Annotated in this window: 50 protein-coding genes and 1 pseudogene (1 of these 51 running past the window's edge); 24 read left to right on the top strand and 27 right to left on the bottom strand. The window is 69.3% G+C overall.

Annotated elements, in window-relative coordinates; genetic code table 11:
- Positions 1-185 precede the first annotated feature (185 nt).
- Together G3I60_RS11845 and G3I60_RS11840 are read left to right on the top strand one after the other, a co-directional pair.
- Complete coding sequence (locus G3I60_RS11845; protein WP_164293270.1) at positions 186-761, top strand: SMI1/KNR4 family protein; 576 nt, start codon at positions 186-188, stop codon at positions 759-761.
- Between the two features lie 152 nt (positions 762-913).
- Positions 914-1,378, top strand: a complete 465-nt coding sequence (locus G3I60_RS11840) for a hypothetical protein (RefSeq protein WP_239069737.1) — start codon at positions 914-916, stop codon at positions 1,376-1,378.
- Between the two features lie 98 nt (positions 1,379-1,476).
- On the opposite strand, the gene G3I60_RS11835 is transcribed toward G3I60_RS11840, so the two are convergent.
- The 5 genes and pseudogenes from G3I60_RS11835 to G3I60_RS11815 form a co-directional block, all read right to left on the bottom strand.
- Positions 1,477-2,805 carry an acyltransferase gene (locus G3I60_RS11835; protein ID WP_164293269.1) on the bottom strand — a complete coding sequence of 443 codons (1,329 nt, stop codon included), beginning with the start codon at positions 2,803-2,805 and terminating at the stop codon, positions 1,477-1,479.
- A gap of 414 nt (positions 2,806-3,219) precedes the next feature.
- Entirely contained in the window at positions 3,220-3,888 is a 669-nt protein-coding gene (locus G3I60_RS11830) for a hypothetical protein (RefSeq protein ID WP_164293268.1), read from the bottom strand.
- Positions 3,889-4,103: 215 nt separating this feature from the next.
- Positions 4,104-4,295, bottom strand: coding sequence for a hypothetical protein (locus tag G3I60_RS11825; RefSeq protein ID WP_138351893.1), 192 nt, complete (start codon positions 4,293-4,295; stop codon positions 4,104-4,106).
- 167 nt (positions 4,296-4,462) lie between these two features.
- Positions 4,463-4,759 (bottom strand): hypothetical protein, encoded by a 297-nt coding sequence (locus G3I60_RS11820; RefSeq protein WP_138351896.1) that lies wholly within the window; start codon positions 4,757-4,759, stop codon positions 4,463-4,465.
- 586 nt (positions 4,760-5,345) lie between these two features.
- Positions 5,346-5,518: pseudogene (locus G3I60_RS11815) on the bottom strand (aldo/keto reductase); the annotation flags it as partial.
- Between the two features lie 145 nt (positions 5,519-5,663).
- On the opposite strand from G3I60_RS11815, the gene G3I60_RS11810 reads away from it, so the two are divergent.
- A complete protein-coding gene (locus G3I60_RS11810; protein ID WP_164293267.1) occupies positions 5,664-6,071 on the top strand; it encodes a DUF3224 domain-containing protein in 408 nt (135 codons plus the stop codon).
- A gap of 145 nt (positions 6,072-6,216) precedes the next feature.
- On the opposite strand, the gene G3I60_RS11805 is transcribed toward G3I60_RS11810, so the two are convergent.
- Positions 6,217-7,845, bottom strand: a complete 1,629-nt coding sequence (locus tag G3I60_RS11805; RefSeq protein ID WP_164293266.1) for a CocE/NonD family hydrolase — start codon at positions 7,843-7,845, stop codon at positions 6,217-6,219.
- 177 nt (positions 7,846-8,022) lie between these two features.
- On the opposite strand from G3I60_RS11805, the gene G3I60_RS11800 reads away from it, so the two are divergent.
- Positions 8,023-8,739, top strand: coding sequence for a TetR/AcrR family transcriptional regulator C-terminal domain-containing protein (locus G3I60_RS11800; RefSeq protein WP_164293265.1), 717 nt, complete (start codon positions 8,023-8,025; stop codon positions 8,737-8,739).
- A gap of 364 nt (positions 8,740-9,103) precedes the next feature.
- Here the strand turns inward: G3I60_RS11800 and G3I60_RS11795 are convergent, their stop codons facing one another.
- Positions 9,104-9,544, bottom strand: a complete 441-nt coding sequence (locus G3I60_RS11795) for a VOC family protein (protein ID WP_164293264.1) — start codon at positions 9,542-9,544, stop codon at positions 9,104-9,106.
- A gap of 470 nt (positions 9,545-10,014) precedes the next feature.
- On the opposite strand from G3I60_RS11795, the gene G3I60_RS11790 reads away from it, so the two are divergent.
- Positions 10,015-10,638 (top strand): HD domain-containing protein, encoded by a 624-nt coding sequence (locus G3I60_RS11790; RefSeq protein ID WP_164293263.1) that lies wholly within the window; start codon positions 10,015-10,017, stop codon positions 10,636-10,638.
- A 76-nt stretch (positions 10,639-10,714) separates the two neighbouring features.
- Here G3I60_RS11790 and G3I60_RS11785 read toward each other — a convergent pair whose 3' ends face one another.
- Positions 10,715-12,202: a HAMP domain-containing sensor histidine kinase gene (locus tag G3I60_RS11785; protein WP_343240892.1), complete on the bottom strand. Its 1,488-nt coding sequence runs from the start codon at positions 12,200-12,202 to the stop codon at positions 10,715-10,717.
- Entirely contained in the window at positions 12,195-12,872 is a 678-nt protein-coding gene (locus G3I60_RS11780; protein ID WP_164293262.1) for a response regulator transcription factor, read from the bottom strand. Before G3I60_RS11780 ends, G3I60_RS11785 begins: the two co-directional genes overlap by 8 nt.
- A gap of 93 nt (positions 12,873-12,965) precedes the next feature.
- Between G3I60_RS11780 and G3I60_RS11775 the strand changes: the two genes are divergently transcribed.
- Positions 12,966-14,363: a DUF2079 domain-containing protein gene (locus G3I60_RS11775; RefSeq protein WP_164293261.1), complete on the top strand. Its 1,398-nt coding sequence runs from the start codon at positions 12,966-12,968 to the stop codon at positions 14,361-14,363.
- Positions 14,364-14,407: 44 nt separating this feature from the next.
- Here G3I60_RS11775 and G3I60_RS11770 read toward each other — a convergent pair whose 3' ends face one another.
- The 6 genes from G3I60_RS11770 to G3I60_RS11750 all read right to left on the bottom strand — a co-directional run bounded on the left by G3I60_RS11770 (position 14,408) and on the right by G3I60_RS11750 (position 17,891).
- On the bottom strand, positions 14,408-14,626 hold the full coding sequence (locus G3I60_RS11770) for a hypothetical protein (RefSeq protein WP_164293260.1): 219 nt from the start codon (positions 14,624-14,626) through the stop codon (positions 14,408-14,410).
- A complete protein-coding gene (locus G3I60_RS11765; protein ID WP_343240890.1) occupies positions 14,623-15,300 on the bottom strand; it encodes a histidine phosphatase family protein in 678 nt (225 codons plus the stop codon). The genes G3I60_RS11770 and G3I60_RS11765 overlap by 4 nt, the downstream gene beginning before the upstream one ends.
- Positions 15,301-15,350: 50 nt before the next feature.
- Positions 15,351-15,482 (bottom strand): hypothetical protein, encoded by a 132-nt coding sequence (locus G3I60_RS46350; RefSeq protein ID WP_274599417.1) that lies wholly within the window; start codon positions 15,480-15,482, stop codon positions 15,351-15,353.
- Positions 15,483-15,940: 458 nt separating this feature from the next.
- The gene (locus G3I60_RS11760) at positions 15,941-16,819 is read right to left on the bottom strand and encodes an NmrA family NAD(P)-binding protein (RefSeq protein ID WP_343240889.1); all 879 of its coding nucleotides are present in this window, start codon (positions 16,817-16,819) and stop codon (positions 15,941-15,943) included.
- A gap of 8 nt (positions 16,820-16,827) precedes the next feature.
- On the bottom strand, positions 16,828-17,283 hold the full coding sequence (locus tag G3I60_RS11755; RefSeq protein ID WP_164293258.1) for a hypothetical protein: 456 nt from the start codon (positions 17,281-17,283) through the stop codon (positions 16,828-16,830).
- A gap of 89 nt (positions 17,284-17,372) precedes the next feature.
- Complete coding sequence (locus G3I60_RS11750) at positions 17,373-17,891, bottom strand: MarR family winged helix-turn-helix transcriptional regulator (protein ID WP_164293257.1); 519 nt, start codon at positions 17,889-17,891, stop codon at positions 17,373-17,375.
- Positions 17,892-18,197: 306 nt separating this feature from the next.
- Here G3I60_RS11750 and lepB point away from each other — a divergent pair, with 306 nt between their 5' ends.
- On the top strand, positions 18,198-18,857 hold the full coding sequence (gene lepB, locus G3I60_RS11745; RefSeq protein WP_343240886.1) for a signal peptidase I: 660 nt from the start codon (positions 18,198-18,200) through the stop codon (positions 18,855-18,857).
- A 262-nt stretch (positions 18,858-19,119) separates the two neighbouring features.
- Positions 19,120-19,590 carry a hypothetical protein gene (locus tag G3I60_RS11740; RefSeq protein WP_164607087.1) on the top strand — a complete coding sequence of 157 codons (471 nt, stop codon included), beginning with the start codon at positions 19,120-19,122 and terminating at the stop codon, positions 19,588-19,590.
- A gap of 18 nt (positions 19,591-19,608) precedes the next feature.
- Here the strand turns inward: G3I60_RS11740 and G3I60_RS11735 are convergent, their stop codons facing one another.
- On the bottom strand, positions 19,609-20,553 hold the full coding sequence (locus tag G3I60_RS11735) for a LysR family transcriptional regulator (RefSeq protein ID WP_343241935.1): 945 nt from the start codon (positions 20,551-20,553) through the stop codon (positions 19,609-19,611).
- A gap of 113 nt (positions 20,554-20,666) precedes the next feature.
- Between G3I60_RS11735 and G3I60_RS11730 the strand changes: the two genes are divergently transcribed.
- The gene (locus tag G3I60_RS11730; protein ID WP_164607085.1) at positions 20,667-21,560 is read left to right on the top strand and encodes an NAD(P)H-binding protein; all 894 of its coding nucleotides are present in this window, start codon (positions 20,667-20,669) and stop codon (positions 21,558-21,560) included.
- Positions 21,561-21,607: 47 nt separating this feature from the next.
- On the top strand, positions 21,608-21,973 hold the full coding sequence (locus G3I60_RS11725; protein WP_164293254.1) for a darcynin family protein: 366 nt from the start codon (positions 21,608-21,610) through the stop codon (positions 21,971-21,973).
- Positions 21,974-22,139: 166 nt separating this feature from the next.
- Here the strand turns inward: G3I60_RS11725 and G3I60_RS11720 are convergent, their stop codons facing one another.
- A complete protein-coding gene (locus G3I60_RS11720; RefSeq protein ID WP_343240884.1) occupies positions 22,140-22,805 on the bottom strand; it encodes a thioredoxin domain-containing protein in 666 nt (221 codons plus the stop codon).
- Positions 22,806-23,099: 294 nt separating this feature from the next.
- Complete coding sequence (locus tag G3I60_RS11715; protein ID WP_164293253.1) at positions 23,100-23,315, bottom strand: 4-oxalocrotonate tautomerase family protein; 216 nt, start codon at positions 23,313-23,315, stop codon at positions 23,100-23,102.
- 167 nt (positions 23,316-23,482) lie between these two features.
- Here G3I60_RS11715 and G3I60_RS11710 point away from each other — a divergent pair, with 167 nt between their 5' ends.
- Together G3I60_RS11710 and G3I60_RS11705 are read left to right on the top strand one after the other, a co-directional pair.
- A complete protein-coding gene (locus G3I60_RS11710; RefSeq protein ID WP_164293252.1) occupies positions 23,483-24,370 on the top strand; it encodes a helix-turn-helix transcriptional regulator in 888 nt (295 codons plus the stop codon).
- 198 nt (positions 24,371-24,568) lie between these two features.
- Positions 24,569-24,874: a hypothetical protein gene (locus G3I60_RS11705; protein WP_164293251.1), complete on the top strand. Its 306-nt coding sequence runs from the start codon at positions 24,569-24,571 to the stop codon at positions 24,872-24,874.
- 119 nt (positions 24,875-24,993) lie between these two features.
- Here the strand turns inward: G3I60_RS11705 and G3I60_RS11700 are convergent, their stop codons facing one another.
- The 3 genes from G3I60_RS11700 to G3I60_RS11690 all read right to left on the bottom strand — a co-directional run bounded on the left by G3I60_RS11700 (position 24,994) and on the right by G3I60_RS11690 (position 27,132).
- A complete protein-coding gene (locus G3I60_RS11700) occupies positions 24,994-25,320 on the bottom strand; it encodes a hypothetical protein (protein WP_164607083.1) in 327 nt (108 codons plus the stop codon).
- A 236-nt stretch (positions 25,321-25,556) separates the two neighbouring features.
- Entirely contained in the window at positions 25,557-26,576 is a 1,020-nt protein-coding gene (locus tag G3I60_RS11695) for a hypothetical protein (protein ID WP_164293249.1), read from the bottom strand.
- A 13-nt stretch (positions 26,577-26,589) separates the two neighbouring features.
- Positions 26,590-27,132 carry a matrixin family metalloprotease gene (locus G3I60_RS11690; RefSeq protein WP_164293248.1) on the bottom strand — a complete coding sequence of 181 codons (543 nt, stop codon included), beginning with the start codon at positions 27,130-27,132 and terminating at the stop codon, positions 26,590-26,592.
- Between the two features lie 362 nt (positions 27,133-27,494).
- On the opposite strand from G3I60_RS11690, the gene G3I60_RS11685 reads away from it, so the two are divergent.
- The 3 genes from G3I60_RS11685 to G3I60_RS11675 all read left to right on the top strand — a co-directional run bounded on the left by G3I60_RS11685 (position 27,495) and on the right by G3I60_RS11675 (position 34,517).
- A complete protein-coding gene (locus G3I60_RS11685; RefSeq protein ID WP_164607081.1) occupies positions 27,495-30,632 on the top strand; it encodes a hypothetical protein in 3,138 nt (1,045 codons plus the stop codon).
- Entirely contained in the window at positions 30,629-33,721 is a 3,093-nt protein-coding gene (locus G3I60_RS11680) for a hypothetical protein (RefSeq protein WP_164293245.1), read from the top strand. The genes G3I60_RS11685 and G3I60_RS11680 overlap by 4 nt, the downstream gene beginning before the upstream one ends.
- A gap of 217 nt (positions 33,722-33,938) precedes the next feature.
- Positions 33,939-34,517, top strand: a complete 579-nt coding sequence (locus G3I60_RS11675) for a histone deacetylase (RefSeq protein WP_239069752.1) — start codon at positions 33,939-33,941, stop codon at positions 34,515-34,517.
- Between the two features lie 40 nt (positions 34,518-34,557).
- On the opposite strand, the gene G3I60_RS11670 is transcribed toward G3I60_RS11675, so the two are convergent.
- Both G3I60_RS11670 and G3I60_RS11665 read right to left on the bottom strand, forming a co-directional pair.
- Positions 34,558-35,298 carry a class I SAM-dependent methyltransferase gene (locus tag G3I60_RS11670; protein ID WP_138351919.1) on the bottom strand — a complete coding sequence of 247 codons (741 nt, stop codon included), beginning with the start codon at positions 35,296-35,298 and terminating at the stop codon, positions 34,558-34,560.
- 147 nt (positions 35,299-35,445) lie between these two features.
- On the bottom strand, positions 35,446-36,420 hold the full coding sequence (locus tag G3I60_RS11665; protein ID WP_164293243.1) for a WYL domain-containing protein: 975 nt from the start codon (positions 36,418-36,420) through the stop codon (positions 35,446-35,448).
- A gap of 95 nt (positions 36,421-36,515) precedes the next feature.
- On the opposite strand from G3I60_RS11665, the gene G3I60_RS11660 reads away from it, so the two are divergent.
- The gene (locus G3I60_RS11660) at positions 36,516-36,917 is read left to right on the top strand and encodes a RidA family protein (protein ID WP_138351921.1); all 402 of its coding nucleotides are present in this window, start codon (positions 36,516-36,518) and stop codon (positions 36,915-36,917) included.
- Positions 36,918-37,081: 164 nt separating this feature from the next.
- Positions 37,082-37,660, top strand: coding sequence for a hypothetical protein (locus tag G3I60_RS11655; RefSeq protein ID WP_164293242.1), 579 nt, complete (start codon positions 37,082-37,084; stop codon positions 37,658-37,660).
- Between the two features lie 384 nt (positions 37,661-38,044).
- Here G3I60_RS11655 and G3I60_RS11650 read toward each other — a convergent pair whose 3' ends face one another.
- Positions 38,045-38,743 carry a 2-phosphosulfolactate phosphatase gene (locus tag G3I60_RS11650; protein ID WP_164293296.1) on the bottom strand — a complete coding sequence of 233 codons (699 nt, stop codon included), beginning with the start codon at positions 38,741-38,743 and terminating at the stop codon, positions 38,045-38,047.
- A gap of 299 nt (positions 38,744-39,042) precedes the next feature.
- Here G3I60_RS11650 and G3I60_RS11645 point away from each other — a divergent pair, with 299 nt between their 5' ends.
- The 3 genes from G3I60_RS11645 (at position 39,043) to G3I60_RS11635 (ending at position 41,566) form a co-directional block, all read left to right on the top strand.
- Positions 39,043-39,687 (top strand): dihydrofolate reductase family protein, encoded by a 645-nt coding sequence (locus G3I60_RS11645; protein ID WP_164293241.1) that lies wholly within the window; start codon positions 39,043-39,045, stop codon positions 39,685-39,687.
- Between the two features lie 180 nt (positions 39,688-39,867).
- Positions 39,868-40,251, top strand: coding sequence for a hypothetical protein (locus tag G3I60_RS11640; protein ID WP_164293240.1), 384 nt, complete (start codon positions 39,868-39,870; stop codon positions 40,249-40,251).
- A 247-nt stretch (positions 40,252-40,498) separates the two neighbouring features.
- On the top strand, positions 40,499-41,566 hold the full coding sequence (locus tag G3I60_RS11635; protein ID WP_138352078.1) for a sugar ABC transporter substrate-binding protein: 1,068 nt from the start codon (positions 40,499-40,501) through the stop codon (positions 41,564-41,566).
- Between the two features lie 100 nt (positions 41,567-41,666).
- Here G3I60_RS11635 and G3I60_RS11630 read toward each other — a convergent pair whose 3' ends face one another.
- Together G3I60_RS11630 and G3I60_RS11625 are read right to left on the bottom strand one after the other, a co-directional pair.
- Positions 41,667-42,098, bottom strand: coding sequence for a hypothetical protein (locus tag G3I60_RS11630; RefSeq protein WP_239069736.1), 432 nt, complete (start codon positions 42,096-42,098; stop codon positions 41,667-41,669).
- A gap of 59 nt (positions 42,099-42,157) precedes the next feature.
- Positions 42,158-42,328, bottom strand: a complete 171-nt coding sequence (locus G3I60_RS11625; RefSeq protein ID WP_164293239.1) for a hypothetical protein — start codon at positions 42,326-42,328, stop codon at positions 42,158-42,160.
- A 174-nt stretch (positions 42,329-42,502) separates the two neighbouring features.
- On the opposite strand from G3I60_RS11625, the gene G3I60_RS11620 reads away from it, so the two are divergent.
- The 3 genes from G3I60_RS11620 (at position 42,503) to G3I60_RS11610 (ending at position 45,674) form a co-directional block, all read left to right on the top strand.
- Positions 42,503-43,204: a GntR family transcriptional regulator gene (locus G3I60_RS11620; protein WP_269287064.1), complete on the top strand. Its 702-nt coding sequence runs from the start codon at positions 42,503-42,505 to the stop codon at positions 43,202-43,204.
- Entirely contained in the window at positions 43,201-44,007 is an 807-nt protein-coding gene (locus G3I60_RS11615; RefSeq protein ID WP_164293237.1) for a hypothetical protein, read from the top strand. The genes G3I60_RS11620 and G3I60_RS11615 overlap by 4 nt, the downstream gene beginning before the upstream one ends.
- A 266-nt stretch (positions 44,008-44,273) precedes the next feature.
- On the top strand, positions 44,274-45,674 hold the full coding sequence (locus tag G3I60_RS11610) for a glucose-6-phosphate dehydrogenase (protein WP_198359571.1): 1,401 nt from the start codon (positions 44,274-44,276) through the stop codon (positions 45,672-45,674).
- Positions 45,675-45,814: 140 nt separating this feature from the next.
- Here G3I60_RS11610 and G3I60_RS11605 read toward each other — a convergent pair whose 3' ends face one another.
- The gene (locus tag G3I60_RS11605; protein WP_164293235.1) at positions 45,815-46,927 is read right to left on the bottom strand and encodes an ABC transporter substrate-binding protein; all 1,113 of its coding nucleotides are present in this window, start codon (positions 46,925-46,927) and stop codon (positions 45,815-45,817) included.
- A gap of 355 nt (positions 46,928-47,282) precedes the next feature.
- On the opposite strand from G3I60_RS11605, the gene G3I60_RS11600 reads away from it, so the two are divergent.
- Positions 47,283-47,422, top strand: partial view of a helix-turn-helix transcriptional regulator gene (locus G3I60_RS11600; protein ID WP_203672729.1) — the 5' end (the start) only. Its footprint extends 913 nt past the window's final position; 140 of the gene's 1,053 nt are visible here — the first part of the coding sequence; its start codon is at positions 47,283-47,285; its stop codon lies off the right edge, out of view.

The following is a 47,422-nucleotide window of genomic DNA, read 5'->3' as shown; positions in this document are numbered from 1 at the left end:
CGGGTATGGCATGCGTTCACTCACCCAGCCACCCCAACAGACCACCGGCTGTCGCCCGGAAGATTCCGCCCATAGCCACACCATCAGGCGATGACAAACCACCTCAAAGACTCACGAACCGTCCTCTCAGAGCTCCCGGAGAGGCTTCCGACCATGACCTCGATTGATCATGAAGTGCGTACGTCGTGGGATCGCATCGATCCTGGTTCAGAGACCGCCTCCACAAGCCCCCCATAAGACCGGCTGCGGACGAGGGTCAACTCCGCGCAGTCGAGGCAGATCTCGCGATAGCACTCCCCACCGAAGTACACGAGTGGTGGACCCTGGACAGTGTCAGCGCCGACTTCTGGATCCCTGGATCGTATGCTCCAGTGGGCTTGGACGGAGCCCTGGAGACGCGAGAGATCTGGTTGCTGGTCGCAGAACAGGAAGGGGCATCCTTCGACGCGAACGGTGAACCAGAGCCACGGTTCCTGCCGTCGTTCCTGCCGATTGCGATGAGCCCCGGCGGTGACGGACTCATCGTCGATCTGCGGCTCGGCGACTGCCATGGCGCAGTTCTCCTGTGGGACCACGAGAGGTGGGTGCCCGGCGTGCCGCTGTGGAGCTCGGTGGGTGCCATGCTCCAAGACACCGCTGCCGCCCTCGAATCAGGGAAGCCGGCCTTGCTCCGGCACGCTGCCCTCGGCGGCACCGAGGAAGCCTGCGTCGCTGTCGTCGGAAACGCCGGCGAACTGGTCTGGGAAGCAGGTGAACACTGACGGCCTGCGCCCCCTGACCAAGGAGCCTTCTGTTTGACGGCTCCGAGCTCCTGCACACCTAGGGCGCGTACTTGGTTGTGATCACTAGGTGGTCCGAGTGAGGTGCACGATCCAGATATGGTGCCCCCGGAGTCAGGCATGAGGGGATCACGTTGGAGCGACGGAAGCTGATAGGGATAGGGGCGGGGCTGGCGGTCCTACCCGCCTGGTGGATCCTGCGTCAGGTGGCGGACGGGGCCAAGGGAGACTGGCACACCGACACCGCACCGCTGGAGCGGGCGTTCCCGTTGCTGGGCACGCTCACCGACGCCAAGTGGGTCAGTAGCCGGGACAACGACCGGGGCATACCATCTCCGGAGCTGGTGATCTCGGGCTTCGCCCGGCTGGCACCGGGGAAGGTTGCCGAGTTGACGGCGGCCCACGCCTTCGTCTCCGAGAGGCCGGCCGATGACTTCTCCTCGTGGTTCGAGGAGCCGCTCCAGGGAGAGGGTCCGGAGAACCCGCAGTGGACCCGGTCGCACGAGCTCGACCGAGACGGCAGCGGCTACTCCACCAAGCTGTGGTTCGACCGTCGCAGCGACACCGTCCGATTCTGGGCACTCAACCCGTACAGCTAGGGCCTGCTGGATGTCGTGATCAACTTGTCGGTCCGGATCCGCCGGGAGGACGGATCCAGACGGATAAGTATCTGAGCTGGCGGAGTGTTGCCGGAACGTCATCCATGAGGCGCGTATGGGCGCGTGCTGGAACCGGTAGCGTCGATTCGGCCGTCGTGGAGGGGGCGAGACCTGCACCGAAACTCTGCAGGTGCCTCGGAACCGGTTCTCCGGGGCCGCTGCCGAACGGGCTGCGGTGCCGTGTCGGCACGCACAACGCTGTGGAACCTTCCACGGTCCTTCAGCCGCATGGCCGGGCGTTCCACCAGATGCCAGGAGAGCATTGCCACGATCAGGGTGCCACCCAACGCGAGTCCCAGGTAGGCGCCGAATCCCCAGCGCGCGCCACCAAGTGTGGCGAGGGCTTGTTCCACGACGAAGCCGTAGATGTAGATGCCGTACGAGTAGTCGTGCGTGCGGCCTACTTTCTGGAGCGGCCTCGGCAGCCGGATGGCCAGCCACAGCAGTAGATACGCGTAGGCCGGAACCCCGATGGCGAAGAAGTAGCCGTAGGAGAGGGTGATGAGCAGCGTCGCGGCGGCAAGTGCAGCGAGCGGGTCGCTGATCGGGACTCGCTCCTTGTACAGCTCGATCAACGAACCGAGGGCGAAGGCGAAGCCCAGGTAGACCACCCAGTCCACGTCGAGTGCGCCCATCAGGGGAACGTCGAAGGGCCCGCCGTGCTTCGCGGCGAGGGCTCCGGACATGTAGCGGTTCCCGATGGCGTCGCTCAGGACGAGCCAGCCCAGGAGCACGGTCACGGCGAGGACGGCGCGCCGGGCACGGGTCAGGGATCCGGTCAGGGCGAGCAGGGCCACCCCGAGATAGCAGAGCACCTCGTACTTGAGCGACCACAGGGCGCCGTCGAAGGCGTTGTTGAAGGCAAGGCCTTGGGCATGGGCTGTTTCCATGACGCCGGAGATGCCCCATTGACTGATACCTATGGCCCAGTTCGCCCGCAGGTAGGCGAGGGGTCCCTGGGGGTGCTGCCAGTAACCGGCGGTGCTCCCGTGCTGGCGCCAGTACAGCAGTGGGGCCACGACAAGAGCGGTAGCCGTGAGGCAGACCCACAGGCCGGGCAGCAGACGAAGCGCGCGATGCCACAGAAAGCGCCCGACGGGGAGCCGGTTTCCACTGCGCGTTATCAGGAGGCCGGACAGGACGAAGAAGCCGAACACCGCCAGGGATCCGAGGTCGATCTGACCGCTGGAGAACGCGTATCCGAACTCGCGGTCCCCGAATCCGAGGATGCGCGCGTGAGAGACCACCACGGCGGAAGCCAGCAGCAGCCGCAGCAGGCCCAGGCTGTTGTTCCGGCCGGAGAAGAGGTCGAAGACGGTGCCCCGCGATCGAACAAGGCGTGACAAAGCCGAGTCATGATGGTGCATGGTGCTCCTTGCCGAACGGCACCCAGGGGCCTGTTCGGTGACAGGGCCGCGCCGTGGCGACGGGCGCCGGCTGCGGGTCCTCGCTGGGGAGGATCGAGGGTTACTGGTCGCCACCTACGGGCGGCAGACCTGACGATGCGGCAGTTCGGCCGATGCCCGGGGCTCGAAGGGTCCGCGGACTTCGGCCAGCGGCAACGTCGCGTTGCTTGTAGCGATGCTGATCCCCGGACGGGACCCTTGCGCCCACCCGGGGATCGGGCCATCGTCGCGTCGGCGAAGGCAACAGGCGCGGGGCCTGACCGGGGCCTGCCGGCGGCTCGACCCGGCGGCCAACGGCGCTGCCCGCCGGGTCTGCAGGCGGTGATGCGGGCAGCGCAGGAGGCTTTCTCCGTATGGCGGGTCCGGCGGCGGGGCTCAGCCCTCGCCGATGCCGCTCTGGGAGACGGGGAAGCAGCTGGGCTCGCCCGGGGACAGCATGACCTCCATGGAGTACATCTTCTCCGGGTGCAGGACACCCTTGAGGGAGGGCTGCACCAGCACCAGGGAGTCACCGTGCGGGATGGCGCTGGGCCGGATCACCATCAGGCGTCCGTTCTTCGGGTCCTGCGAGGAGACCGTTTCGAGGTTGGCGTTGTCGGTGCGGACCTTGGTGTGGCAGGACTCCGAGGCCCGCAGGACCACGGCCGGCACACCCAGGCTGCGCAGCGCCGCCTGGAGCCCGGACACCTCTGCGCCCGTCACCTGGATGCTGACGGTCCCGTCCTTGCGCGGAACCACCGTGTAGGCGGCGTTACTCAGGACCGGCGCACCGCTGCCCGGCACGTGGGTGCTGGGGTCCGTTCCTGCTTGCGGTGCGGTGGTCGGGGCCGAGTGCGGGATCAGCGCCACCGCAGTGGCGGCTGCGGCCAGTCCCAGCGCGGTGACCGCGATCCGCCGGGTGTGGCGCGGCCGCACCGGCACCGCCGCCACGGGCGGCAGGGCCGCGGCACGGGCGGTGAGCTCCTCGGCGAGCTGCTGCTGGAAGTGCGCGACGAACCCGAGCGGCTCATGAACCAGTGGCGCTATTGAATGCTCCGCTTTCACGGACGACTCCTTGAACGGACGAGCAATGCCTTACATCTCTACTTGGCTCGGCCGTCCAAAGGCGTTACACGTCCCCACCACCAACCAGCACCACCGCACACGTACCGGCACCACCGCCGCGGCCACCCCGATGCGTGCCCACGACCCGCAGCGACCGCATCCTGGCCCACGTGCGTGCTGTCGGTCTCGGCGCCCTGGGCTTCCTCGGCCTGGACCTAGTCGCCGTTGCCGCTGGTTCGGCTCAGGCGTCGCCGGTTCTTCTCGGCGCGGCGCAGCAGCCGGCCCGCAGTGAGTGTCACGGTCGCCGCCGCGCGGACCCAGCGCGGACCGCCGCGCTCCGCCCACACCACACATGCACACCCGCCGATGGCGAGCGTGAGAACCCCGAGCAGTACCAGTCCGATCATGTTTCCCCGCCCTGCACTCGTTCGTACGGTCCTGGTGATCCTCTCAGGCCGGGAAGGGGGGCGGGGACCGGTGTGCCAGTCCCCTGCCGCCCCCAGTCTCGCCGCAGCGGCCCACCGGCCGACGCCCCTCCCACGCCCGGCGCAGCCCCACCATGACACCGGCCCGGTCAGGAGGCAGCCTCTTCTGCGATGTCGTGCAGGGGGGCGCGGCGCCAGCGGAGTCCGGTGCCGTCCGCTTCCGTGAGCACCAGCAGGTGTGCGCCGGGAAGGAACGCTGTGGCGGCAATGGCCTTCAACAGGGCGGCGACCAGGGCGGTGCCCTCTTCTTCACTGACGGCCGGGGCAGCCGAGCCGATGCCCCGTATCTGATGGCGTACTTCGTCACGGTGGTCGGTAAGGGTGAACGTGAGGAACTGGGGCGCACTGCGCTCCCAGCTGACCTCCACGATCGTGTCGGCTCGCACCAACCGGTTTCCAAAGGCCACGCTCTGCGCCCGTACCCACACGTCTTGAGTTCCCACCAGTCTTCGCCCCCGATAGCTCTGGCTGCATCCAGGGTTTGATTCTGCTTTCTTGCGGCCGGTCAGGGGCGGACTTGGGAAAACGTTGGGCAGGATCCAGCCCGGTCCGGCCGACCAATCCCGTCGCAAGTGGACTACGCGCGGGCTTCGTTGGAACTCATGGTGAATCCCCGGCAGCAGCACATCACCGGTGGGGGCGACCAGGGATGTCGTGGTGTCCGCGGACCGTACCGCGCCCCCCGGGCGGGCATCTCGCCGCTCGAAGGGGCTTCCCGGGTGGTCACGGGCTCCCCACGGCGCTGATCGCACTGCGGGACTGCGTGCATCTCGCGGGCGGGAAACGGGTCCCGTTTCGGGGCGCATCACCGTCGGGCTGTCTGCGTCGGCCGTAGCCGCGATCGCCGCGTCGAGCGCGTACGGTGCCCGCCGAATTCGGTGTAGGAGCCTTCAACTGCGGGAGACCTCGACGCCGCCCCCGGCTCCAGACCCTCAACTCCGAAGGTCCCTCCGAACCCCCCCCGGGGGGAATTCAGGCGCTGATGCCGCCCAGCTCTGCCAGGTCCTCAGAAGCGAGAGAGAAAGGCCGGCGCCTGCCACGTTCTCACGCAGGTGCGCCACCTTCGACGTGCCGGGGATGAGCAGAATGTTCGGGGAACGCTGCAAGAGCCAGGCCAGCGCGACCGATATCGACGTCGCTCCCAAGCGGCCGAGGCGCTCGCCAACCGTGAAACCCACGAGACGCACACCACCTGACCACTCACACTGCTTCGGTCGTCGGTCGTCGCTCGTTGCCCGGGTCGCCCGTGGCCTGGCCGTGATTGTCAGAGCCCGCCGGTACGGTCGGCGCATGAGAGCCACTGCAGCGTTCACTGTCACAGCGTTCGTCCCGACTGAGCTGAAGCCCGAGCCGGCCGTGTCCACCGGGCTGCCGGTCAGTGTCGCGACGATGGAGAAGCACTTCGAGGGCGAGGCCGCAGGTCGCTCGGCGACCCTGTTCACTGCCGCGTTCGACGAAGCGACCGGCGTCGGAACCTATGTGGCCATGGAGTCGTTCGAAGGCTCCCTGCACGGACAGGAAGGTTCCTTCAACTTCGTACACTCGGCGACGACGTCCGGCAGCGACCGCACCGCGGAGTTCTTCACCATCGTGCCCTCCAGCGGAACCGGCGAGCTGACCGGGATCTCCGGTGCCGGAGGGATGGCCGTCGACACCGACGGCACGCATCGCATCTGGTTCGACTACCAGCTCGGCTGAACGGCGGGCTCTGGACCGGGGTTGTTCCGAGCTGACCCCAGCGGCGCCGGCCAGGGCCTGCGCGCCTTCCGTGACCCCAACACCACCGAGGACGAGGAGGAGAACGAGTCCCTGAGCTGATCGGTCAACCGTCGGGGCCGGCTTGTCAGCTGTTCCCCGTGGGGCTGGGTCCGGAACCGCGGGCAAGTGGCGCCAGCATCAGCGCCGAGTCCGCATGGAGCGTGATGCGCACCGGTGTGAAGGTGGTGGCGTCCACCGGCGACTCCCCGGTGCCGGGATTGCGGGCGTAGCGCGGATGGGCGCCTCCGCTGATCTGCCAGCGTATGCGGTGACCGGCAGCGAAGCGGTGGGCGGTGTGACTCATCGGCACAGTGATCTGCGACGGCTCCTGCACGTCCGTCCGCGGTCGGCCCAGCCCGTCGCAGATGTTGACGGAGCGGCCTTGTGCGTCCACGTCGCACAGGCGGGTGAAGATGTCGGCGTGGCCGGTGTCCGTGGAGATGCTCAGCCGTGCGGAGACCGGGCCGAGGATGTCCAGGGGCTCGGTCAGCGGGGGGCCGGTGAAGGTCAGTACGTCGTCCCGGACCTCCAGGGTGCTGTTGTCGCGAGGACCGGCCGTACGGGAGAGCAGCGGGCCGCCGAGAGAGGGGGTGGGGTCGCTCGGGTCGTAGCGGAACGACATCAGGGGTGCGGAATCCGGGGGAGCCTGCTGGGTGAGGTGCTTCTGCGCGGTGGGAAACCACGGGCTGCCGAGCGTGGCCGGCGGCCAGTCCTCGATGTCCCGCCAATCGTCTTGGCCGCCGACGTGCACGCGCACTCTTGTGGGACGGAGGCCTGAGGGATCGCCGTACAGGTGTGCGCGCAGCCAGGCGAGGCTCTCGGCGAACACCTCGGGCCACCCCTGCTGCAGCGCGGATGTGTGGGTCCAGGGGCCGACGAGCAGGGCGGTTTCGCAGCCGGCCTCACGTAGTCGGCGGTACTGCTCGAAGGTCTGGTCGCCCAGCACATCGTGCCATCCGGTGATCAGACTGGTCGGCACCTTCAGCCGCTGCGCCACCGCTGCCAACGACGCACCGCTCCAGTACGCGTCCTCGGCATCCGGGTGCGACATCACGTCGTCCAGCCAGGGCACATCGCCCCCGAGGGCGGGCACGTGCGCCCCGCGCAGCGGCTGCGCGGTGGTGACATCAGGCAGGCGCCGCTGCAGACGCAGAGTCGCCTTCACGAAGCGTGCCATCCCCTGGTGCTGGTACGTCATGCCGACGCCGACGGCGAGGGCGTTCTCCAGACGGAGCGCACCATCTGCGTGGAACAGGGCGTGAGGATCGTGCAGCCCCATCTGCACCACCATCGCCTTCAGCTCCGGTGGCGGTTCCACGGCCAGGGCCCACTGCACGTATCCCAGGTAGCTGGGGCCGATGGTCCCCAGTGTTCCGTTGAACCAGGGCTGCTCGCGCAGCCAGGACACTGTGGCCTGGCCGTCGGCAGCCTCGTTGCGCCACAGATCGAACTCGCCGCCGGAACCACCGGTGCCGCGACAGCTCTGCAGCACCACGTGGAAGCCCTGTTCGGCGAAGAGCACGCCGTACATGGGAGACCACGGCAGGCCCCTGCCGTACGGCGAGCGCACCAAGAGGGTGGGGAAGTCGCCCTCGGCGCGTGGGAAGTAGTGGTCCGTGATCAGCGGGCTGCCGTCGGCGGCCGGCACCAGCAGCCCCGGCTCCCACCCGACATCGTGCCGCTTGGCCGGGAGGCCGCGCCAGGTCGCCCTCATGATCCGTGAAGCCAGTGGCGGCTTACCGGAAGGCGGTGCCCAGGTCGGCCTCGTCGCAGAACCGTGCGTGCGTGCTGCCATCGTTCCCCTCCTCCTAATCCGTACGATGTACGAGAATAGCCCATGCTTGGATGAGGCCCGCAAGGGCCGCCTCGATCAAGGAAGGGAGCGCGGACCATGCCCCGTACAGAAGAGGCCGGCACCCCAGGCGTCGACCCTGAACAGCTCTGGCTGGGCTCCACCAAGCCCCGCAGGGGCCGCAAGCCCACCTACAGCCGAGAGGCGATCACGGCGGCGGCCGTCGCCCTGGCGGACGCGGAGGGGCTCGAAGCGGTCACCATCCGGAAAGTCGCCGCAGCGGTCGGAGCCGGCGCCATGTCGCTGTACAGCTACGCCCCCGACAAGGAGACGCTGCTGGAACTGATGGTCGACCAGGTCAGCGGCGAACTCCCCACCGCGAACACGCCCACCGGCGACTGGCGTGCCGAGTTGAAAGCCATCGCCCACCTCCAGCGCGCCCATATGCTGCGACACCCCTGGCTGCCCGCAGCTCTGGCGGGCCGCCGCATCCCCGGCCCCAACACCCTGGCCTTCCTGGAACGCGCACTTGCCACCCTGCGGCCCACCGGGCTGGACGGTGCGGCGAAGCTGGAGGTCTTCGCCCAACTCACCGCATTCGTGGCCGGGCACGTCGCCCATGAGATCGCGGGGGCCGCAGCCTTGCAGTCCCCCGACCGAATCGCAGCCGAAGTCCGCTACCTCACCGCTGTCGCAGCGGACGGCCGTCACCCGGAACTCGCCGAAGCCCTCGCCGCCCCCGGACGCCCCCTCACACCCGAAGCCACCTTCACCCGGTTCCTCAACCGCCTGATCGACGGCCTGGACACCGACTGATCCCGTTCCACCGCACCACGCTCGTTCTCCACCGCCGCGCCCGTCCGGCGGCGGGAGCGGTGATGGACCTGCCGGCGGACGGGGCCTGACAGCCGCAGGTCCGCCTGTGTGGCGTCACCCCATGAGCGACGAGAGCACGGCCAGGGCAGGTAGCGAGTTCTACACGTTCGACGGCCGGATCCTGGAGGTCTTCGGCGGCTATCCGAAGCAGTTCCACATCCGGGGTCTCCCGCAACTGTGGTTGAGGACGGCCAGGGTCCTGTCAGGGCTGAGAGTTCCTCCACAGATGCCGCTCGTCCAGGGTCCCGAACCGTACGTCCCCGTACTCCAGGATCGTTCGGCCGCGCGGTTCGGTTCCTCCGTCTCAACTCAGTTGCTCGGCCAGTCCGACGATGATGCCCTCCGGGCCTCGGAGGTAGCAGAGCAGATAGCTGTCCTCGAACCGGGCGATCTCGCCGACGAGTTCGGCGCCGTGAGGGCGCAGGCGGGCAACGGTGTCCTCGAGGTCGTCGACGGCGAACATGACGCGGTGCGTGCCCAGAATGTTGTGCGGCTGGTTACGCGGCCCGGCGCTGATCGCTGCGGGGCTGCGGTACTTCGCCAGCTCGAGCCGGCTGTGCCCGTCCGGGGTCCGGACCATCGCGATGTCACAGCGGACGCCGTCGAGTCCGGTGCACTGGTCGGCGAAGAGGCCCTCGACCTGCGCCCTGCCCTCCAGCTCCAAGCCCAGTTCCACGAAGAACGCGATGGCGGCATCCATGTCCTCGACGACGATGCCGACGTTGTCCATCCGCTGAATCGCCATGCTGGCTTCTCCTTCTTCCTCGTGCGGCCGGAGGTGGCCGCTGATGCCCCTGGGACGGAGCCGGTGACACGTTCTCGACATCCGCAGACCGCCGAACTCCGAGAAATCTGGATCGCGCCTCAGCACCGCGACAGCAGACTCTCGAGCCAGCCGCCACCACCAAGGGTGCGTACGGCGCAGGCGGCCGCTCCCATGAAGACGATCAGTCGCAGCCTGCCGTCCCCGCTCGTCCATGCTTCCCCGACGATTCGCAGCGTGCGCGCTTGAGCACTGCGCCTCCCCCAATAATTCACCGTGCCGGGTCACCCTTGGCGGGTGGAGTTCGTCCCGCATCCGGCCCGTGGGCTCGATGCAGGGCAGCGGTACCTGCCGATATCTCACTCGCCCAACGCCCCCACCCGGCCCCGGCCCGGAACGCCTTCGGGGCGCCGGTGATCGAAAGAGACCGGGCGATCGGCATACTCGGCACCATGACCGACGAAACGTCCCGCGAAGCGCTGACCGTACCCGCCGCCCCCGAAACCGCCGCATGCGCCGCCGCTCTCGAAGTCGCCACCGCCTACTGCACCCCCGCGCTGCTCAACCACTCGATCCGGTCCTACGTGTGGGCCAGCGCGTACGCCGCGGACCGGGGCATCGAGCACGACGCCGAACTGCTGTACGTGGCCGCGCTGCTCCACGACATAGGGCTGGTCCCGCAGTTCGACAGCCACACCGTCGCCTTCGACGAGGCCGGCGGGCACGTGGCCTGGGTATTCGGCGCCGGGGCCGGATGGCCGGTGGAGCGCCGGCAGCGGCTCTCCGACGTCATCGTGCGGCACATGTGGGACTCGGTGGACGTGCGGGAGGACCCGGAGGGCCATCTGCTGGAGCGGGCCACCGGCGTGGACATCTCGGGGCGGAACGCGGACGACTTCACCGCCGGGTTCCGGGCGGAGGTGCTGGCTCGGCACCCGCGCGAGGGCCTCGCGGACGAGTTCCTGGCCTGCTTCCGTGACCAGGCCGCCCGCAAGCCCGACAGCTCCCCCGCAGCGGCCATACGGAGCGGTCTCGCCGACCGCGTCCTGGCAAAATCGCACCCCCTGGAGAGCTGAACGCAACAGCCGCCTCGAACTCCTCGCTCCCACACGGGCGGCCGGCCTCACAAGGATCGTGACCGACGTCCTTGAGTCATCGCCCCTGTGGGAGACCGGCGATGAACAGGGCCCCCGACGGGTTGGGGGCCGCGTGCAGGGTGCCGCCGTGCCGGGTGGCGATCTCTCGGGCGATGGCCAGGCCCAGCCCGGTGCCGCCGGTGCCGCGGGCGCGGGCGCCGTCCAGGCGGGTGAAGCGTTCGAAGATCCGCTCGCGGTCGGCGGGCGGGATGCCGGGGCCGTCGTCGCGTATCTCCACCCGGGCCAGGCCGTCGGTGCCGGAGGTGACGGCGATGTCCGTGACCGTGCGGGCGTGCCGCGCGGCGTTGTCGAGGAGGTTCCGCAGCAGCCGCTCCAGCTGCACGGCGCTGCCGTGCACGACGACCGGGTCGTCGGCGTGGAAGGTGAAGCGCAGCTTCTGGTGGATGCGGAGGTGGCGGAACTCCTCGACCAGGTCGTGGGTGAGCGCGGCGAGGTCGACGGGGGTGCCGGCGGGCGGAGCGGGGTCGTCCAACCGGGCGAGCAGGAGCAGGTCGTCGGTGAGGTGTTGGAGCCTGTCGATGTCGGTGAGCGCGTCCCGTACGGTCTCGGGCCAGTCCACGTTCTCGGGGTGGGCGAGGGAGGATTCGAGGGAGGCACGGAGGTTGGCGATGGGGCTGCGCAGCTCGTGGGAGGCGTCGGCGATGAAGCGCTGCTGACGGGCGACGCCGGCGAAGACGCGGTCGAGCGTGACGTTGATGGTGCGGGCCAGCCAGGGAATCAGCGTGCCGATCTCGGGGACCGTGATCCGCTGATCGAGGGCGCGGCTGGCGGTGATCTCCTGCAGTTCGCGGTTGAGGATCTCGACCGGGCGCAGCGCGCTGCGGGTGGCGAACCGCACGATGGCGCCGACGAGGAGTCCGCCGCCGATGGCCAGGAGCCAGTTGGCGAGCGCGCCCCGGGGGTTCCACCCCCAGCGGTAGGACTGGCCGATCAGAACGAAGAACCAGGCGGCCACGGCCATCAGGGCCGCGGTCGCGGAGCCGCTGACCAACAGCCGCCGGGGATGGCCCCGGCCCGCGCCCGGTGTGCTCCCTTCCCGTGGCCGCGCGGATACCCAGGTGGTGGCGGCGACGAGCAGCCCGGAGGCCGTGGCGGCTCCGCCCAGGGCCATCCACGACACGTGGGGGTGCGGCCGGTCGGTGCCCGACAGGACGACGGCGGGCAGCCAGCGCGCGTCGGCGAAGGTCACCAGTAGCGCGGTCGCGGCGGCGGCCGTCACCGCGCCCCGGCCGCGCGAGCTCCCGCCCAGCTGCCAGGTGGCGGCGGCCACGAACACGGCGGCCAGCAGTGCTCCCGGCGTCGCCACCTCCTCGATGAGCGCGAGAGCGCGGGCCTGACTTTCGAAACCGGCGTCGCTGCCGGCCGGTAGCGGCAGCACGGAGCTCATCAGCAGGAGGGCCGCAAAGCCCGCGCAGAGCACGGCGACGGTGCTGAGCCCCGCCACCGCGGCGAGGCGGTCCCGGCCCGCGCGGGTGTCAGCCACCGTCGGCCGCCAGCCGGTAGCCGCCACCGCGCACCGTCTCGATCGCCGCGCGCCGGAAGGGCGCGTCGATCTTGCGCCGCAGGGCACTGACGTAGACCTCGACGATGTTGATGTCTCCGTCGTACGACACGTCCCAGACCTCGTCCACGATGTCGATCTTCGGGACGACCTCGCCCGGTCGCCGGGCCAGGCATTCCAGCACCGCGAACTCCTTGGCGGTAAGGGCGATCCGCTGGTCGCCGCGTCCGCAGTTCCGCGCGGCCGGATCGAGCCACAGGTCGCCCAGGCGCAGCTGGGTGCGCACCCGCGGGCCGCCACGGCGCAGCAGGGCGCGGAGCCGGGCTTCCAGGACGACGTAGGAGAAGGGCTTGGCCAGGTAGTCGTCAGCGCCGGTGTCCAGCGCCTCGGCCTCGTCGTACTCACCGTTCTTCGCGGTGAGCATGAGGATGGGGGTGTTGACGCCGTCGCTGCGCAGGCGGGCACAGACCCGGTAGCCGTTCAGGCCCGGCAGCATGATGTCGAGGATGATCGCGCTGTACGCGTGCTCCCCCGCCATCCACAGGCCGATCCGCCCGTCGTGGGCGACGTCGACGGCGTACCCGGCGGCCTCAAGACCGCGCTTGAGGGACGCGGCCAGCCGCTCCTCGTCTTCGATCACCAGCACTCGCATGATCGCCAGTATCCCCGGACCGCGACGTTCTCCCTGAAACGATCTTCAGGAAGCTTCAGCCTCTCCTCAGCAGGTCAACGGCAGTGTCAGTACGTGACCATCACGACCAGCACCCTGCCCGACACCCCGACCGCCGCCGCACCCCCAGCCCGCAGCCGCCTCCGGCGCCGCGTCCGCGCGGTCCGGCCCGCCGCCACCCTGGGGCTCGCGTCCTTCGCCCTCTACGCCCTCTACGCGCTCCGCCATCACGCCCGCTTCGACACCGGCGCCTACGACTTGGGCATCTTCGGCCAGGGCGTCCGCGCCTACGCCGACCTGCATCCGCCTACCTCGCAGATCCGCGCGGCGACCGCCGGGCCAGGGCTGCAGGACGTCGCCTTCCCGCTGCTGGGAGACCATTTCCATCCGATCCTCGCCATCCTCGCCCCGTTCTACGGACTGTTCCCGCACATCGAGACCCTGCTGGTCGCCCAGGCCGCGCTGGCGGCGTGGTCCGTCTACGTCGTGACGCGCAGCGGCGGCCCGTTGATCGGCACCGCGTACGCGCTCAGCTGGGGCATCCAGAACCTCATCGGCTTCGACTTCCACGAAGTGGCCTTCGCCCTGCCCCTGCTGGCCCTCGCGCTCGCCGCCTACCTCGACCGCCGCTGGACCGCCTGCGCGGCCTGGGCATCAGCCCTGCTGCTGGTCAAGGAAGACCTGGGGGCCACGGTCCTGGTCCTGGGACTGCTCCTGCTGTGCCGAGGACCAGGAACCGCCCGCCGGGCGGGGCTGACGCTGTGCGTGCTGGGGCCCGCCGCGGCAGCGCTGGCCGTGCTGGTCGTCATCCCGCATGTCAACCCCGGCGGCGGCTACGTCTACCTCGGCTCGCAGAACCCAGCCGGCACCCTGGCCGCCGGCGGCACGAAGGCCCTGACGCTCCTGATGACACTGCTGCCCACCCTGTTCCTCGCCGCCCGCAGCCCGCTGCTGCTCCTGGCCCTGCCGACGCTCGCCTGGCGCTTCCTGTCGGACAACCCCTCGTACTGGGGCATCTACTTCCACTACTCGGCGGTCCTCATGCCCATCGTGTTCTTCGCCCTGATCGACGCGGTCTGCCGGGGCAAGGCGGCGTCGCGGTTCCGTGGCCGCATCCCGCTCGCCGTGGCGCTCACCGCTGCCGCGATCGGCGCCTTCTTCCCGCTGGCCCGGATCGTCACCCCCGGCTTCTGGACCGACACCCCGCGCATCACGGCCGCCCGGCAAGCCGTCAGCCTGATACCCAACGGCGCCCCGGTCGCCGCCTCTCACAACCTCGCCCCCCACCTCACCGACCGCGCCAGCGTCTTCCTCTTCGCCCCGGACATCACCGACATCCGCCGCCAGCCGGTCGACTGGATCGTCTCCGACACCGAGCGCACGGGCATCGGCACCCAACCCGGCCCCTCCGAGGTCAGCGGATTCCGCCAGGTCTTCGCCGCGCACGGCTACGTGGTACTGCGCCGGAAGTGACGCAACACCGCCCAGCAATATGGGACTGCTTCGGGCGGCTGGACTCACGCACGCTGGCGTTCGTCCCACTGCCGGACCAGCTCCTCGATAGCATTGGCGCTGATGGAAGCGCTCATCGGCAAGTTGCCGCTCTGGTCGTAGAACGTCGCGGTGGCATGGCTACCGGTCTGCTGGTTCCAGTAGGGCCCATCGCCCTCCCAGCTCGACACCGAGTGGGTGGCGCACGGGTCGAACGGAACACCTCCTCTTGTCTGCGTGGTCATGCCGGTACTTCCAGGTGGTTCAGATGGGTCGTGTCGCCGAACCGGGCCAGGTGCAGCCGGGTGCCGTCGCCGGTCCATGTGGACACCGATGCGTTCGGCACCAGGGTTGTCCCGTCCGGCCGGGCCGCGCCGATGCCGGCAATCACGTAGCGCAGGGCCACGACGACGGCGTCGTGAGCGACGAGCAGCACCCGCTGCCCGACCGCCGCAGCGTTGAGTTCGGCGAACAGATCACGGACGCGGAGCGCGACGTCGGCAAGCGACTCGCCGCCCGGCGGCCGGTAGGCCCATTCACCGACCTGGGCGCGGCGCTCGGCCTCCTGCGGCGCCCGGTCCAGGATCACCTCCGGAGTGTGCAGTTCGAAGATGCCCATCTCCCGGTCCCGCAGCCGCTCGTCGACCAGCAGCGGCGGCGGCACGTGCCCAAGCGCTGCTGCGGTCTCTGCCATGACCGACCAGGTCTGCCGGGCTCGCAAGTAGGTCGAGCAGACGACGCGGCCCGGACGGTGACCCGGAGGGAGAGCGGCCAGCCACTGGCCCAGCGCCTGGGCCTGCCGCACTCCCCCGACAGACAGCGGCACTGCGGCGTCGGTACCGGCCAGCGGTAAATCGATCGATCCGGTGCGGGCGGCCTCGGCGAACGCCACGTTAGCGGTGCTCTGACCGTGCCTCACAGCGAAGACCTGTCCCAGCGCGCACGGCGCGGCCAACCCTTCCGGTCGCGTCACCGGGTGCCTGCTGCGGCCGGGGCGTCGACGTGCACGACATCCGTCTCCTCGATCGGGGTCACGGGAGGCACCAGCTTCGGGTCGGAGGATGGCTCCGGCGGTTCGATGCCCTTGGGAGCTTCCGTCATTCCGTCAGGATTCACCTGCCGAGATGATTCGTCAGGCGAATCCTGAGAGGACGAGGAAGTGGCCGAATCGCGTCTTCATCCTGCGGGAGGCCATGCGGTGCTCAGTACATTGCAATCGCCGCCCAGGTAGGGCAAACCGACGAAATGCAGGTCCCGACGTGGTGCAACGCGCAGAGCCAAGCTGGTCCAACTGGCCGGGCGGCCACCGCGACTCGCGTGTGTGATGGGATCACGGGCCGGCACGCCCCAGCCTCAGATATCTGGATCTTCGGCACCCTGGGGCCCGACGGCTGTTTCACCGGCCGGGAGCCCGCAGCAGCACCTCGGTGCCGCAGCCGGTGCCGTCCGCTTCGGCTGCACCAGCCGCTTCCACCGGTTCAGCTGCTTCCATCGATCCGCGAACGGGTCCCGGGCCGGGCGCCGTGCGCCCGGCCCGGAACCGTGCACCACCGGCCGGGTCAGCGACGGTCGGCGAGACTGCCTGGGCGGAAGTGCTGGATGTTCTCGCTCAGGAAGGCCTCCAGAGTGCGGGGTTCGCGGCCCAGGATCCGGGAGACAGTGTCCGTGGGCTGTTCCGGCCGGGTCACGGCCAGTTGCTGGATCTCCACGATGTGGGAGGCCAGCCAGTCGGGCAGGCCGCCGTGCTCGACCAGGTTCTGCCGCAGGGCCGCGGGCGGCAGGTCGACGTACTGGATCCGGCGTCCGAGCACCAAACTCAGCAGCTCGGCCAACTCGGGCTGGCTGAAGGTCCGCCGCCCGGTGAGGGTGTAGGTCTGCCCGGCGATCTGGGGTCGCAGGAAAGCCTCGGCGGCGACGTCGCCGATGTCGCGGCAGTCGACGTAGTTGCAGGCGGCGTCCCCCAACGCGCCGAGGACGACGTCTCGAGCCACGATCGCTGGCGCCAGGGTCAGCAGTTTCTGCATGAAGGCGTAGGGGCGCAGCAGGGTGTGGGTCAGGCCGGTGTCACGCAGGACCTCCTCGATGCTGTGGTGCCAGCGGGAGATGGCGACCGGGGAGTCCGGGGCGGCCGCCGGGGCGGAAAGCTTGACGATGTGCCGGATGCCGCTGTCGGCGGCGACGGTGATGGCGCGGGTTTCCAGAGCCACCTGTGCCGGGCTGTTGACCATGCTGATGAACAGCTGGTCGGCGCCGTGGAAGGCGCTCCGCAGCGACTTCGGGTCCTGGGCGTCGGCTGCTCGGACCTCGACGAGTGTCCGGGCCGCTTCGTCGAGACCGGCCCACAGCCGGTCGGGGTCGCGGCTCAGTGCCCGGCTCGGCACCCCGAGGGCGACCAGGCGTTGGAGGAGTGCGCTGCCGGTTGCCCCGGTGGCTCCCATGATGACGATCATCGCTGTGCCCTTCGTATGGTGTGTGCTCCGCGCCAGCGCCAGGTGATGATCCCGGCGGCGAGGGCCGAGGAGAGCGGTAGGTCCAGTCGGAGGCGGTCGGGCCACGACCCGTGGAGCTCTGTGGTCCCGCCCGGCGTCCAGCCGGTGACCAGACAGGCGACCAGGGCTCCGACAGCTGCGGCCCCGATGGCGAGCGCGAGTGTCGGGACGATACGCGGCGCCGCGGTGAGCCACCCGCCCCGGGCACGGCGGCGCTGCAGCCACGAGCCGATCAGCGTGGCCACCACCGCCGAGGTGCCCGCTATGGAGGTGCAGGCGGCGATGGTCAGGTCCGGTTGGGCGCTCGCGACGCCTCCCGCGCCGGCCATCAACGCTGGTGCCAGGTAGGCCACCAGTACCTCTCGCCACAGGGTGAAGCGGGGCGGCCCGGAGCCGCCCGGTTCATCAAGCATTTGATTAGTCTCCTAACTATATGGGCAGAGAAAGCCCAGCCCACAGGGGTGGTGAACAAAGGACACAAGGGGGCCGCGAGCCCCGGCGGCTAGTCCTGCGTCAGCGCCGGAATACCCCGGACGAGACGGCCCAGCAGGTCCAGGAAGACCGTCCGCTCCTCGGCGCTGAGCGGGTCCACCATCGCCTGGAGCCGACCGAAGTGCTCCGGGGCCAACTCCCGCATCTTGCGCGCCCCCCGGGCGGTGAGCACGACGACGGCGGAACGGCCGTCCTCGGCGGACGGGCGACGCAGCACCAGCCCGTCCCGCTCCAGGCCGTCGAGCAGGCCCGTCACGGTCGCCCTGGACACGCCGAGGCTCGCCGCAAGTTGCGAGGGGGACTTCTCGCCGTCCGCGTCCTCCAGGTCGGCCAGCAGACGGTAGCGTCCGGCAGACAGGCCGAACCGGGAGAAGTGCACCTCGACCGCCTGGCCGAGCCGGGCCCCGGCCGCCATCAGGCGCACCGCGACGAGCACCGCCTGGGGGTCGACGTCGAGGCCGTAACGCTGGATCTGGTAACGGGCCTGATCCAGCGTGGGGATTTCCTCGGGCCTCGGTTCCTGTGCCATGCAAAGTAGTATGGTCGCTAATCATTCTCTTCGTCAAGGCGCGGAGCCGACGCCAGACGCCGGACCACTCCCCCGGACGGTCGACCGGTGAACCTGCTCAGCGACGTTCAGGCCACTACCGGGCCGACGTTCGGCGGCCGACGCCCAACCAGCTTCTCCTCGTTCCGGGGGCCCCGCTCCGCATGGTGCGGAGCCCTCTCTACGATGCTCCCGTGCCGTCCGATCAGCGGGGGCCATCGGGAGTGTGGGGGAAGGTTCGACATGGAGAATCCGGCGGGTTCACCGTGGCCGGTGCCCGTTCGCAGAGTGAATCGGAAAGCTCTCATCGTCTCGTGTGCCGTACTGGCGGCCGGGGTGCTGCTGGTGTTGAGCGACATCGTCGCGTTCCGAATGAACATCCAGTTGCTCTCCCAGCCGAGCGACGCGATGCGGCCGACCTTTGAACACGACAACAAAATCGTCGCAGAAAGGATCGAAGGCAACCAGGTGCGACGCGGTGACGTGGTCGTGATCGACATTCCGCAGTGGAAATTTTCCGGATCCGTCATCAAGCGAGTGATCGGTGTCGGCGGGGACCGGGTCACCTGCGCCGTGCAGGGCAAGGTGACGGTGAACGGCAAGCCGCTCGACGAGCCCTACGTCCTCAACGGGGTGACCAACGGGCTGCTCCGCGACTACGACGTGATCGTCCCTCCCGGGCGGCTCTTCCTGCTCGGCGACAATCGCGTCGACTCCCTCGACTCCCGTTTCCACCTCGACATGGAGCAGGGAACCGTCCCCGCCTCCGCCGTGTCCGCCCGGACGACGACCGGCGCCGGAGCGCTGATGCCTTACGAGGTGTCCTTCGGTGCCGGGCTGATCATCGCGCTGGCCGGGCTGATCGGCACGGTGATCGCCCGGGCCAAGGGGCGACGCCGGATCGTCCCCGCGCCGAGCGGCATCGCAGTCCCGCACGACTGGCCGTAACCGGCGACGAACAAGGCGAACACGCGGCAGTGCCGCACACGGATGGTGTCACGCCGTGCTGCGCGGGGCCGAGTTCACACGGTCCCCACCACGCCATCACGGTGCCGGCTCGGCCAACGTTGGCGACTCACCGATCCGAACTGTTGTTGCAAGCGGGTTTTTGCCAACTGCGCCGCGCGCCTTGTCCGGGTGGTCGCCGACTGTCATCGTCGGGACCTGTGCCCGGCATGACGACCTGTGCGAGCGGAACCGGGGAAACGAGATGAAGATTCTGAAAGGGCCGACGTCGAGGCGAAGGGCGTTCGTGCTGGGGATTCTCGTGATGATCGCGAGCCTGCTGCAGGCGCCGGCCGCGTCGACGACCGATCCGGCAGACGCTCCGCCCGGCTACGGCGGACCGTTCAACTCCTGCCCGGGCCAAACGTGGAAGAACGTGACCCTGCGCAACGGCACCACGGAACTCGGGTACCTGCAGATCTGGTACCACGGCACCTACAAGGGCGGCACCTACTGCGCGCGGGCCGGCGAGGGAATCCCCGGTGCGCATCACATGGAGATCGTCGTTCGCCGCGGGGACTGGCAGGCGTCCTGGTACGACTCGGGCACCTACAACGACTACGCCGGCTTCATCGACGTGTACGGCGCGGCGACGAAGTGCGTCCACTTCTTTGGCCGGGTCACGGTGAACGGGGTGAACTACGAGCGGACTTGGCTGACCCCCGAGTGCCTTTGACGCCGACCGTCGCAGACGTCAGGCGGTCGAACCTCCTGGTGCGCGAAGAGTCCGGCGGACGGCGTCGCGGAGCCAGTGGTGGGCTCCGTCGGCTGCCTGGCGGGGATGCCAGGCCATGCCGATGGTCAGTGGCGGCAGAGGCAGGGGGATATCGAGCAGGTGCAGGCCGAGGGCGGTGGCGTCGGCGGCGAGGGGTGAGGGGGGCGCTCCGGGGAGCGCTGCGGGGACCAGGCAGACGACGTCGCTGCGGGCGGCAAGGGCCATCGCGGCCAGATGGCTGGGGAGGACAACAGCCACCCGCCGGCGCAGGTCGTGCTCGGCCAGGGCGGTGTCGAGGGGACCGGTGAACCGGCCGCGTCGGCTGACCGCGACATGGTCGGCGGCAGCGAGCCGGGCCGGGGTCAGGGGTCCCTCGGTCAGGGGGTGACCGGGCCGGACGGCGGCCACCATCCGCAGGGTGACCAGCTCTTCGACCCGGGTTTCGGGATCGACGTGGTCGATGGATCCGATCTCCAGGTCGATCCGGCCGTCGCGGAGGGCCGGCTCAGCCTCCAACTCCTCGGCCCGGAAACGCATGGAGATACCCGGCGCCTCTTGCCGGGCCAGTAGCAGCAGGCCGGAGGCCAGCGCCGCACCGACCAGGTCGGCGGCCTGGAGAGTGAAGGTGCTGCGCAAGGTGGCGGGATCGACAACGGTGCCGGGGGCGAGCAGTGCTTCCAGGCTGCGCACCACCACAGCGGCCTCGTCGCGAAGGGCCTGGGCGCGCGGAGTGGGGACCATGGTCTGCCCTGCCCGGACCAGAAGCGGATCTTGGAGGATGCGGCGCAGACGGGCGAGGGTGCGACTCATGGCCGCCGGGGAGGTGTGCAGGCGGGCGGCGGCGCGCGTGACGCTCTGCTCGGTCAGCAGGGCGTCCAGCGCGACGGCGAGGTTGGCGTCGATGACCGGATCAGAGCTGTTCACCAGGGTAATTCCATTTCAGGCAATGATTGCGTGCCGAAGTTCCCATTGTGGCATTGCCGTGGTCCTCAGCAGGATGAAGGGCATACCGATCCGGCACGACCTACGAGGTTTTCATGATCGTCATCACTGCTCCCACGGGGAACATCGGCCGCCACCTGCTGCCCCTGCTGCTGGAGGCCGCCCCCACCCACGGCGAGGAACTGCGGGTGATCGTGCGCGACCCCGCCCGGCTCCCTGACGCGGTGCGCGAACGCGTCGAGGTGGTCATCGGCTCGCACGGCGACGCCGAGGTCGTCGACCGGGCCTTCGAGGGCGCGGACGCCGTCTTCTGGCTCGTCCCCCCGGACTCCTCCCTGGCCCCGATGGACGCCTACTGCGGCTTCACCGACCCCGCCGCGGAGGCGCTCGCCGCCCACGGCGTCGGACACGTCGTCGGCGTCTCCGCGCTCGGCCGCGGCACTCCGGTCGCCGACCGCGCCGGACTCGTCACCGTCTCCCTCGCCGTGGACGACCTCATCGCGAAAACCGGTGTCTCCTACCGGGCCCTGGCCAACCCCTCCTTCTTCGAGAACTTCCTGGAGGAGGCCGACTCGATCCGCGAGAAGGGCGTCTTCACCGACGTCCTGGACGCCGACCGCAAGGCCCCCCTCGTCACCGTCGCCGACATCGCCGCCGTCGCCGCCCGCCTGCTGCTGGACCGCTCCTGGACCGACGTCGCCGACGTCCCGGTTCTCGGGCCCCAGGACCTGTCACCCAACGACCTGGCCCGCATCATGACCGAGCAGCTGGGCCGCCCCGTCCGCTACGAGCGCCAGTCGCTCGACGAGCTGCACAGCACCCTCGTCGGCTACGGCCTCAACGAGGAATTCGTCCAGGGCATCGTCGACATGAAGCAGGCCAAGGACAACGGCCTCGACGCCGGCGTCACCCGTACCCCGGACACCGCCTCTCCCACCACCTTCGAGCAGTGGTGCGCCCGGACCCTCAAGCCCGCCGTCCTGTCCTGAACCGGGCCATCACATCGAGACCCCCTGCCACTTGGGAAGGACCCGTCATGCCCACTGAGGAAGCCGAAGCACCGGTGACCGCTTTCCTGCTCGTCAAGACCACACCTGAATGGCTTGCCCTGACCGTCCAGGAGCGGGTGGACGCCTTCACCACCCAGGTCGTCCCCGCGATCGAGGCCAAAACCACCGGCGTCCGGTCACGCTTCTACGACACCGAGTTCTACTCCGCACGCGTCACCGATGTCTGGGTCTGGGAAGCAGACGATCACCACGCCTACCAGCTCCTCATCGACGCGCTGCGGGAGACTCCGTTCTGGGACCGCTACTTCGAGGTCGTCGACCTGCTCGTCGGCACCGAGAACGGCTACGCCCGCACCTACGGCCTCGACGCCGTCGCCACCATCACCACCTGACACACCGCCCGCTCCACGCGACCGGACCGGTGTCCGCTAAGGAAGCGGCACGGAAACCGAACCGCGCATGGGCCGCCTCCCAAGAGGCGGCCCATGCGCGCCTGTCCGCGCGCGCCGACGCGTTCGTTGGGGGCGGCCCCACGCCCGCCGGGCGACGAAGCACCGTCTACTTCAGGGTCAGCCAGGCTGCGGGATCCTGCTGTACCGCTCGCATCAACATGCGGAACGTCGAGGGCTCGAAGAGGACGCCGGAGTAGGCCTCGGGGATCCGCCTTCCGTTGATCACGCCGGTGGGCGTACCCGGTCCGCGGTGGTCAGGAGTGGCCGCGTCATATGCCGTTTGGGAGGCGCTGACGAAGGCACGGTACTTCATCGTCCTGACGGCCGAGTCGAAGGCCGGACTGCGCAGACCCGCGACCTTCGTCGCCTGTTGCAGGAGAAACGCGTCGGTGTAGCCGTCGACGGACTCCTCGGGCTGATTCTGGTAAAGCACGGCGTGATACTCGGCGAACTTGCCCGCGTCCAGCGCCGCCCGCAACGCATTGACCGCCTTCTTCGAGCCGCTGCCTCCCAGCCTCTGATCGAGGAAGGACGCCAGCACGTACTGGGTCTTCACATCACGCTGCACCGTCAAGGCCTGCAATGCCGGTCCGGCGCCGGTGAGTTCGAACTCCTCACAGACCGGGCACCGCGGATCCTCGTAAAGGAGCACCGTCACCGGCGCGCCCGGATCTCCGACAGTGATCGTGATGCCGTCCGCGCCGAGCTTCTCGGGCAGGTACTTCAGACCTGCAGCGGAGTCCTTCGACCCCGTTGCGATGGTCTGCTCCACGACGGGTGCCGGCTCCGAACGGCTGCCTCCCCCAGCGCAGCCCGTCGACGACCATCCCACGACGGCCACCAGAACGGCCGCGGCCAGCCGTCTCCTCACACCATGCGTCACCAGCACAGATCCCTCCCCAGGTCCTCAGGAGGATAGATCATGCGTGCGACACATGCCGACACCAATACTCCGGCACCAGGCCCGTACAGATGGATTCGCCGAGCCGTGTCCGTGGGCCGCGCGGTCCGGGGCCGGGACGGGTGAATGCGGCCGCGCTGCGGACGACCACCGGCCGCCAGGCCTTCACTCCTGCGGCGTCTGCCCGATCTTGGCAAGCGTCAGGACACCGCCGCCGATGCCCCATCCGGCGTCGGCGACCTCTTCGACCAGTACGAGGGTGGTGGCCCGGGCGCGGTCGCCGAAGATCTCGGCGTACAGGTCGGTGGTGCGCGTGATGATCTGCTCCTTCTGCTCTGCGGTGAGGGTGCCGGCGGGGACCTTGAAGTTCGCGAAAGGCATGGTGCTCTCCTTTCGTGCGGGGGGCGCCGGACCTGCTCACAACGAGCAGGAGGCCGACCCCGATGCGGCAACCATCCGTCCTGGTCGCCTGCTCCGGCCAGGGCTGAGCCCACCCAGGGGTCACCGGCCCCTGGCTCGGACCCCGCCGGAGAGGCGACGATGAGCGGGTGAACCTTCCCGAGCTTGCGGCGTTCCTCAGGTCCCGGCGTGATCGGATCCGGCCGGCCGACGTCGGCCTGCCCGCCGGGCCCCGGCGCCGGGTGCCGGGCTTGCGGCGCGAGGAAGTCGCGCAACTGGCGGGCCTGTCGGCCGACTACTACACCGAGTTGGAGCGCGGACGCGGCGCCCAGCCCTCGTCCCAGACGCTGGCCGCCCTCGCCCGGGCGCTGCGGCTGGGCGGCGACCAGCGCGACCACCTGTTCCATCTCGCCGACCGCCCGCTGCCCGCATCGGGGCCCGGCGCAACCGGGCGGCACGTCCAGCCCGCCCTGCTCGGGCTGCTGGACCGGCTGGCCACCACCCCGGCTCAGGTCATCACCGACTTGCACGAGACCCTCGTCCAGAACAAGTTGGCCGCGGCCCTGCTGGGCCGGGCTCCGGAACCGCGTGGCCCGGCCACCGGCTTCGCGTACCGCTGGTTCACCGATCCGGCCGCCCGCGCGGTCTACCCGCCCGAGGACCATCCGCACCACTCACGGGTCTTCGTCGCCGACCTGCACGCAGTCGCCGCCCGTCGGAGCCGCGACCCTGAGGTCGCCGGAATGACGGCCGCACTGCGGCGGCGCAGCGCGGAATTCGCTGCCCTGTGGGACACCCACGACGTCGGCCTGCGCCGCACCGATCACAAGCGCATCGTGCACCCCACGCTGGGCGTCATCGAGTTGGACTGCCACAGTCTGTTCAGCGAGGACGGCCGCCAGCGCCTGTTGTGGTTCACTGCCCCGCCCGGTACCGAGGGTGCCGCTCAGCTTGCGCTGCTCGGCGTCATCGGCACGCAGGACATGGCGGCGACCGAGAGTGCCTCCCGCGCCGAAGGCGGCGTCCCCGCGAGCTGAGTGCGGATGGCATGGCCCGGAACCGCCCGTTGCGGCAGGGGCCCCGCCTCTCGCGAGGCGGTGTCGAAGGCCCCGGGTGCGGCGACCGTGAAGTGAACGTCAGTAGTTGCACCATTAACAAATGCTGTGAAAATGCGCCGTGTTGGGGCGAGTCGTACCTTGGTAAGGAGGGGTTTCCTACGAGGAGAGGAGCAGGCGATGGCCATGGATGTGAGGGACAAGTGGGATCTGAACCAGAGCAACGGCTTCACGCTCCACATGGAAATCGCCGAGGAGGACGACGACGGCTTCTTCAGCGGAAGGGCGAACATTCACGGTCAAGCGGGGTTCCACGACCTCACGGACGCCCGGGCAACTGACGATGAGTTCACGTTCCTGATGGGTTCGGGACGGTACGTCGGGCGCTTCGATTTCCAGGGCAGGCTGACGGGAAGCACGTTCGACACCGCACATCCGAGCAGTCAGGCCACCTTCTTCGCAGACAAGGAGTTCGGCCGGATCTAGCGGGTGTCTCACGTGGCGGTTCACTGGTGCGGCGTGACGCTGTCCCGTGAGGGTTGATGCGCGGTCGCGGTAGCTGCCGGAGTTGTCCAGTGTCCGGCCGGCGACCGCGCACCGCAGGTTCACCGTGTGGACCGAGGCCGGGGCCGAAGCCGGTCGATCGGGGCAGGAGGCACCAAGCCGCAGGTGCTCCTTGCGTCGTCTTGCGTCGTCGGGCCGGGGGCGAACCCAGCGGGCTCTACTCGGACGCGCAGGTGTTGTTCGTACTCCTCACGCAGCCGGTCGGCGGTCTCGACCTCGGCACCGATGGTCGTGGCGAGTCCGTCGAGAGCGGCCAGTGCTTCCCGGGTCGCGGCGATCTCGGCGAAGCGGCGTTCGGACTCGACGGTGGTGTCGGGCGGGAGCTGGGCCCAGCGGACCACTGCGGGCAGCACCATGCCCTGGGCCACCAGCGTGAGGACGATGACGCCGGTGCGGAGCCCTCGTCGAACAGCAGGCCCACCTCCACCACGGCACGCTCCACCTCGGGCAAAGCCCCAGTGGCGGACTGCGGGCCACCGTCAGCCTTCCCGCAGCAGGCGACCTTCCGCCCCATTCGAGCCCGGACAGGCGGTGTGCTCATCGGCTGGATGGTGAGCGGCGCGAACGCACTCTGCCAGGAGTCGTCAGCGCCGTTCCGCACGGTCTACGACCTCTTGCTCGGGTCGCCCTCCGGGCGGCGTTCGGGCACGCGGGGCGGGATCGCGGCGGTGTGTCCGGAGCGGCCGAAGACCTCGATCCCCGTTGCGGAGACAAGGCCGCGGATGTGGCAGGCGGGAGCGCCGGGACGGCGGACGGCGTACAGGTCCGCGGCCAGGTCGGCGGAGTTCGCCGTGGGCTCCGCGGTTCCCGAGTACACCGGTTCGCCGGTTGTCCGGGTCGCCTTCAGCGCAAGGCCGACTGCCGTGGGCTGGGAGAGGACGAGAAGAGCGACGTCCGGGTTGCCGTGCTCCGGGTTCGGACTCACGACGAAGCCGAGCACCGCGGGCGCCGCCAGGAGGCCGGTGCGGCCCTGGGCATCCAGAAGTTCGCGGCGGAGGACGAGATGGATCAGTTGCTCCCGGCAGGCGATGGCCAGAACGACGTGGGTCTCCCCCGAGACCTCGGGCGCCCAGTCGCGCACGGCCGCGAGAATGGCCGATGCACCCGTCACGCCGGTCGCGTTCGACACGAAGGCGTCCGCCGTCGATCCCGGCTCCGCCACCAGATCGAGCGACGGTGGTTCGCCCTGATTCTTCAGCCCGAAGCGGTGCGCGAGCAGTGTCCGGGCGAAGTCGGCCCGGGCGACGACAACCGGAGTCACCGCGGTGCCGCCGGCGAGCCGCGCGACTGCTGCCGCGTCGGCCGGTCCGCCCAGCCGGCCCAGAGTCGCGATGGCGGCGAGAGCGACCTGCTCGCCCGGATCGCGCACGTTGCGAGCCGCCGCGACAGCGCGGTCGGGCGCCGTCCTGGCCAGGGCCCGCAGGGCGGCGCCACGGACGGTGTCGGCGACGTCGTCCGCGGCCACGGTCTCGTCCAGGAGGTCATCACGTTCCGGCACGTCGACTGCGGCATTCGACAGGACGCTCACGGCCTCCCCTGCTGTCATCACCGCGGTGGCACCCCGGAGCGCGGCGGCCATCGTGTCGCGCTGCAGCCGCTCGGCAGGGACGTCGAGGTACATCATGACGGTCAACTCCTCACGGCAGGGTGGTGAAGCAGTGCTGGGCGATCGTGAGGCTCTGGCCGAAAGTGAGGAGCGGCACGCTGGTGAAGCCCCCGGCATCCACGGACCTGTACATCAGGTTGGCCGGATCACCGTCGTGATCCAGACCGAGGTAATGGCCGATCTCGTGCGGCATGACGCCGTTGGTGGCGGGCCCGACCAGTTCCACGACCGCGCCGGTCATGCTCGGCCAGGTCTCGTACTTGTTGCACGTGCCCTTGACCGGCGAGAGGCCGGCTGTCGGACCGACGTAGCTCTTCACCAGGAAGACGTCGACGGCGTTACCGGGAATGGTCCACTCGGACGTCAGCCACTGGGCTTCCGAATCGCTGTCGATGTACGAATATCCTTGAGCGTCGGTCACTCCAATGGAGTAGGCGTCGAAGCCGGACATGTCGAACCCGATCTGCCAATAGACCTGGCGGGTCGCCCAGCAGGCCGCGTCCACGACCGCCAGGTCATCGGTTGTGAAGTTCTCCCAGCCCACGTAGATGAGATTGACCGCGACGTGCGGCATCGCGCCTCCCTGGTCAGAAACTCGAGCGTCGCGAGGAAACCGCGGCATGGCGCGCAGATGCTCCCCCACCACGCCTCGAGGGCTTCCGTTGCACCTTCCGCAAGCGTGCACGTGACCGCGCGGAGTTCTTGTCCCACCGTCACGCGGCTTCCGCATGTCTGCAACTCGGTGGTGACTCCAACACCTCAAGACCACAGATCGGCCATGCCACTTCATCTCCTGCGTCCATCGCACATCCGCGCATGCGGAGGGTCCATCCCGGTGCAACCCTGGAACCAGGCCGAGTGCCGGTAGCCCCCCGCGTTCAGCCGGTTCCTCTCCCGAGCACAGTTCTCAGTTCATTGACGGAGAGCAGGCCCGCCATGCTCTTGCTCGTACGACCCGATGATCTCGTGGTTCTCGGCGTCGACTGGTCCGGTTTCCAGCTGGACGGATCGCGCCTCCGAGCGGTGTCCGAGCCCGCCCTGGTGACGGCTCTCTTCCCGCCGCAGCACCTGGCCGAGGAGGTCACCGGCAACGGTCTGGCCCGGGCGCAGCTGTCGGGAACCAGCCAGGTCGTCTACCGGGTGGCCGTGGGGACCATGATCGACCTGACGGTGGACGGGTTCCTGGAGGCCCTCGGCACGGCGGAGGTCCAGGAGCAGACCGCGATCGAACTGCCATGGGGGCTCCTGCTGTCGCCTGCGGCCGCCGCGACCAGCGATCATCCGGCCCAGGCGCTGCGGTCGAACCCCACCGCGGACGTCGGCCTGTGGCGTACTCGCCTGTCCGCCGGGCAAGTACGCCCCGCCGATGCCCGGCCGGGCGTCAACCTGGGGTTCCTCACCCCGGTGGACGGTCCTGACCGGGCGCGGATCGTGGCGGAGAGCCAGCGAAAGCTCCCCGATGTCCAGCGTCTGGAACTGACCTCACTCGGCGGGGCACTGACCGCGCGTGGCGACTGGGACACGTTCCAGTGGGAGCAGAACGTCGCGGTCGGACGCGACCAGAGGGTGCGCATCGCGACCGAGGGTGTGCTCTACCCGCTCGGGCACCGGGCGGTCCTCACCGTGCTGACCGAACGGGGGATCGGCGACGGGCCGGCCGCGCTCCGGCAGCGAAGAACGCTGGCCGTCACCGAGCCGGTCCGGTTCTCGACCGGCGACAACCCGGTCCACCGCAAGTTTCCGTTCGACGCCTTCGAGCTGACCACGCTCTGGTACGACGACCTGCCCGATCCGGTCTGGCAGAACTACGTCCGGCCCGTTCCGATGCTCACCGAGGTGCGCGACGAGCTCGATGGACTACGGTCGCGGTCCGCCGATCTGGCAGCCCAGGTGGATGTGGAGGGTCACCGGTTCCGCCCGCCGGAGGAACTCGGAACGCCGGAGGTGTCCCAGCTGAGCGACGCCTGGGCAGAGCTGGCCGGCATTCAGCAACAACTCGCCGACGACCAGGTCAACCGGGACGCCGCGAACCAGATCTCCAACCAGCTCAGCGACATCCAGAACCGGATCGACCAGCTGCAGATCGCGGATCCGGAGTCACCGGAGCTCGCCGATCTGTTCGCGCAGGCCTCGGAACTCTCCCAGGAACTCCGCAACATTCCCACGCTGCCCAATCAGGTGGTGTTCCAACTCTCCCAACGGGCCCAGCAACTCCAGGCCGAGATCGATCGGTTGGCCCAGGTCCTGGACGCCCAGGGCCACCGCGTCCGGGATGTCAACGAACTGGCGCAGGAAGGCTTCGGGCCCGCCGTCGAGTTCCTCGATCTGCAGCCCCAGATCGACGCGGCCCAGGCCCACGTCACCGAGCTCGAGGCGCTGGCGACACAGTCGTTCAGGCTGTTCTTCACGCCGCCGGTCCAGTTCCCGGTCCGTGGCCGTGGCCCGGCAGGTGATGTGGCCTTCGACCTGCCACTGATCTTCGTGGCGGACTTCACGCTGGATCCGACCCCGGATCTGCCGGGGTTCCGCTCGTTGACCGATGCCGACGTGGCCGAGCAGTTGCGGACGGCCTACGACCGGGCCACCGTGCCGCTGCCCGGAGTACCGATCGACCTCGTCAGGGCACACGACCCGAAACCGGCCGATGTGCACGAGGTGCACGAGCTGACCATTGTCGGAACAGCATTCGGCGAGAGCTTCCATCCGCAGATCGAACGGCTGACGGCCGCGCTGCCCGCGCTGCGGACACTCCTGGGGGATCCCGACAAGCTGATCCCGCTCACGTTCAACGACAACTTCCTCGACGTCGGTGCGGCCGAGCCACTGCCACTGTTGTTCGAGGCCGGCAGCTCCTACGGCGCCGACTTCGCGGGACGGGCGGGCGCTCTGGTCACCCCGTCGTTCGCCGCTGATGCCATCTCCCGGTTGTACGGCCCGGTGGCCCAGGCGGGGCTGCTCAAGGACGCGGCCGGGAAGCTCAGCGCGGCCCGGGTGTTCGGAGACACCGCGCGGATCCTCGGTCTCTCGCTCAAGGACCTCGCCCCGAGCCTGGACGCGCCACCGGAGATCACGCTCATCCCGCCCAACTCGGCGAGGATGACCTGGCAGAACGTCGTCCTCAAGGACCTCGCACCGTTCAAGGCCGGTCCCTTGACGAGGCTGAACCTCACCGTCGTCCGCTCGCCGGATCACCTCACCACCAGCTGCGTGATCAACGACTTCACGCTCCAACTCGGGCTGCTGGACGTCGGCATCGGCTCCATGACCTACACCCAGGAGGACGACCGGCCGCCCCGGCTGGAGGTCCACGGCGTCACCCTGGACGTCGCCGGCCCGCTGAATCTGCTCAAGGAGCTCCTGGCCAAGGTGCAACTGGGCCCGGTCGTACCCGACATCGCGGTGACGCCCCAACAGATCTCCGTCGGGTACTCGCTGCCCATTCCCGAAGTCACCACCGTCGGGTTCAGCCTGCGCAACATCCTCTTCCGGCTCGGCGTCACCGTCCCGCTGGACGGCGCCCCGCTGACGGTCCAGCTGGCCTTCGCCAGCCGCGCGAACCCGTTCGCGCTGAACGTGCTGCTCTTCGGCGGAGGAGGCTATGTCGATCTGGCCATCACCGACAACAAACTGACCAGGTTCGAGGCCGCGCTGGAGTTCGGCGCGTCGGCCTCGATCGGCATCGGCATCGCCAAGGCCGAGGTACACGTCCTCGGTGGCATCCGGTACGAGCTCGTCGGCGGCGATGCCCAGCTCAACGGCTATCTGCGCTTCGGGGGCGGGGTCGACATCCTCGGTCTGATCTCGGTCTCGCTGGAGGTCGTGATCACCCTCAGCTATCAGCGCGCCACCAACGCGCTGATCGGCCGGGCGACCCTGGTGGTCAGCATCGACCTGACCTTCTACTCCGACTCGGTGACCGTGGACACCGGCGAGTACCGGATCAGCGGCGACGCACCATTGCACAGCCCGATGGTGGGCCCGGCCCCTCCCCTGGGTCCGGCGGACGGGGCGGAGACCGGCCTGGCCGCCTGGCAGGAGTACCGGCGCGCATTCAGGAAGGCGGGGCAGCCATGACCAGCGGCGACTCCATGGTGTGGACGGCACTCCCCGGTGGCCGGGTGAACGCGGGCCTGGCAGTGCTGCGGCTGGCCATCCATCCCCGGCTCAAGGGGCCGCTGACGGCCAGCGAACTCGCCGACTGGCCCAGGCGCCTGCCCGGCATTCCGATCCAGATCACGCTGCGGAACGCGGGCACGGTCAAAACGATCACGCCGGGCCGCCTCAACGAGGCCAGGAGCGAGGTCTGGCAGGCACTGCTCGGTGGCCTGCCCGTCCGGCCGTACGCCCCGCACACGTTCCAGGGGACCTCCGTGGAAACGACGTCGGCGGACGCGGGCGCGGTCATCGACACCTACGCGACAACGGCCAAGGCCCCGGACGACGTCGCCACCCAGCTCGAGTCCTGGGACCACGAGACGCCCTCACGCGTACCGGAGGGACCGCCGCCGCCCGCCCCAGAGCTGGACTTCCACCAGCAGGTGGCACGGCTGCGCGAGCATCCCGCGGTGCTCCGCGCACTCGGTTTGATCGTCGAGCTGACGCTGCCGGTCGGCGAACTCGGCCCGACCGGCACGGTGAGCATCGGCGCGCCCGGCCTGACCTCGCTGGTCTCCCCGGCCACCAACTACGAGTTCGACGGCCACCTGTTCCTCCCCGCCTCCGCCGGGGACCTCACCACCGGCATGCTCGATCTGCGCTCCGCCGACCTGACCGGTTCCGGGAGCAACGCCCGCTGGGAGATCACCACCTTCGACGTGGACGGAGCCGTGACCAGACTTCGCCAGGCGGCCCGCAGCGATCGCAGCAGCCTGCCGCACCTGCGCTCGACCGGGCTCATGCTCGTCCGCCGCGACCGGCAGGCGGACTTCGACGACCGGCACGCGCGCGCGGCATCCCACGCGGCGCCCGGCAGCGACATGGCACTGGCCACGTTCAACGCCGACGAGCTGCTCCTCGGCTACCGCATCGACATCCGGCCCAAGGACGGTCAGTGGGCGCCGCTCTGCCGCCGCGTGGCCACCTACCGCGCCGGTGGCGTCGACCTCGGCCCCGAGATCGAGGAAGGGCACGTCAAGCCGTACGCGGCGACCGGGAACGGTGACCAGCTGCAGGCCGACGAGATCGTCGCCCGGTGGTCCGGCTGGAGCCTGGTGCTGCCCCCGCCCGGCTCCCCGCGCGCCCGGCAGTCGGCCGGCCCGCTGGACTGGACCTTCGACTTCGAACCCGGCACCCTGCCCGAGCTCCGGTTCGGCCACAGCTACGAAGTACGGGCCCGCGTCGCCGACCTGGCCGGCGGAGGCCTGTCGGCCGACGATCCGGCGGCGGACCGCTTCATGAGCTCCCTCGTGGTGTACACCAGGTTCGAACCGGTGCCACCACCCGAACTGAGCGGCATGGAACTGGTCATCCGCAGCGACCGGGACATGAGCGCGGAGCAGTTCCTCGCCGCCAACCCGCGCTACGCGACCGCCGCCACCGCACTCACCCTGACCGTCCCGAACACCACCCTGGCGCTCGCCGAGCAGCATGGCATGCTCGATGGCGACGACGCCCAGACCTGGGCGGCGGCCCAGCAGCCCACGGACCCCGCTTCCGCAGGCGTCGTGGTCCATCTCGCGCTGCCGGTCCGGGTCACCGCCCGCCGCCCCTGGCAAGGACCCTGGCCGATGCGGAAGACGAAGACCCTCACCCTGGTCGAACGGGCCACGGGCGGACAGCCACAGCTCACCTGGAGCGCCGGTGACGCGGTGGCGACGGTCAGCCTGAGCCAGGCCGAGCAGATCACCGCGGAACTCTCCTCCTACCTGCCCGACGACTTCCTGGACAGGTTCGCCATCCGCCAGTGGCTGGAGCCCGGCAACGAAAGCGCCGCCAGCGGCGGACGGCACCCGATGGTCACACCCACCCGGGAGATCGCGCTCGTCCACGCAGTGCGCAAGCCGCTGCGCGATCCGACCGGCACGCTCCAGGCGGTGCGGCAGCCAGGGCAGACCTGGACCACCCTCGTGCCCTCCACTCCGCGGCTCGAACTCGACCCGCCGAGCACCGCCCAGGTGTACCTCACCGCCGCCTGGGATGAGTGGGACGACGCCCCCGCGCCGACCCCGGGCACAGCCGCCGTCCAGACGATCACCATGCACCCCACCGACGAGGACCTGCCGCCGCTGCGCCACGAGTTCGGCGACACCAAGCACCGCATGGTCATCTACACCGTCACCGGAACGTCCCGGTTCCGGAAGCACTTCGCCGATGACGAGCCCGACGCGAACTTCCTGGCCTCGACCGCACTGCCGGCCGTCGACGTGCCCAGCACCGCCCGGCCGATCCCACCGGTCGTGCTGGGCCTGCGGCCCGCCTTCAACTGGCAGACGGGCCCACAGACTCCCGGCACGGCGCAGTGGGACGACTTCCGACGGACCCGGCTGGGCGGGCGGTTGCAGGTCGAGCTGGCCCGCCCCTGGTACACCACCGGCCAGGGGGAGCGCCTGGCCGTCCAGCAGACGCTCCTGGGCCGCGACCCGATCTGGAGCACACCCGAATCGGCCACGTCGGTCGCCGGCACGACCTTGCATGAAGTGTGGCAGGCGGGAGAGAGCTGGTACGCCGACGTGGAACTGCCGCCGACCGAGTCCTACGCCCCCTTCGTCCGGCTCACCGTGGCCAGGCACCAGCCGAGCAGCCTCCCCGGTCTGGACACGTCCGCCTCCGTCGACACCGACGTGGTCGCCACCCTGCCGGACCGGACTCTGACCGTGCAACGCCAGGGGACCGAACTGCACGTGCAGCTCGACGGAACCGGCCCGACCGGCCCCCAGCCGAACGTCGTCCAGGTGCTCATGGAACAGAGCCCGTCCGGGCAGGGGGCGCTCACCAGCCTCGACGGCGCGGTCGGTGCGACGACGTGGGTACGGGCTCCGGGAGCCGTGGTGACCGGGACCCTCAACACGCCGCTACCTCCCCTTGCCATCCCGCCGACCGGCGACAAACTGAGGATCTACGTACGGGAGGTCGAACAGCCCGGCGCCTCGCCGAGCACCGGCGAGCTGGCCGAGCGCGTGGTGTTCGCCGACTACGTGCTCGGCTTCCCAGCACCGCTCCCGTGAGGCCCGCGCTCCGGGACCGCCACCCGGCCGGGATCCAAATAGGGTGGGCCCTTGCGAGCAGGACCCGCTGGCGCAGTAGCGCGAGTCCGGCTCTGCCGGACACCTGGCGTTTGAGCATCCTGAGGCGGTTGATGTGACGACGGCACGCCGCCTGCAGCCGGTACGGCCCGAAGACGCCGCACCCGCGCAGGTCTGGTACGCCTCCTACGGCTCCAACATGCACATGAACCGCTTGATGTCCTACCTCGGCGGCGGACAGCCTCCCGGAGCGTCCCGCAGCTACCCCGGCTGCCGGGACAGCCGGCCGCCGGCGCTCTCCGTTCCCGTGGAACTCACCGGCGCGCTGTACTTCGCCACCGAGTCCCTGGTGTGGTCCGGCGGCCGGGCCTTCTACGATCCCCACGCAACCGGGCACGTGTACGCCCGCGCCCACCTGGTGACCGCCGGACAGTTCTCCGACATCGCCGCGCAGGAGATGTACCGCGAACCGGGAACAGACCTCGACCTCACCGAGGTCCTGCGCTCCGGCGTGGCCACGCTGGGGCACGGCCGCTACGAGACGCTGGTATGCCCCGGATCGCTCGACGGCCTTCCCCTGCTCACCTTCACAGCCCCCTGGACAGTCGACGAAGCCGACTGGACGCCACCCTCCGCCGCCTACCTGCACCACCTGGCCCACGGACTCCTGGAGACCGGAGCCTGGGACGTGCCCGCCATCTCCGCCTACCTGCAAGCCTGCCCAGGCGCCGCAGGACACTGGAGCGCCCACCAGATCGCCGACCTGCTGACCCCATGAGCCGCAACGGCCCTGCCGCGCGGGCCGGGTGGGACGACCGTCAGGCGCGGCAGCGCAGCATGGTCAGCGGAGGATTGCCGGCGAGGTCCGACCAGAACTCCTCACCGAACTTGGCCACACCGGCATCGGAAACCGTCAGCGGTACCCAGGTCAACTCGGTGAATCCGGCCGCCTGCAGAGAATTCTCGTAGACCTCGCGGTGGGGCGGGGTGGCGACAAACGAGATCGGCGGGTCGAGCAACGCGGTGATCCTTACTCGCGGCCCGAGATCGGATACCTCGCCGGCCGATTCGCAGCGGAACCCGTACCTGTCCAGGGGCGGCCCGTCGAAACGGAACTCGGGGCTCTGCATGAAGACGAAGAACTCGGCCCCGTCCATCAGGCTGCGGTGGATGTTGCGACACATCCGCTCGATCGTGGCGACGTCCTCGGCGTAGTTGAACAACTGGACCGCAACCGCGATGTCGAAGCGCTGTTCGAAGGCGCGCAGCTCGGCCACATCGCCCACCTCGTAGCGCACGCCCAGCGGTTCGCCGTCCTCCAGCGCCTGCGCTGCGGCCACCATCTCACCGGAGATGTCCACTCCCAACACCTCTGCGGCGCCACGCCGCTTGAATTCCCTGCTGTAGAAGCCGGTCCCGGACGCCAGGTCGAGGACCGACCTTCCGCGCACGTCCCCGACCATCGCCAGAAAGCTGGGCACCTCCCCGTACTGCGCCAGCGGCAGGGTTTTGAAGCCCTCGAACGCCTCACCGATCTCGTCGTACAGCTGCGTGCTCATCGTGCAGTCCTCTCCCGCGCTTCATGTCCGTGGCCGGCCCGTTCCCCAGGAACCGCCGCGCCCCCTGGCGGACACTCTCCCCCCGCCCCGCAGGACAGCCGTATTGGCAGAAGATCCAAAGATGCGGACACCGTCCCGGCCTTTCTCTCAGGACGACGTTCTGTAAAGAGTGGCGATCTCGGCGGCGCGGTTGCGCAGGGAGTCGCGCAGCCACTGCGGGGTGAGGGCTTCCGCGTTCGTGCCGAGGTGCCACAGCGCCCATTCGGCGTGTCGCGAATCCTGGAAGGTCACCTCCAGCCGCAGCCGGCCGTCCGTCTCGGCTTCCTCGGCGAGGACGGCCAGCGCGGTGCCCACCAGTTCCTCCCGCCGCGTCGGGTTCATCCGTACCAGCACGGTGACTTGGTCGCCGCCGGTCCGGAACTGCCGGCTGCGTTCCTGCCAGGCCTGGTCCAGGTCGACGCGCTCCGGGCGCTGTGCCGGTTCGGCGAGTTCCTCGGCGGCCAGGACCCGGGACAGCCGGTAGGTGCGGTCCGCGCCGGATCTCGTGGCCAGCAAGTAGCCCTGCTCGCGCACGGTGACCAGGCCGATCGGGTCCACCGTGCGCCACTTGGGGGTCTGGTCCACGGCCGCGTAGTGGATGCGCAGCTTGTGTCCGGCGAACACCGCGCGCCGGATCTCGGTCACCACGGGGTCTGGCGCCTCCTCGGTGACCAGCCGGCGCGAGAGGACGTCGGTCTCCGGGTCGATGAGCAATCGCTGAGCCGCGCCGGCCGCAGTGGCCTGATAGCTCTCCGGGAGCGCGTCGACCACCTTGCGCATGGCCGAAGCGAGCGCCGGGCCGAGCCCGAATGCCTGTGCGCCGCGCCGCGATCCGGCAACCAGCAGAGCAAGTGCCTCGTCGTGGTTCAGGCCGGTGAGCTCGGTCCGGAAACCGGGCAGCAACTCGAACCCGCCGTGCCGACCGCGTTCGGCGTAGACCGGGACACCGGCTGCGGACAGCGCATCGATGTCGCGCAGCACGGTGCGGGTGGACACCTCCAGCCGGCCAGCCAGTGCGGCCGCGGACAGCCGACCGTGCTGCCGCAGCAGCAGCACCAGCGAGACCAACCGATCGGCGCGCACACGAAAACGCTATCGGAATACACGACACACGGTGTCGTGATTCGTTGGGAGGCTTCAGCACGACACAGGCCCATCGCACGCGAGAGGTGACCCTCATGGCACACGTCATGGTCAATCCGGACGGCTTGCACGACCCGGTCCCGTTCGGCTACAGCCACACCGCCACCGTCCCCGCCGGTACGGAACTGGTGCTTGTCTCGGGTCAGTACGGATCGGGCCCGGACGGCGCGGTCGTCTCGACCGATTTCACCGAGCAGGTGCAGCGGACGTTTCACAACATCGGCGTCGCCCTCGCCGCCCATGGGCTCGACCTCAGCCACGTCGTCCAGCTCAGGACGTATGTGGTGGACCACGATGTCAGCAAGCTCGGGCCGATCGCCGGGGCCGTGCAGAAGGGCTGGGGTGCGAAACCGCCCACGCAAACCCTCATCGGTGTCGCGAGCCTGGCAACACCCGACGTGCTGTTCGAGGTCGAGGCTCTCGCCGCCCGGCGCTGACTCGCCGCCGGCGTCTGCTGTTCCGTCCCGCGTCCCGCGTTCCTCGTCGCGGGCCGGGACGGCGACGCGCGCGGCACCGATCACCACTCCTGGACCTGCTCGGGAACCGTTCCCTCGGTTCCTGCGTGACCTCATGATGTGTAGTCGGCTGGTGAGGGGACCTGATGAGAGCGCGAACGATGGTGAGCGTGGCGGTATCGGCCTGTGTGGCGATGGTGGCGTGCGCGTGCGGCCCGGAGAAGTCGAAGGAGAACACGGACACGAAGCCTTCGCAGCCGTCCGCGTCCACGCGGACGAACGTGCCGTCGGCAACGCCTTCGGCAACTCCGTCGGTGCCCGCTCCGACCGAGAAGCCGTCGGCAACCCCGACCGGCGCTCAGCCCGCGCCCAAAACGAAAGAGCGCGCGATCCAGCGGTACGAGCAGTACCTCCACGCCCTCGGCCGTGAGGACATTCACACGGTCTGCGAAGTGGCCGGCCCCGGCGCGAAGAAGGCGGAGGAGAAGGGCTTCGGCCCGTGCACGTCGACGTACGTCATCGTGTTCCAGATGATCTCGCCCGCGCAGAAGAAGATCCTGCGAACCGCAACGGTCGACCCGCAGCGCGTCTCCGTGCGCACGCCCGACAAGATCGAGATGCCGGTCGAATCGGTCAGGCCCTCCGGCACCTTCTCCGAAAGCGACCTCGGCAACTACACCCTGGAGTACCTCAAGAACGACTGGTACATCACCGACGGAACCTGACGCAGCGCCCACCACGCCTGACCGGGCCACCTCCGGTCTCGCAGCCTGGTCAGGAATGACTCGGCGATCGAAGAACACCCATCGCCCATTTTGGGCGGAGGTTCACCAGCGCCCCTCGGCGGTGGTGAACCGGTCCTGCTCAGGACGAGGGGCCGAGCCAGGTTCGCAACGCGGTCTGCAGTAGGCCGGTGTCGGCGGGGCGGTGGCCCTGAGCGAACGCCACGCCTCCGGCAGTACCCCGGAGGACGACTTCCGCTGCAGCCTGACCATCATGCTGACCGGTCTACGCGCCCCCCACCAGCAGCTCGGGGCCGGGGCCATGCCGAGCCATCGCCGATCGCAAAGGAAGCGCCGCCACGGTAGGAGGACACCACGGTCGGCCGGTCAGTGGATACGGGATGGGAGGTCAGGCACGGCAACGGGCCGGAGCACTGTGAGGGACTCTTCCTGGCGAGCCACCATCGCAAAAGGGAACCTGTCGATCTCCAAGCAGAGATCGACGTCGTCCGGGTGGTATCCGCTCCGCAGACCAGCGGCAAGATCGGCCGCGGCACGAGAGGTCCTCGCGCGGTGGAGATACGGAGCCGCGTCGACCTCGCCTGCGGCCATGGAGTGGCCGATGTATTCGGCGCAGGCCAGGTCCTCGTCGGCCCGGCCTTCTTCGCCGGTCACGACGAACGTCACCGGGCCGGAGTCCGTGGTCCGCAGGAACCGCGCGGTCGGGCCGGCCACGACGAAGCTCGCGCACAGGACCAGCGGTGCGTTCGCGACGGCCAGCGCTCCCACGGTGCCCGCCGTCGTCTTCTGCACCAGCGTGCGGCCGGCGAAATCACGTGACCTGAGCAGGCCGGGTGAGTTCACCGCGTCGAAGCCCGCCGCTGGAGCCCCGTCCTTCAACGCCAGCCAACCCGAGTGGCTCTCCTTCAAGGTGAGTGCCTCACTCTCCGTGGAGGCCAGGACGATCCTCTCGACGCCACGCGAGAAGGCCCAGGCAGCCACGGTGAAGGCGCGCATGACGTCGATGACGACAGCAACACGGGGAACGCCGGTCAGCTCCGGGATGCCGACGAAACGATGGTCCATCGCACCATTCTGCCGCCCGGGATCATCCGGAGAGCACGATTGCTCCGGCTGGAACGCGGTGAGCTCAGTCATTGACCCGGACCCCAGGTGGCACCGCACCGCGTGCACCGCAGGTGTCCCGTGATGCAGCACCGCGGGCACCGCCGTTGCCCACGGCTGCGTCGTCCGGTGGACCGCGTCGCCGATGCGTACCGGTTGCCGTCGCGCCGATGCGTACCGGTTGCCGTCGCGCCGATGAGTCTGCGGGCGCCCGCCGGTCTACCTTTCGACCGGTACAACCGATTCATCGGGAGCAAGACATGGGTCTCATCCATATTGAGCTGTTCGCCACCCTCGACCTCGTCGGGCAGGCGCCCGGCGGCCCCGACGAGGACCCGGAGGGATTCCCGTTCGGCGGCTGGCAGGCGCCTCTGATGGACGAGGTCGCCGGGGCGCAGGTCGATGCCGCGTACGAGGGCACGGACGCCCTCCTGCTCGGCCGGCGGACGTATGACATCTTCGCCGCCTACTGGCCGCACCAGAAGGGCGCCGAGGAGACCGAGTTCGCCACGCTCTTCAACCGTGTCCCGAAGTACGTGGCCTCCCGTGGCAAGCCCGACCTCTCGTGGGCCGGGTCCACGCAGCTCGGCCCGGATCTGGCCGGCGCGGTGCGCGAGATCCGCGATCGGCACGAGCACGTGAGGGTCGTCGGGAGTCTGAACCTGGTGCAGACCCTTCTGCGCGAGCAGCTCTTCGACCGGCTCGACCTCTGGGTGCACCCGATCGTGCTCGGCGACGGGAAGAAGGTGTTCGACGGCGGTGCGGTGCCCACGAACGTCACCCTCCTCGAACCGCCGGTCGCCAGCCCGAAGGGCACCGTCTACCTGCGCTACGGCCGCGCCGACGGCACGCCCGGGACGGGGGACATGAGCGCACCCGATCGCGGTGCCGGGCGCGACAACTGAAGCCTCCGGCGCCAGGTGCATCCGTGTCGTCGGCGGTGGATCCGCCCGTTCACCGCCGCCACACCATGCTCCGACCGGCTCTGGCGCACCGGGCCGAGTCCGGCAAGTGACCTGGAGTGGGTGGCTGAGTCGTCGTAAGGAGGCTGCCGGTCGTCCAGGTCAACGGTCTACGGTGGTCCGATGGGAAACGATCGACGTATCCGCCGCCTCGTGGTGAACGAGGCCGTCTGGTGCTGGACCGTCCGGCAGCGGGTGAGACCGGACCCCGCCGACTGCCGGCTGACGCTTTCCCTCTTCCCGGAGGTGCCGGCGCAGGGCGTTCGACGCCGATTGACGTTGGTCTTCGCCCCGGGCCCGGACAGAATCGTCTCGAACTCGTACTTCGAGGCGGGCACAGTCGTACGTCTCCCCGACCGCACCTGGCTCAACCTCTACGAGCCGGGAACGGTCAGGCGCCTGCTCGACGCCACAGCGCCCATTCTGGAGATGCGGTCATCGGTGCAGAATCTCGAAGTGGACGGCTGGCCCTACTTCGCTAGAGTGACCACCCAGGTGGGCGGCTAGACGACAGTCCGCCCTCACCTTCTGCCTGTGGTCCCTACGCCCGGGGAGACCACGGACAACCTGGCACTGGGAGCCGGCCCCCCGCTGTCGGTCCTTGCTATTGGTTCAGACAATTAACAACTATGTCGTTTCCATCTCGTTAACAATTTACTTATTGACGACATGGCAACGGCCGAGTTGACTCCCGTGAACCTCGGCCGCAGCCTTGCGGCCTCGTCAGGGAGGCAACCCAAAAATGAACGCGGTAATGCGTCGTGCCGTCATGTGCTCGCTTGCGGTAACGATGACCGTGTCCGCGGCCGCTTGCGGTGACACGGGCGACACCGGAGTCAGCCTGAAGGACAAGTCGATCGGTCTGCTGCTTCCGGACAACGCCACGAAGCGGTACGAGAAGTTCGACCGTCCGTTGATCGGAGGCAAGATCACGTCGCTCTGCCCCGACTGCAAGATCGCGTACGAGAACGCCGACGGTGACCCTGCAAGACAGGCGCAGCAGGTCCGCGACATGATCGCCCAGGGCGTCAAGGTCCTGATCCTGAGCCCGCAGGACGCGGTCGGCATCAAGGCGTCGGTCCAGGAGGCCGTGGACAAGGGCGTCAAGGTCGTGGCGTACGACCGCTTCGCCCAGGGTCCGGTCTCCGCGTATGTCTCCTACGACAACGAGAAGGTCGGCGAGCTGCAGGGCCAGGCACTGCTCAACGCCATGGGCGACAAGGCGACCCCGACTGCCAACGTTGTCATGATCAACGGTGACGACGCCGACCCGAACGCCGCGCAGTTCAAGGCCGGTGCGCACAAGGCGCTCGACGGCAAGGTCAAGATCGCCTACGAGCAGAGCGGCAAGTGGAAGGATACCGTCGCGAACCAGAAGGTCACGGAGGCGATCGCGCGGCTCGGCGCCAAGAACATCGACGGTGTCTACTCCGCGAACGACGGCATGGCCGGCGGTATCGCCACCGCCCTCAAGGATGCCGGCATCAACGTCCCGCTGACGGGTCAGGATGCCGACCTCGCCGGCATCCAGCGGATCCTGGCCGGCAAGCAGAGCAGCACCGTGTACAAGGCGTTCAAGCCCGAGGCCGACGCGACCGCCGAGATCGCGGTCAAGCTGATCAACGGTGAGGACATCAAGACCGTCGCGGACACCGTCGCGACCAGCGGCTCCGGCACCACCGTGCCCGCCAAGCTGCTCACCGCGGTGTCGGTGACCAAGGACAACATCAAGGACACGGTCGTCAAGGACGAGGTGTATCTCATGATGCAGATCTGTGCCGGCGCCTACGCCGCCGCCTGTGAGGCGGCCGGCATTCGCTAGACCCCCTGGCCCCGCCACTCCCCCGGTCCCTCGGCCCGCCGGCTGCCGCGGTGGCGGCAGCCGATCCGCGGCTGCGGCGATGGCGGAGCGGCGGCCGAGGTCACGGCACCGGCTCGGGGCGAGGGGCGAGGACGGCGCCCAGCAGGAGTCCGGCGGCGATGGCGGTCACGATGGTGGTCATTTTGGTGAGGTCGTGGAAGCCCTGGATGGGGCAGCCGCCGGCCAGTGCGGTCAGCCCGCGCATGCCCAGCGAGCCGACGGTGAGAGTGAAGAAGCCTGGCAGCAGCAGCACGATGCGTGGGGGCTGCGCGGGTCTGGCGGCCAGCCATGTCGTGACCAGGCCGAGCAGTACGGCGGCGGCGAACGTGCCGCCGACCTCACCGATCAGCTTGGTGCCCGCGGTCTGCACGCCCACGGTGACATACACCAGGACCAGCAGGGTGCCCAGCAGCGGCGCGTGGTCGTCGTCGCTCAACACGTCCGCGGGCCGCCCCGATCGGGGCTCCTCCCACATCTCCGGCTCGGTGATCACACGCCGTCGGCCCGAAGCGATGCGCGTCCCTGCCCTACAGGTCCATGTCGCCTCCACTGCTACTTGCGTCGTGCGACCAGCAGGCCGGCTAAGTCGACGATCCCGAGCGGGCAGTCCAGAAGAGTGCTGAAGGGCTCCCCGGCGAGCCGCCTCACGACGAGGCCGAACAGTCCGATGAGCATCAGCACCCTCCACCCGGCAGGACCGCGGTCCGTCTGACTCTGCGTCATTTACTTGCCTCCTGCGACTCCTTGAATGCGCCTGCTGCGCCTGCTCAACAAGGTAAGGATTGTTCAACAATCCAGCAAGAGGGCATTCAATAGTGGCTCTCACCGCTTCCATTTCGCCGTACACACGGAGTATATTTTGTTCAACGATTTGTCCGCAGGATGAGAGGGACGCAGGTGAGCACCAACGCTCCGAGGTCATGGATCGACGAACTGGCGCGAGACCAGGACCCGCTCGGCCGCGGCAGCACCGCCGAGCGCGTGGCCGGCGTACTGCGGGACCGGGTGACCGAAGGGCGGATCCCACCCGGAACCCGGCTGTCGGAGGAGGCCATCGGCGCGGCCCTCGGGGTCTCCCGCAACACCCTGCGTGAGGCCTTCCGACTGCTGGCCCAGGAACGCCTGCTGGTGCACGAGCTCAACCGCGGCGTGTTCGTGCGGACCCTGGGCCGGGACGACGTCGTGGAGCTGTACCGGCTGCGCCGACTCGTGGAGGGTGCGGCCGTACGGGAACTGGTCGGCGCCCCCGAGCGGGTGATCGGCGCGATCCGGGCAGCCGTCGAGGCCGGCGAGCGCGCCGCGGCCGACCAGCGCTGGCCCGATGTCGCCACCGCCGACCTGCACTTCCACCGCGGGATCGTGCAACTGGCCGGATCCGCGCGGCTGGAGGAGTTCATGCTCCGCATCCACGCCGAACTACGCCTGTCCTTCCACGTCATGGACAACCCGCAGCGCTTCCATGAGCCCTACCTCACCCGCAACCGCGAACTCCTGGGCGCCCTGGAGTCCAGGGACACCCAGCAGGCGGAGCTGCTGCTGTCGGTCTACCTCGCCGACGCGGAACGACAACTGGTACGCGCCTTCGAGGACGCGAGATGAGCAGGGTCCCGCCGTTCGAGGAGGTCGACGACCACGGACAGATCCTGTTCTGCGGCGACCCCGGGCTGCAGCTCGATGGCATCCTGCTGGGCCTGCAGACCCCGCAGGGCACGGTCACCCTCGACCCCGACCTGACGGGTCACACCCCGGCGGCGCTTTTCGAGTTCCGGCAGGTCCTACGACTGCATACCAACCACGTCGAACATGCCGTGACGTCAGCGGCGTCGATCGAGGAGGTGCCCAGGGAACCGCAGATCGAGGGGGCCATCCTGTTCGGGATGCAGCGCCTGCCGCCGGAATTCTCGCAGCTGCGCCTGCCCGATCCGCCCAGCTCCGACGAGGACGGGGTCCGCCTGGACAGGATCCCGCCCACCGTGTTCGAAAAGCTGCGCATGCGCGAACCGCCGCGACGCGACGAGAACGAGGTCTACTTCGGCATGCGGCGGAGGCCGCCCGGATACGCCGACCTGCGCTCGGCCCCGGGCTGGGAGCTGCACGAGATACCGGACTGCGATGCGGGGCGATGGAGACCGGACGTCATGAGCCGTTCCCGGCTCGAACTGCGGACGCCCGACGGTGAGCTCTACTCCCGTGCCTGGGTCTCGCCCGACCCCGCGTGGCAGGCCGCCGCCCTGGAGCACGGCTACGTCGTCTGCCTGTGCGGCCTGTTTCTGGGCCTCATCGGACCCATTGACATGACCGCCGCGTCGTACACCCCGGCGATGCGCCGCCAGGGGTTCGAGATCGGCTGCGCACTGGGTCTGACCGTCGGCGGAATCGTCACCTACGTGAACCACTCCTGATCGTGGTTGCTCCCGCCGGGCGACCGCGGTCTCGTTCACCCGGCTCGATCGCCCTGACCGCGGCAGTGCACAAGCCTGGCCGCCGTGGGGCCCCGCAGCAGCGTCGATGTCCGACCGTGCCGTTGCCAGCAGATTCAAAACATGGGCTATATGGTCCCATTCATGACTCATGGTCCGCCTGAGCGGGTTCGGGCATGTCTGTTCGGCCTCGACGGTGCCCTCACCGGAACGGCGATGGCGCATGCCGCGGCGTGGAGGGCGGAGCAGTGACCGCCGACGCCCTGGTGATCTTCGGTATCACCGGCGACCTGGCGCGCAAAATGACCTTCCGGTCGCTCTACCGCCTGGAGGCGTCCGGGCTCCTGGACTGCCCGATCATCGGGGTCGCGCGCGAAGACTGGTCGCACGACCACCTCATCTCCTCCTTGCGCGAGGCCCTGCACACGGTCGGCGAGCCGGTGGAGGCCGGTGCCTTCGAGCGGCTGGCCCGGCGGCTGACCTACCTGCAGGGCGACTTCGCCGACCCGGCGACCTACCAGGCGCTGGCCGGCCGGCTGAAGGATGCCGGGAAACCGCTGTTCTACCTGGAGATCCCGCCGTCGCTGTTCGCCCCGGTCGTGGAGGCACTGGGTGCGGCGAACCTCACCGCGCATGCCACGGTGATGCTCGAGAAGCCCTTCGGCCACGACCTGGCCTCCGCCCGGGCGCTCAACGCACGGCTGCACCAGGTGCTCGCCGAGGACCAGATCCTGCGCATCGACCACTTCCTCGGCAAGCAGCCCGTACTGGACATCCAGTTCCTGCGGTTCGCCAACGCGCTCCTGGAACCGGTCTGGAACCGCGATCATGTGGCGGCCGTACAGATCACCATGGCCGAGGACTTCGGAGTCGAGGACCGAGGGTCGTTCTACGACCCGGTGGGCGCGCTGCGCGACGTGGTCCAGAACCACCTCCTCCAGGTGCTCGCCCTGATCGCCATGGAAGCGCCGGTCGGCCCCGGACCCGACGCGCTGTGGGACCGGCGGGTCGATGTCTTCCGGGCCATGGCCGACGTCGATCCGGCCCGCTGCCTGCGCGGACAGTACGAGGGCTACCTGGACGTCCCCGGAGTCAAGCCGGGCTCGGTGACCGAGACCTACGTCGAACTCGCCCTGGAAGTGGACAACTGGCGCTGGAGCGGCGTGCCGTTCTCCATCAGGGCGGGCAAGGCACTGGCCGCCAGGGCCACCGAGGTGCGCGTGGTCTTCAAACGCCCGCCGCGGCTGGCCTTCCTCGACCAGCCCGAGCATCCCGACCCCAACGAGCTGGTGCTGCGGATCGACCCGGACCCCGGACTGCGGCTCAACATGCTCTCCAAGGAGGCATCCGGTCACTCGACCAGAGACGTCCACCTGGACCTGTCGTTCGCCGCCGAACTCGGCAAGCCCCCCGAGCCCTACGAGCGGCTCCTCAACGACGCGCTGACCGGCGACCGTTCGCTCTTCACCAGGCAGGACGTCGTGGAGGAGACCTGGCGCGTCATCCAACCGCTGGTGGATCACCCACCCGCGCCGGTGCCCTACGCACGGGGTTCCTGGGGACCCACGCAGCACCCGGGCAACACGCCCTGGCAGTTGCCCTGGCTCCCAGGCCCCGACCCGAGGCGAACGGACCACGCCGACACGTAACCCCCGGCAGCTCGGCGTGATGCGCCCGGCCGGATGGGCGCCGACATCGCCCGCCGCCTGATGCGCGACGGCCACAGCTGCGTGGTGTCCGACGCGAGCCTCAGACTGGGCAGCGCTGGAGAGGAAGGAGGGCCACTGCCTCAGCCGGCATGAAGGATCCGAAAGCGAGCGGGTTCCGCCGGATCCCGATCAACGACTTGGACCGGCGGCCAAGCCCACTGCCAGACGTTGATGCCGGGCACGCGGGAGAACCGGATCTGCCCCCGGGTGCCTTCGACCGCAACGCGCGACCACGATGCACTCGTGCGCGCCCGGTCCCCACCGCTCGAACGCAGCACATCGGCGAGGACGGCGACCGTGTCGTAGCCCTCGAAGGCGACGAAGGAGGGTGCTTCGCCAAGCCGCTCGCGGAGAGCCGTCTCGACTCGTGCACCGAGTGGGCCGAGGCGCTCGGGCAGGTAGCGCAGGAACGGGATCCCGGCTCCCTCGTCACCCAGCAACGCCGCCCACTCGGCGAACTCCGGTTGCCCGGCCGGAGCACCCATCATGATCTCTGCCAGGCGCTGGTCGCGGCGGACGGACCTCACGATCGGCACTGCCGGCTCCGGGTGGCCGACCAGAAGAAGGAGGGCGGTCGCGCGATGGTGGACGAGTTCGTCGCACACGGCCGTGGGGGTGAGCGCGCCCATGTCGAGTTCGATGACGGTGCCGCCACGTGGAGCGAGGTGGTCCCGCAGAATCCGGGCTCCGGATGCCCAGTAGACACTCGGCTGCGTTGCTACGGCGATTCGGCTGTGGCCCGCGCCGAGGAGGAAGTCTGCATAGATCTGCCAGCCATGGGACTGTGCCGGGGCGAGGCGCGCGACCCACTGCGTCGGCTCGTCGGTGAGCGCGTCGAGAACCGCTGACGAGCAGAGGAACGGCAGGCCGAGGGCGTCGGCCCTGGCGGCAGCGGCGCGAGCAACGACGCTGTGGTACTCCCCCACCACGGCAGCCACGCCCAGACCAGCCAACTCATCTACGGCCGCCGCCGCCCGATCCGGATCAGCCGCGGTGTCCCGGACCACCAACTCGAGTGGTCGTCCCACGATCCCGCCGGCGTCATTGACTTCGCGAACGGCCAACTCGAGTCCAGCGAGCAAGTGCCTGCCCGCCTCGACCCAGCCAGGCCGCGTCAGCGGAACGAGAGCGCCGATCCGGACGGACGATCCGTCGGTCCGCTCCCCTCCAGATGGCGATGGTGGCGTATTCATGCCTTGCCCTCTCCCGTGCGGAGCGTCGGTGGCAGTTGGCCCGGTACGCACAGGGGCACGGCTTGGCAGTTACGCATGCAGCTCATCTCGCCGTGGCGGAAGCACCTTGGTGACCATGTCGGCCATTGCATCCACCATCATCGCCAGCGGGCAACCGATTATCCGTCCCGTTCACTGCGGGCCGTTGCCCGCACTGCCGGGCCGCTATTGACGTCATCCCCGCCCTGAAGGGACGCCCAGCGACACACACTGACCGACCGTCGGGTAAGGACGAACCTGCCTTCACTCGGATGGCGGCTCTCCGGCGCAGGTGCGAGGGCGGTGGGCCGTCCTGTGCGACGTTCCGGGTTGGGGCATGCTGGGGCTGCGCACACGCGCTCTATTGCGGTGGCAGGGGGCCGGTCGGGTGTTACGCATTCACTTCACGGCGGAAGACCTCGCGCGGACACGTGTGGCCGCGACGATCGGAGTCGCAGCGGAGATCTACTACAGCCT

It is taken from the genome of Streptomyces sp. SID13666 (assembly GCF_010548325.1).
Classification (GTDB): Bacteria; Actinomycetota; Actinomycetes; order Streptomycetales; family Streptomycetaceae; genus Actinacidiphila; species Actinacidiphila fildesensis.
The sequence above is the reverse complement of the archived record's forward strand: the minus strand, read 5'-3'. Positions and strand labels throughout refer to the sequence as shown.

What these genes read in the sequence shown, in the direction of transcription:
- G3I60_RS11835 (WP_164293269.1), bottom strand. Translation starts at nt 2,805, where the DNA reads ATGCACCATCATGACTCGGCTTTGTCACGCCTTGTTCGATCGCGGGGC.
- G3I60_RS11825 (WP_138351893.1), bottom strand. Translation starts at nt 4,295, where the DNA reads ATGATCGGACTGGTACTGCTCGGGGTTCTCACGCTCGCCATCGGCGGG.
- G3I60_RS11810 (WP_164293267.1), top strand. Translation starts at nt 5,664, where the DNA reads ATGAGAGCCACTGCAGCGTTCACTGTCACAGCGTTCGTCCCGACTGAG.
- G3I60_RS11805 (WP_164293266.1), bottom strand. Translation starts at nt 7,845, where the DNA reads ATGAGGGCGACCTGGCGCGGCCTCCCGGCCAAGCGGCACGATGTCGGG.
- G3I60_RS11800 (WP_164293265.1), top strand. Translation starts at nt 8,023, where the DNA reads ATGCCCCGTACAGAAGAGGCCGGCACCCCAGGCGTCGACCCTGAACAG.
- G3I60_RS11795 (WP_164293264.1), bottom strand. Translation starts at nt 9,544, where the DNA reads ATGGCGATTCAGCGGATGGACAACGTCGGCATCGTCGTCGAGGACATG.
- G3I60_RS11790 (WP_164293263.1), top strand. Translation starts at nt 10,015, where the DNA reads ATGACCGACGAAACGTCCCGCGAAGCGCTGACCGTACCCGCCGCCCCC.
- G3I60_RS11780 (WP_164293262.1), bottom strand. Translation starts at nt 12,872, where the DNA reads ATGCGAGTGCTGGTGATCGAAGACGAGGAGCGGCTGGCCGCGTCCCTC.
- G3I60_RS11770 (WP_164293260.1), bottom strand. Translation starts at nt 14,626, where the DNA reads ATGACCACGCAGACAAGAGGAGGTGTTCCGTTCGACCCGTGCGCCACC.
- G3I60_RS46350 (WP_274599417.1), bottom strand. Translation starts at nt 15,482, where the DNA reads ATGACGGAAGCTCCCAAGGGCATCGAACCGCCGGAGCCATCCTCCGAC.
- G3I60_RS11760 (WP_343240889.1), bottom strand. Translation starts at nt 16,819, where the DNA reads ATGGGAGCCACCGGGGCAACCGGCAGCGCACTCCTCCAACGCCTGGTC.
- G3I60_RS11755 (WP_164293258.1), bottom strand. Translation starts at nt 17,283, where the DNA reads ATGCTTGATGAACCGGGCGGCTCCGGGCCGCCCCGCTTCACCCTGTGG.
- G3I60_RS11750 (WP_164293257.1), bottom strand. Translation starts at nt 17,891, where the DNA reads ATGGCACAGGAACCGAGGCCCGAGGAAATCCCCACGCTGGATCAGGCC.
- G3I60_RS11740 (WP_164607087.1), top strand. Translation starts at nt 19,120, where the DNA reads ATGAAGATTCTGAAAGGGCCGACGTCGAGGCGAAGGGCGTTCGTGCTG.
- G3I60_RS11730 (WP_164607085.1), top strand. Translation starts at nt 20,667, where the DNA reads ATGATCGTCATCACTGCTCCCACGGGGAACATCGGCCGCCACCTGCTG.
- G3I60_RS11725 (WP_164293254.1), top strand. Translation starts at nt 21,608, where the DNA reads ATGCCCACTGAGGAAGCCGAAGCACCGGTGACCGCTTTCCTGCTCGTC.
- G3I60_RS11715 (WP_164293253.1), bottom strand. Translation starts at nt 23,315, where the DNA reads ATGCCTTTCGCGAACTTCAAGGTCCCCGCCGGCACCCTCACCGCAGAG.
- G3I60_RS11705 (WP_164293251.1), top strand. Translation starts at nt 24,569, where the DNA reads ATGGCCATGGATGTGAGGGACAAGTGGGATCTGAACCAGAGCAACGGC.
- G3I60_RS11695 (WP_164293249.1), bottom strand. Translation starts at nt 26,576, where the DNA reads ATGATGTACCTCGACGTCCCTGCCGAGCGGCTGCAGCGCGACACGATG.
- G3I60_RS11690 (WP_164293248.1), bottom strand. Translation starts at nt 27,132, where the DNA reads ATGCCGCACGTCGCGGTCAATCTCATCTACGTGGGCTGGGAGAACTTC.
- G3I60_RS11685 (WP_164607081.1), top strand. Translation starts at nt 27,495, where the DNA reads ATGCTCTTGCTCGTACGACCCGATGATCTCGTGGTTCTCGGCGTCGAC.
- G3I60_RS11680 (WP_164293245.1), top strand. Translation starts at nt 30,629, where the DNA reads ATGACCAGCGGCGACTCCATGGTGTGGACGGCACTCCCCGGTGGCCGG.
- G3I60_RS11675 (WP_239069752.1), top strand. Translation starts at nt 33,939, where the DNA reads ATGCACATGAACCGCTTGATGTCCTACCTCGGCGGCGGACAGCCTCCC.
- G3I60_RS11670 (WP_138351919.1), bottom strand. Translation starts at nt 35,298, where the DNA reads ATGAGCACGCAGCTGTACGACGAGATCGGTGAGGCGTTCGAGGGCTTC.
- G3I60_RS11660 (WP_138351921.1), top strand. Translation starts at nt 36,516, where the DNA reads ATGGCACACGTCATGGTCAATCCGGACGGCTTGCACGACCCGGTCCCG.
- G3I60_RS11655 (WP_164293242.1), top strand. Translation starts at nt 37,082, where the DNA reads ATGAGAGCGCGAACGATGGTGAGCGTGGCGGTATCGGCCTGTGTGGCG.
- G3I60_RS11650 (WP_164293296.1), bottom strand. Translation starts at nt 38,743, where the DNA reads ATGGACCATCGTTTCGTCGGCATCCCGGAGCTGACCGGCGTTCCCCGT.
- G3I60_RS11645 (WP_164293241.1), top strand. Translation starts at nt 39,043, where the DNA reads ATGGGTCTCATCCATATTGAGCTGTTCGCCACCCTCGACCTCGTCGGG.
- G3I60_RS11640 (WP_164293240.1), top strand. Translation starts at nt 39,868, where the DNA reads ATGGGAAACGATCGACGTATCCGCCGCCTCGTGGTGAACGAGGCCGTC.
- G3I60_RS11635 (WP_138352078.1), top strand. Translation starts at nt 40,499, where the DNA reads ATGCGTCGTGCCGTCATGTGCTCGCTTGCGGTAACGATGACCGTGTCC.
- G3I60_RS11625 (WP_164293239.1), bottom strand. Translation starts at nt 42,328, where the DNA reads ATGACGCAGAGTCAGACGGACCGCGGTCCTGCCGGGTGGAGGGTGCTG.
- G3I60_RS11615 (WP_164293237.1), top strand. Translation starts at nt 43,201, where the DNA reads ATGAGCAGGGTCCCGCCGTTCGAGGAGGTCGACGACCACGGACAGATC.
- G3I60_RS11605 (WP_164293235.1), bottom strand. Translation starts at nt 46,927, where the DNA reads ATGAATACGCCACCATCGCCATCTGGAGGGGAGCGGACCGACGGATCG.